The organism is Ferrigenium straubiae (assembly GCF_051257895.1).
Classification (GTDB): Bacteria; Pseudomonadota; Gammaproteobacteria; order Burkholderiales; family Gallionellaceae; genus Gallionella; species Gallionella straubiae.
The window spans coordinates 1-55852 of record NZ_CP194331.1; the positions used below are offsets into that span (position 1 = coordinate 1).

56 protein-coding genes and 2 tRNA genes (1 of these 58 cut by a window edge) are annotated in these 55852 nt (G+C 59.9%); 43 read left to right on the top strand and 15 right to left on the bottom strand.

The genetic code is table 11. From position 1 onward, the window contains the following. Nucleotides 1-230: 230 nt before the first annotated feature. The 4 genes from ACRRNM_RS00005 (at nucleotide 231) to ACRRNM_RS00020 (ending at nucleotide 4307) form a co-directional block, all read left to right on the top strand. Entirely contained in the window at nucleotides 231-656 is a 426-nt protein-coding gene (locus tag ACRRNM_RS00005; RefSeq protein WP_435626198.1) for a hypothetical protein, read from the top strand. Between the two features lie 2 nt (nucleotides 657-658). After that, the gene (locus tag ACRRNM_RS00010; RefSeq protein ID WP_435626199.1) at nucleotides 659-1687 is read left to right on the top strand and encodes an OmpA family protein; all 1029 of its coding nucleotides are present in this window, start codon (nucleotides 659-661) and stop codon (nucleotides 1685-1687) included. Nucleotides 1688-1910: 223 nt separating this feature from the next. Then, nucleotides 1911-3434, top strand: a complete 1524-nt coding sequence (locus ACRRNM_RS00015) for a hypothetical protein (protein ID WP_435626200.1) — start codon at nucleotides 1911-1913, stop codon at nucleotides 3432-3434. A 45-nt stretch (nucleotides 3435-3479) separates the two neighbouring features. Continuing rightward, nucleotides 3480-4307 (top strand): hypothetical protein, encoded by an 828-nt coding sequence (locus ACRRNM_RS00020; protein WP_435626201.1) that lies wholly within the window; start codon nucleotides 3480-3482, stop codon nucleotides 4305-4307. A gap of 229 nt (nucleotides 4308-4536) precedes the next feature. Here the strand turns inward: ACRRNM_RS00020 and ACRRNM_RS00025 are convergent, their stop codons facing one another. From ACRRNM_RS00025 to ACRRNM_RS00050, 6 genes are all read right to left on the bottom strand, one after another. Then, a complete protein-coding gene (locus tag ACRRNM_RS00025; protein ID WP_435626202.1) occupies nucleotides 4537-6570 on the bottom strand; it encodes a sodium-translocating pyrophosphatase in 2034 nt (677 codons plus the stop codon). 209 nt (nucleotides 6571-6779) lie between these two features. Continuing rightward, the gene (gene purB, locus ACRRNM_RS00030) at nucleotides 6780-8153 is read right to left on the bottom strand and encodes an adenylosuccinate lyase (RefSeq protein ID WP_435626203.1); all 1374 of its coding nucleotides are present in this window, start codon (nucleotides 8151-8153) and stop codon (nucleotides 6780-6782) included. A 38-nt stretch (nucleotides 8154-8191) separates the two neighbouring features. Further along, a complete protein-coding gene (gene mnmA / locus ACRRNM_RS00035) occupies nucleotides 8192-9289 on the bottom strand; it encodes a tRNA 2-thiouridine(34) synthase MnmA (RefSeq protein ID WP_435626204.1) in 1098 nt (365 codons plus the stop codon). 50 nt (nucleotides 9290-9339) lie between these two features. Further along, nucleotides 9340-9786, bottom strand: coding sequence for an NUDIX hydrolase (locus tag ACRRNM_RS00040; RefSeq protein WP_435626205.1), 447 nt, complete (start codon nucleotides 9784-9786; stop codon nucleotides 9340-9342). A gap of 63 nt (nucleotides 9787-9849) precedes the next feature. Continuing rightward, nucleotides 9850-10107, bottom strand: coding sequence for a hypothetical protein (locus tag ACRRNM_RS00045; protein WP_435626206.1), 258 nt, complete (start codon nucleotides 10105-10107; stop codon nucleotides 9850-9852). A 118-nt stretch (nucleotides 10108-10225) separates the two neighbouring features. After that, nucleotides 10226-10310 (bottom strand) — tRNA-Leu (locus tag ACRRNM_RS00050). A gap of 80 nt (nucleotides 10311-10390) precedes the next feature. Here ACRRNM_RS00050 and queA point away from each other — a divergent pair. The 7 genes from queA (at nucleotide 10391) to ACRRNM_RS00085 (ending at nucleotide 17304) form a co-directional block, all read left to right on the top strand. Continuing rightward, nucleotides 10391-11422, top strand: a complete 1032-nt coding sequence (gene queA, locus ACRRNM_RS00055; protein WP_435626207.1) for a tRNA preQ1(34) S-adenosylmethionine ribosyltransferase-isomerase QueA — start codon at nucleotides 10391-10393, stop codon at nucleotides 11420-11422. Beyond that, on the top strand, nucleotides 11412-12515 hold the full coding sequence (gene tgt, locus ACRRNM_RS00060; RefSeq protein ID WP_435626208.1) for a tRNA guanosine(34) transglycosylase Tgt: 1104 nt from the start codon (nucleotides 11412-11414) through the stop codon (nucleotides 12513-12515). The genes queA and tgt overlap by 11 nt, the downstream gene beginning before the upstream one ends. 59 nt (nucleotides 12516-12574) lie before the next feature. After that, nucleotides 12575-12901: a preprotein translocase subunit YajC gene (yajC, locus tag ACRRNM_RS00065; RefSeq protein ID WP_435626209.1), complete on the top strand. Its 327-nt coding sequence runs from the start codon at nucleotides 12575-12577 to the stop codon at nucleotides 12899-12901. A 52-nt stretch (nucleotides 12902-12953) separates the two neighbouring features. Then, a complete protein-coding gene (secD, locus tag ACRRNM_RS00070; protein ID WP_435626210.1) occupies nucleotides 12954-14765 on the top strand; it encodes a protein translocase subunit SecD in 1812 nt (603 codons plus the stop codon). 100 nt (nucleotides 14766-14865) lie between these two features. Beyond that, on the top strand, nucleotides 14866-15822 hold the full coding sequence (gene secF, locus ACRRNM_RS00075) for a protein translocase subunit SecF (protein ID WP_435626211.1): 957 nt from the start codon (nucleotides 14866-14868) through the stop codon (nucleotides 15820-15822). Between the two features lie 3 nt (nucleotides 15823-15825). Beyond that, nucleotides 15826-16464 carry a DedA family protein gene (locus ACRRNM_RS00080; RefSeq protein WP_435626212.1) on the top strand — a complete coding sequence of 213 codons (639 nt, stop codon included), beginning with the start codon at nucleotides 15826-15828 and terminating at the stop codon, nucleotides 16462-16464. A gap of 138 nt (nucleotides 16465-16602) precedes the next feature. Next, the gene (locus ACRRNM_RS00085; RefSeq protein ID WP_435626213.1) at nucleotides 16603-17304 is read left to right on the top strand and encodes a glycine zipper 2TM domain-containing protein; all 702 of its coding nucleotides are present in this window, start codon (nucleotides 16603-16605) and stop codon (nucleotides 17302-17304) included. A 378-nt stretch (nucleotides 17305-17682) separates the two neighbouring features. On the opposite strand, the gene pstB is transcribed toward ACRRNM_RS00085, so the two are convergent. From pstB to pstS, 4 genes are read right to left on the bottom strand one after another with little or no spacing between them, the layout of a single operon-like run. Next, entirely contained in the window at nucleotides 17683-18456 is a 774-nt protein-coding gene (gene pstB / locus ACRRNM_RS00090; RefSeq protein WP_435626214.1) for a phosphate ABC transporter ATP-binding protein PstB, read from the bottom strand. 12 nt (nucleotides 18457-18468) lie between these two features. Then, nucleotides 18469-19314, bottom strand: a complete 846-nt coding sequence (gene pstA / locus ACRRNM_RS00095; RefSeq protein WP_435626215.1) for a phosphate ABC transporter permease PstA — start codon at nucleotides 19312-19314, stop codon at nucleotides 18469-18471. Between the two features lie 5 nt (nucleotides 19315-19319). Further along, complete coding sequence (gene pstC, locus ACRRNM_RS00100; protein ID WP_435626216.1) at nucleotides 19320-20282, bottom strand: phosphate ABC transporter permease subunit PstC; 963 nt, start codon at nucleotides 20280-20282, stop codon at nucleotides 19320-19322. Nucleotides 20283-20342: 60 nt separating this feature from the next. Then, nucleotides 20343-21392 (bottom strand): phosphate ABC transporter substrate-binding protein PstS, encoded by a 1050-nt coding sequence (gene pstS, locus ACRRNM_RS00105; protein ID WP_435626217.1) that lies wholly within the window; start codon nucleotides 21390-21392, stop codon nucleotides 20343-20345. Between the two features lie 194 nt (nucleotides 21393-21586). On the opposite strand from pstS, the gene rpmB reads away from it, so the two are divergent. After that, nucleotides 21587-21823: a 50S ribosomal protein L28 gene (rpmB, locus tag ACRRNM_RS00110; protein WP_435626218.1), complete on the top strand. Its 237-nt coding sequence runs from the start codon at nucleotides 21587-21589 to the stop codon at nucleotides 21821-21823. 11 nt (nucleotides 21824-21834) lie between these two features. Next, nucleotides 21835-22002, top strand: a complete 168-nt coding sequence (rpmG, locus tag ACRRNM_RS00115) for a 50S ribosomal protein L33 (RefSeq protein ID WP_435626219.1) — start codon at nucleotides 21835-21837, stop codon at nucleotides 22000-22002. A 54-nt stretch (nucleotides 22003-22056) separates the two neighbouring features. Here the strand turns inward: rpmG and ACRRNM_RS00120 are convergent, their stop codons facing one another. The 4 genes from ACRRNM_RS00120 to ACRRNM_RS00135 form a co-directional block, all read right to left on the bottom strand. After that, nucleotides 22057-22845, bottom strand: coding sequence for a cache domain-containing protein (locus ACRRNM_RS00120; protein WP_435626220.1), 789 nt, complete (start codon nucleotides 22843-22845; stop codon nucleotides 22057-22059). Nucleotides 22846-23020: 175 nt separating this feature from the next. Next, nucleotides 23021-23284, bottom strand: coding sequence for a hypothetical protein (locus tag ACRRNM_RS00125; protein ID WP_435626221.1), 264 nt, complete (start codon nucleotides 23282-23284; stop codon nucleotides 23021-23023). A gap of 15 nt (nucleotides 23285-23299) precedes the next feature. Further along, a complete protein-coding gene (locus ACRRNM_RS00130; RefSeq protein WP_435626222.1) occupies nucleotides 23300-23653 on the bottom strand; it encodes an STAS/SEC14 domain-containing protein in 354 nt (117 codons plus the stop codon). A gap of 118 nt (nucleotides 23654-23771) precedes the next feature. Further along, complete coding sequence (locus ACRRNM_RS00135; RefSeq protein WP_435626223.1) at nucleotides 23772-24611, bottom strand: DMT family transporter; 840 nt, start codon at nucleotides 24609-24611, stop codon at nucleotides 23772-23774. Between the two features lie 203 nt (nucleotides 24612-24814). On the opposite strand from ACRRNM_RS00135, the gene ACRRNM_RS00140 reads away from it, so the two are divergent. From ACRRNM_RS00140 to ACRRNM_RS00210, 15 genes are all read left to right on the top strand, one after another. Then, nucleotides 24815-25060, top strand: a complete 246-nt coding sequence (locus ACRRNM_RS00140) for an exodeoxyribonuclease VII small subunit (RefSeq protein ID WP_435626224.1) — start codon at nucleotides 24815-24817, stop codon at nucleotides 25058-25060. Continuing rightward, entirely contained in the window at nucleotides 25057-25947 is an 891-nt protein-coding gene (locus tag ACRRNM_RS00145; protein ID WP_435626225.1) for a polyprenyl synthetase family protein, read from the top strand. The genes ACRRNM_RS00140 and ACRRNM_RS00145 overlap by 4 nt, the downstream gene beginning before the upstream one ends. After that, the gene (gene dxs, locus ACRRNM_RS00150; protein WP_435626226.1) at nucleotides 25947-27800 is read left to right on the top strand and encodes a 1-deoxy-D-xylulose-5-phosphate synthase; all 1854 of its coding nucleotides are present in this window, start codon (nucleotides 25947-25949) and stop codon (nucleotides 27798-27800) included. Before ACRRNM_RS00145 ends, dxs begins: the two co-directional genes overlap by 1 nt. Before the next feature lie 91 nt (nucleotides 27801-27891). Further along, nucleotides 27892-28695 carry a GTP cyclohydrolase FolE2 gene (gene folE2 / locus ACRRNM_RS00155; RefSeq protein ID WP_435626227.1) on the top strand — a complete coding sequence of 268 codons (804 nt, stop codon included), beginning with the start codon at nucleotides 27892-27894 and terminating at the stop codon, nucleotides 28693-28695. A gap of 86 nt (nucleotides 28696-28781) precedes the next feature. Then, nucleotides 28782-29489, top strand: coding sequence for a type 1 glutamine amidotransferase (locus ACRRNM_RS00160; RefSeq protein ID WP_435626228.1), 708 nt, complete (start codon nucleotides 28782-28784; stop codon nucleotides 29487-29489). Nucleotides 29490-29873: 384 nt separating this feature from the next. Further along, the gene (locus ACRRNM_RS00165; protein WP_435626229.1) at nucleotides 29874-30635 is read left to right on the top strand and encodes a hypothetical protein; all 762 of its coding nucleotides are present in this window, start codon (nucleotides 29874-29876) and stop codon (nucleotides 30633-30635) included. 182 nt (nucleotides 30636-30817) lie between these two features. Continuing rightward, on the top strand, nucleotides 30818-31153 hold the full coding sequence (locus tag ACRRNM_RS00170) for a PsiF family protein (RefSeq protein ID WP_435626230.1): 336 nt from the start codon (nucleotides 30818-30820) through the stop codon (nucleotides 31151-31153). A 120-nt stretch (nucleotides 31154-31273) separates the two neighbouring features. Next, nucleotides 31274-32623, top strand: a complete 1350-nt coding sequence (gene pcnB / locus ACRRNM_RS00175; protein ID WP_435626231.1) for a polynucleotide adenylyltransferase PcnB — start codon at nucleotides 31274-31276, stop codon at nucleotides 32621-32623. Then, complete coding sequence (folK, locus tag ACRRNM_RS00180; protein WP_435626232.1) at nucleotides 32623-33114, top strand: 2-amino-4-hydroxy-6-hydroxymethyldihydropteridine diphosphokinase; 492 nt, start codon at nucleotides 32623-32625, stop codon at nucleotides 33112-33114. Before pcnB ends, folK begins: the two co-directional genes overlap by 1 nt. Then, nucleotides 33104-33742, top strand: a complete 639-nt coding sequence (locus tag ACRRNM_RS00185; RefSeq protein WP_435626233.1) for a deoxynucleoside kinase — start codon at nucleotides 33104-33106, stop codon at nucleotides 33740-33742. The genes folK and ACRRNM_RS00185 overlap by 11 nt, the downstream gene beginning before the upstream one ends. A 2-nt stretch (nucleotides 33743-33744) precedes the next feature. Then, on the top strand, nucleotides 33745-34536 hold the full coding sequence (panB, locus tag ACRRNM_RS00190) for a 3-methyl-2-oxobutanoate hydroxymethyltransferase (RefSeq protein ID WP_435626234.1): 792 nt from the start codon (nucleotides 33745-33747) through the stop codon (nucleotides 34534-34536). After that, entirely contained in the window at nucleotides 34536-35369 is an 834-nt protein-coding gene (gene panC, locus ACRRNM_RS00195) for a pantoate--beta-alanine ligase (protein ID WP_435626235.1), read from the top strand. Before panB ends, panC begins: the two co-directional genes overlap by 1 nt. A 55-nt stretch (nucleotides 35370-35424) precedes the next feature. After that, a complete protein-coding gene (gene panD, locus ACRRNM_RS00200) occupies nucleotides 35425-35805 on the top strand; it encodes an aspartate 1-decarboxylase (RefSeq protein ID WP_435626236.1) in 381 nt (126 codons plus the stop codon). A 924-nt stretch (nucleotides 35806-36729) separates the two neighbouring features. Then, on the top strand, nucleotides 36730-38586 hold the full coding sequence (locus ACRRNM_RS00205; protein WP_435628614.1) for a putative bifunctional diguanylate cyclase/phosphodiesterase: 1857 nt from the start codon (nucleotides 36730-36732) through the stop codon (nucleotides 38584-38586). 220 nt (nucleotides 38587-38806) lie between these two features. Beyond that, nucleotides 38807-40789 carry a methyl-accepting chemotaxis protein gene (locus ACRRNM_RS00210; RefSeq protein ID WP_435626237.1) on the top strand — a complete coding sequence of 661 codons (1983 nt, stop codon included), beginning with the start codon at nucleotides 38807-38809 and terminating at the stop codon, nucleotides 40787-40789. A 60-nt stretch (nucleotides 40790-40849) separates the two neighbouring features. On the opposite strand, the gene ACRRNM_RS00215 is transcribed toward ACRRNM_RS00210, so the two are convergent. Beyond that, nucleotides 40850-43729 (bottom strand): EAL domain-containing protein, encoded by a 2880-nt coding sequence (locus ACRRNM_RS00215; RefSeq protein WP_435626238.1) that lies wholly within the window; start codon nucleotides 43727-43729, stop codon nucleotides 40850-40852. Between the two features lie 350 nt (nucleotides 43730-44079). On the opposite strand from ACRRNM_RS00215, the gene tpiA reads away from it, so the two are divergent. From tpiA to nuoL, 15 genes are all read left to right on the top strand, one after another. Continuing rightward, the gene (tpiA, locus tag ACRRNM_RS00220) at nucleotides 44080-44835 is read left to right on the top strand and encodes a triose-phosphate isomerase (RefSeq protein WP_435628615.1); all 756 of its coding nucleotides are present in this window, start codon (nucleotides 44080-44082) and stop codon (nucleotides 44833-44835) included. A 60-nt stretch (nucleotides 44836-44895) separates the two neighbouring features. Beyond that, entirely contained in the window at nucleotides 44896-45240 is a 345-nt protein-coding gene (gene secG / locus ACRRNM_RS00225) for a preprotein translocase subunit SecG (RefSeq protein WP_435626239.1), read from the top strand. A 15-nt stretch (nucleotides 45241-45255) separates the two neighbouring features. Then, nucleotides 45256-45342, top strand: a tRNA-Leu gene (locus tag ACRRNM_RS00230). A gap of 106 nt (nucleotides 45343-45448) precedes the next feature. Next, nucleotides 45449-45805, top strand: coding sequence for an NADH-quinone oxidoreductase subunit A (locus ACRRNM_RS00235; RefSeq protein ID WP_435626240.1), 357 nt, complete (start codon nucleotides 45449-45451; stop codon nucleotides 45803-45805). Between the two features lie 119 nt (nucleotides 45806-45924). Continuing rightward, a complete protein-coding gene (locus tag ACRRNM_RS00240) occupies nucleotides 45925-46401 on the top strand; it encodes a NuoB/complex I 20 kDa subunit family protein (protein ID WP_435626241.1) in 477 nt (158 codons plus the stop codon). 8 nt (nucleotides 46402-46409) lie between these two features. Further along, nucleotides 46410-47000 (top strand): NADH-quinone oxidoreductase subunit C, encoded by a 591-nt coding sequence (locus tag ACRRNM_RS00245; protein WP_435626242.1) that lies wholly within the window; start codon nucleotides 46410-46412, stop codon nucleotides 46998-47000. A gap of 10 nt (nucleotides 47001-47010) precedes the next feature. Beyond that, complete coding sequence (locus ACRRNM_RS00250; protein WP_435626243.1) at nucleotides 47011-48264, top strand: NADH-quinone oxidoreductase subunit D; 1254 nt, start codon at nucleotides 47011-47013, stop codon at nucleotides 48262-48264. Then, nucleotides 48264-48743, top strand: coding sequence for an NADH-quinone oxidoreductase subunit NuoE (gene nuoE / locus ACRRNM_RS00255; RefSeq protein ID WP_435626244.1), 480 nt, complete (start codon nucleotides 48264-48266; stop codon nucleotides 48741-48743). Before ACRRNM_RS00250 ends, nuoE begins: the two co-directional genes overlap by 1 nt. After that, nucleotides 48740-50005: an NADH-quinone oxidoreductase subunit NuoF gene (gene nuoF / locus ACRRNM_RS00260; RefSeq protein WP_435626245.1), complete on the top strand. Its 1266-nt coding sequence runs from the start codon at nucleotides 48740-48742 to the stop codon at nucleotides 50003-50005. The genes nuoE and nuoF overlap by 4 nt, the downstream gene beginning before the upstream one ends. Nucleotides 50006-50026: 21 nt before the next feature. Next, nucleotides 50027-52357, top strand: coding sequence for an NADH-quinone oxidoreductase subunit NuoG (gene nuoG, locus ACRRNM_RS00265; RefSeq protein ID WP_435626246.1), 2331 nt, complete (start codon nucleotides 50027-50029; stop codon nucleotides 52355-52357). Then, entirely contained in the window at nucleotides 52354-53394 is a 1041-nt protein-coding gene (gene nuoH / locus ACRRNM_RS00270; protein ID WP_435626247.1) for an NADH-quinone oxidoreductase subunit NuoH, read from the top strand. Before nuoG ends, nuoH begins: the two co-directional genes overlap by 4 nt. Before the next feature lie 15 nt (nucleotides 53395-53409). Beyond that, complete coding sequence (nuoI, locus tag ACRRNM_RS00275; RefSeq protein WP_435626248.1) at nucleotides 53410-53898, top strand: NADH-quinone oxidoreductase subunit NuoI; 489 nt, start codon at nucleotides 53410-53412, stop codon at nucleotides 53896-53898. Between the two features lie 12 nt (nucleotides 53899-53910). Continuing rightward, the gene (locus ACRRNM_RS00280; protein ID WP_435626249.1) at nucleotides 53911-54522 is read left to right on the top strand and encodes an NADH-quinone oxidoreductase subunit J; all 612 of its coding nucleotides are present in this window, start codon (nucleotides 53911-53913) and stop codon (nucleotides 54520-54522) included. 23 nt (nucleotides 54523-54545) lie between these two features. Further along, nucleotides 54546-54851, top strand: a complete 306-nt coding sequence (nuoK, locus tag ACRRNM_RS00285; RefSeq protein ID WP_435626250.1) for an NADH-quinone oxidoreductase subunit NuoK — start codon at nucleotides 54546-54548, stop codon at nucleotides 54849-54851. A 152-nt stretch (nucleotides 54852-55003) separates the two neighbouring features. Beyond that, nucleotides 55004-55852 carry the beginning of an NADH-quinone oxidoreductase subunit L gene (gene nuoL, locus ACRRNM_RS00290; RefSeq protein WP_435626251.1) on the top strand. The gene runs 1152 nt beyond the window's last position, so the window shows 849 of its 2001 coding nt (coding positions 1-849); the start codon lies at nucleotides 55004-55006; its stop codon lies beyond the right edge, outside the window.

Here is a 55852-nt window from a genome sequence, read left to right on the forward strand (position 1 = left end):
GGCCATTGCGGACCTTCGTTAAGTACACAAAATTTTAGGCATCTTCTACAAGGGGGTGCTGGTCAAGGTACCTATCACAGTGGCCGCAGAATGACAATATGCCGAAAGATATATGGTTTTTAAAAGTAAACTCATATCTAATCCTATGAAAACAAGGGGGAGAAGGTCAGAGCTGATAATCCTTTGTAGCTACCCAATAATTGCTGTTCTTGAGGTCAACTAACTCCGATATGAAAAAGAAAAACAAAAACAAGTGGGACGTACCAAAGGTTATATCTGGCTGCTGTTTAATGGCGTTCTTACTGCCATTGACAGGAGATTCATTGGCTTTCAACTTGGGTGAGGCTCTGGGACAGCTTCAAAATTCTGTTCAGGAACAAAAATCGCAGTCACAAACGAGCCCCAATCAGGTATCGCCTCCTGCGTCGGATCAAACAGAACCATCGAAAGTGGACGATAACCCTTGTAATAACAATGCACGAAATGTTGGCGCTATTGTCGGTGGACTTGCGGGTTTGTTTCTTGCCAAAGATAACAAGGATCCCCTTGCCAAGGTTGTGGCGGCCGGTATTGGAGGTGTGATTGGAGGTGCGATTGGTTTTGAAATTGATAGGCGAGAGTGTGAGTTGGCGCGTATCCAAAAAAATATGGGTTAGAAATGGAGGTAACCCGCCTTGCAGATGGCGTTAGCGCATCGTCAGCAGAGGAAGCTACAGGTGCAACCACAAATCCCAACACTACGGAAAAGCAAGACGTTGGGCTCTCTGTGTCAGTAATTGATCAAGAGGGTAAGCCTCAGTTTGAGACGGGATCTGCTGTAATTTTGCCTGCTGCGAAAGCTCATTTTAGTGAGCTTGCTAAGCAATATGTAGCTTCCGATCAATTAAGGAAGCAGGCAGAAGGAAAGACAAAGGAGCAAAAAGAGAATATTTATAAGGAACTAAAAAAGAAAAGAATACTACTTGTCGGTCACACGGATGACACCGGCGATTCAAAACTGAACGCAAAACTATCCGAAGAGCGCGCGAAAGAAGTTGCCAGGGTATTCAAAGAGGTTGGCGTCGGTGAGGATCAGCTTTATTACCAAGGTGCAGGCGAAACCCTTCCTATTGCCGACAACAAGACGGAAGTAGGCAGGGCAAAGAATCGCCGAGTTGAGATAGTCGATCTGAGTAATGAAGACAAGTTTCAGCAATATCTGCAGAGCCGTCGTCCGAAGACAACCTACTATCGCCCCGTTCAGGCGACAACCGAGGCGGCTACGCCTTCTGCTGCAACTCAGGGAAAGCTAGTGGAATCCGATCAACCGACAAATCCGACAGCCTCGTTTGTTGATTTCGGCGGTGTTCCGTTGGCTGCTAGTAACTCAAGCCCCAATATCGGCAAGGTAAGTGGCGGCGATTCTGGATTTTCTTTAATTAGCTCGGCGCATGCCGATACCGGCCCGATTCTGAGTTGCGCTCAAGATCGTCCTCGAAGTGTTGGCGCCGTAAAGTTGCTACAGAACGATGCAACGTATGCCGGGCGTGACTACATGCCAGGCACTTATGACAGCTCATGGGTTGCAAATGCAAATGGACATTTGGTGACTTTGACCCATGTTGCGGTTCTGCGTGATGGTGCGGTACCGGTTGGCAAGCCGAGCCTTGCTGTTTATCGGGATTTCAAGGGGGGGGGGGAATGTTAAGCCAACCTCTATAGAGCCTGTTGAGGTAAATGTTTATCAGGGTAGCAAAGCCATGTTGTACCGAGCCTTCGGCAAAGGCTCTGTTCGCTGTATCGATATGGTGATCCCAAATAAATCGCCTATGTCGGCTCCTGATTCAAAGATCGTCTATCAAAACACATCGGGTCTGTATGTTGCAGCATTCGATGTGCGTGTCATTCAATAACTATAAGGAGGAGAAGGCATGTTTGAAGGCATTTCAAGTTTTATCGGGGCTAATCAGGCGTTGTGGTGGGCTCTGGGCATTTTGACTGGTGTGGTTGCCCTTTATCAAGCCAGCCAGAGTTTTTGGTTTCGCGATTTGTTTATGCGCTTGCCTTGGATCGGCGGCATTGCCAGATGGTCTAAAAACACAGAGAAAGGTAGTAATGGCTGGATGGTGGCGGAGGAGCGTCTGTGTACCGTTTATAAATATTTTGTGACGATGATCTCGGAAAGTAAGTTCAACGAGCGCATTGAGTACATGCGTAACGCTGGCGACTTGGGGCGTACCCCCATGCCAGTCTCTATCAAGGCGCTGTTGTTCGTGCTTGTGGTCTGCGAAGGCTTGGGCTTCTCATATATTCTCGGAACTTGGATGGCGCGCGACGGTAGCGCCAATACACATACGTTGTTGATGTTCGCCATCGTGTTTGTGATTGCTGTCATCTTGGTGTGGGTAACTCACGCGGCGGGTCACCAGTATTACCGAACCACCCTTCTGCGCTCTTGTTTTAAGCGTTATAAGGAGAAAGAGGGCTCTGAGTATTCGTCCATGTCTGTTGCATTGATGAACGACCAATCGATTGACGCCGATCAGGCGGACTACACTAGATGTATCAATCGTGTGGCCAAGGATTCGCACGACAAGGGCTCATATGCGTGGTCTTGGGTTGCGGCGGTTGCGATTTTGGTTATTTTTACATTGTCCACGGTAATGAGATGGGAGAATCTTCAGGGTGAGTTGACACGCGAAACGCGAAATCAGAGCCAAGCCACAAGCGGTTCAAGTACCAATCCTTTTGCTGGACTGGAGTTACCGAATAGTGTCACCGAGTCACAACAGGCAGCGGACAAAAAGCTTGACGAAGAAGTCGTCGCCAGCACAAAGGCTGAAGGGCTTGCTGCGATCTTGATGCTGGGCTTTATCTTTGTGGTAACGCAGATTGTCGGTTTCGGCGCAGGCTACAAATACGGCTTTGTTGGCCGTGAGAGTTATAAGAATGCGAATGGGGCAAACTCTTTGTGGTTTTGGTCGAAGAAGGATGGTGCGTTCGCAGATACGGGCGGGTTCTCTACCTACGATAGCTACTGGTCAACTTTTGAGCCATTGCTTGATCTGGTTGGCGAGCGTCTGCGCGAATTGCAACACCGCCTCCAGCAAAGTGCACACGAGAACATCCGACTGGACAAGACCTTCCTGGCGTATTTGGAAGAGCATCAGGCCAAGAGCAGTTCCACTCGTACGATGCTTGACCGTACATCGCCGTCAAGAGCGGTTGCCGAGTCGGCTCCCCAGGTTGGCCAACCAAGTACACGGAACAGTATCTCTCTAGTGGACAAAGCAAAGAACGATATAGGTGCGATGGCTGACAGGGAAGAACAGATTCGTTATTACAACGGGTTGCCTTCTGAAGTAAAGGCCGAGTTGAAACCTTGGCTCAAGCAACGCAAGGAAGATGCAGAGCGGAAAGCGAAAGAGCAGGAACAAGCGGAAGAGCTGTTCTAAAGAGCCAAGGGCCGCGCAATGCGGCCTGTTAAACGAAAGGTGGACATGAGTCACATCAAAAAAGTTGTCTTTGCATTGTTGTTTTTGATGGGGGCCGGGACGGTTCAGGCGGGTGGTATTCCGAGTTGTTATGAGGCCAACAAGCTGGGCGTCGCACCTCCTGCAAATGTTGAGTTGTTTGTCTTTGTAGACCAAACAACGATGTTCGATAAAGCGCTCAAACAGTCCATCATCGACAATGTTGGCCGGACATTGCGCCCAGGTGTGGCATTTTCAGTCGGCAGTTTCTCATCCTTCAATCAGGGCAAGTATGCCGAGGTGATTGCCTCTGGTACGCTGGAAGCACAGATTGATGCGAGCAAACGCAATGGCATCAGCACCAGGCTGCTGCGAAACTTCGATTCCTGCATGCAAAGCCAGCTGCAATATGGTGCTCAAGTCGCATGGAAAGCGATTGGGCAGGCGATGAATGGTAGTAGCTCGGATCTAGCCAAATCTGACGTGGTCGCAAGTCTGCGCGATTTTTCCGTACGTGTTCGTGAATCTACCGCACAAGAGAAAATTGTCCTGATTGCGTCGGATATGCTTGAAAACTCTTCCTTGACTAGCTTCTATTCCAACAACACAGTCCGAAGGATTGACGCCAACAAGGAGTTGAAAATCATCTCCAGTATGCTGGGCGATTTTGATGGTGCGCGCGTGTATGTTATCGGCACAGGCATGCTGACGGAAGATGCCAAGCACGCCAAAGGGGTGTATCGCTCACCTCAGGTGATGCAGGCTCTATCACAGTTTTGGACGGGCTACTTTGAAGGATCAAACGCCAAACTGGTTGAAATGGGGAAACCGGCGCTGATGAATCCGATTCGATGACCTGCAAGCATGCCGATGGTTCGTTGAGCCTTAACTTTGAGCTTCCGCTTCGGCCGAGAAGCGGTCTGTTGCGGCGATATCCTTGGCAGTCTCTTGATGGCACGCAGTGCCAGACTATCTCGTTATTACGCAGTCAGACAGCGGACGAGAAGGGCAGTGACCGGAATATTTCCGATGCGAAAAAAACGGGGCGGAAATTTCCGCCCCGTTCTTGTTTTGCCGCACCGTCTTAGAGCAGCGGCACGATCATCAGCGCGACGATGTTGATGATCTTGATCAGCGGGTTGACCGCCGGTCCGGCGGTGTCCTTGTAGGGATCGCCCACGGTGTCGCCGGTGACGGCGGCCTTGTGCGCTTCCGAGCCCTTACCGCCGAAGTTGCCTTCCTCGATGTATTTCTTGGCGTTATCCCACGCGCCGCCGCCGGTGGTCATCGAGATCGCGACAAAGATGCCGGTGATGATGGTGCCGACCAGCACGCCGCCGAGCGCCTGCGCGCCGAGGGTCAGGCCGACGATCACGGGCACGGCGATGGGCAGCAGCGACGGGACGATCATCTCCTTGATCGCGGCCTTGGTCAGCATGTCTACGCAGGTGCCGTATTCCGGCTTGCCGGTGCCTTCCATGATGCCGGGGATTTCCTTGAACTGGCGGCGCACTTCCACCACCACCGAACCGGCGGCGCGGCCTACCGCTTCCATGCCCATCGCGCCAAACAGGTAAGGCACCATGCCGCCGATGAACAGGCCGATGATGACCATGTGGTTCGACAGGTCGAAGGAAGTGGTCACGCCCAGCTTGGCGTCCAGCGCGTGGGTGTAGTCGGCGAACAGCACTAGTGCGGCGAGGCCTGCGGAGCCGATGGCGTAGCCCTTGGTGACCGCCTTGGTGGTGTTGCCCACTGCGTCCAGCGCATCGGTGATGATCCGCACGTCATGCGGCAGATGGGCCATTTCTGCGATGCCGCCGGCGTTGTCGGTGATCGGGCCGTAAGCGTCCAGCGCTACGATGATGCCGGCCATCGACAGCATCGAGGTTGCGGCGATGGCGATGCCGTAGAGTCCGCCCAGATGGTAGGCTCCCCAGATTGCCAGGCATACCGCGATGACCGGCGCGGCAGTGGCCTTCATTGAAACGCCCAGCCCGGCGATGATGTTGGTGCCATGGCCGGTGGTGGAGGCTTGTGCGATATGGCGCACCGGACTGTATTCGGTGGCCGTGTAATACTCGGTGATCCACACCATCGCGGCGGTCAGCACCAGGCCGATCAGGGACGCCAGGTACAGGTTCGTCGATGTCACCAGCTTGTCGCCGATCATTACGCCATCGCCGAGCATCCAGGTGGTCACTGGATAGTATGCGACCAGCGCCAGCACGGCGGAGACCGCCAGGCCGCGATACAGCGCATTCATGATCTTGCCGCCTTCGCGCGCCTTCACGAAATAGGTGCCGATGATGGATGCGATGATGGATACGCCGCCCAGTACCAGCGGGTAGATCACTGCTTCGGGAGAGCCGCTGATCATCAGGCCGCCCAGCACCATGGTGGCGATGATGGTCACGGCATAGGTCTCGAACAGGTCGGCCGCCATGCCGGCGCAGTCGCCGACGTTGTCGCCGACGTTATCGGCGATCACAGCAGGGTTGCGCGGGTCGTCCTCGGGAATGCCTGCCTCGACCTTGCCCACCAGGTCAGCGCCGACGTCGGCGCCCTTGGTGAAGATGCCACCGCCAAGACGGGCGAAAATGGAGATCAGCGAGCCGCCAAAACCCAGCCCGATCAGCGCGTGAGTTGCCTGCGAAGAGGTTGCGCCGGTGCCGGTCAGGAAGACGTAATAGCCAGCCACACCCAGCAGGCCCAGGCCCACCACTAGCATGCCGGTGATCGCGCCGCCCTTGAACGATACGTTCAGTGCCGCGTTCAGACTTTCCTTGGCCGCTTCGGCGGTGCGCACATTGGCGCGCACCGACACATGCATACCGATGAAACCTGCCGCGCCGGAGAGTACCGCGCCTATCGCAAAGCCGATGGCGGTCTGCCAGCCCAACGCGAAGAGGATAACGACGAACAACGCTGCGCCAACGATGGCAATGGTGGTGTATTGGCGGTTCAGGTAGGCGGAAGCGCCTTCCTGAACCGCAGCGGCAATTTCCTGCATTCTTGCGCTGCCGGTCGATTTGCCCAGAATCCATTTGATTGAAAACGCTCCATACAAGAGCGCCGCGACTGCACATAACAACGCAAATCCCAAACCACCTGACATGATTACCCTCCCTGAAAAGATAAATCAACAGACTGTTTCGATATTGAAGCGCGTGTTTAGAGCACTCGTGTATTGATTCTGGTGAGCCGGAGTACTTTAAGCGCCCCGATAATAGCACGGATTTTTTGAAATACTTTTTTCGGGAATGGGGGGTTGCAGGCGGACGTTTCCCGCATGGGGAATCGATCGCAATTTGGAGCGAAGCGGGTTTAGATACGCTTCGCCAACTCCGCCGCCTTGCCGGTATAGGTCGCCGGGCTGAGTTGCAGCAGGCGCTGTTTTTCCGCTTCGGGAATTTCCAGCGTCGCGATGAATGCCTGCAGGCTGGCGCGGTTGATGCCGCTCTGGCCGCGCGTCAGTTCCTTGAGCCGGTCGTAGGCGTTTTCGATGCCGTAGCGGCGCATCACGGTCTGGATCGGTTCGGCCATGACTTCCCAGCTTGCATCGAGGTCGGCCGCGATGCGCTGCGGATTGGCTTCCAGTTTGTGCAGCCCCTTCAGGCAGGATTCATAGGCGAGCAGGGTGTAGCCGAGCGCCACGCCCATGTTGCGCAGCACGGTGGAATCGGTGAGGTCGCGCTGCCAGCGCGAGACCGGCAGCTTCTCAGACATATGTCGCAGCAGCGCGTTCGCTAGCCCGAGGTTGCCTTCTGAATTTTCAAAGTCGATCGGGTTGACCTTGTGCGGCATGGTGGAGGATCCGACCTCGCCCGCCACCACCTTCTGCTTGAAGTAGCCGAGTGAGATATAGCCCCAGATGTCGCGATTGAGGTCGATCAGGATGGTGTTGATGCGCGCGTACGCATCGAACAGTTCCGCCATGTAATCGTGCGGCTCGATCTGGATGGTATAGGGGTTGAAGGTCAGGCCGCGCGCCTCGACGAATTTTTGCGCGAATGCTTCCCAATCCACGTCCGGGTAGGCTGCGAGGTGCGCGTTGTAGTTGCCCACCGCGCCGTTGATCTTGCCGAGCACTTCAATGCCGGCGAGGCGCTGCTCGGCGCGCTGCAGGCGGTACACCACGTTCGCCATCTCCTTGCCCAGCGTACTCGGTGTGGCGGTCTGGCCGTGGGTGCGGCACAGCATCGGCAGGTCGGCGAGTTGGTGCGCGAGGTCTTTCAGGCGTTCGGTCAGTACTTGCAGGGTGGGCAGCAGCACGGTTTGGCGCGCGCCCTTGAGCATCAGCGCGTGGCTGAGGTTGTTGATGTCTTCCGAGGTGCAGGCGAAGTGGATGAATTCCAGCGCCTGCGCGGTCTCGGGATTGCCAGACAGGTTTTCGCGCAGCCAGTACTCGATGGCCTTCACGTCGTGGTTGGTGCGCTTCTCGATGGCCTTGATCGCGGCGGCGTCTTCCTCGCAAAAATTCGCGTTGAGTGCATCCAGTTGCGCGATAGTCGCGGCGGAAAAAGGCGCGACCTCAGGGATGCCCGCTTGCGCGCTGAGCGCCTTGAGCCATTCGATCTCGATCTGCACGCGGAAACGGATCAGGCCGAACTCGCTGAAATAGCCGCGCAACGCATCCACCTTGGCATGGTAGCGTCCGTCGAGCGGGGAGAGGGCGATGAGTTGAGTGAGTGTGGTCATGGCGGAGTCTCGATGCGAAAGTGCGTATTTTACGTGAATCAGTTAAAGCCTTGTTCGATGATCGCGCCGCCCAGGCAGACCTCGCCGTCATAGACAACCACCGACTGCCCCGGCGTGACCGCCCATTGCGGCTCGTCGAATTCGACGGCGCAGTTGCCGTTGTCCAGTTGCGTGATGCGACATGGCGCATTGGTCTGCCGGTAGCGCGTCTTGGCGGCGTAGGGATGGTTGAGCTGCGGCGCAGCGCCGCCGATCCAGTGGCTATCCAGCGCGGTCAGGCGCTTGCTCAGCAGTTGCGGGTGGCCGTGCCCCTGCACCACGATCAGGCGGTTGTTCGCCATGTCCTTGGCTGCCACGAACCACGGCTCTCCGGTAGAGTCCTTGTCGCCGCCGATGCCCAGGCCCTGGCGCTGGCCGATGGTGTAGAACGACAGGCCGATATGCTGCCCCACGATTTTACCGTCTGGAGTGCGCATCTCGCCCGGCTGAGTCGGTAGATAGCGGTTGAGGAATTCGCGGAACGGGCGTTCACCGATGAAGCAGATGCCGGTGCTGTCCTTCTTGGCGTAGTTCGACAGCCCGTGTCGTTCGGCAATCGCGCGCACCTCGGACTTCAGCAGCTTGCCGAGCGGAAACATCGTGTGGCTCAGTTGGGCCTGGTTAAGGCGGTGCAGGAAGTAGCTCTGGTCCTTGCTGGCATCGCTCGCCTTGAGCAACTGGAACAGGCCATCCATCTCGCGCACCTGTGCGTAGTGACCGGTAGCGATGCAGTCCGCGCCGAGCTGCAGGGCATGGTCGAGGAAGGCCTTGAACTTGATCTCGGAGTTGCACAGGATGTCCGGGTTGGGCGTACGCCCGGCCTGGTATTCGCGCAGGAAGTAGGCGAAGACGCGCTCCTTGTATTCAGCGGCAAAATTCACCGCCTCGATCGGGATGCCTATGGTGTCCGCGACCGATACTGCATCCAGCAGGTCCTGGCGCGACGAGCAGTATTCGTCGCTGTCGTCGTCCTCCCAGTTCTTCATGAACAGGCCGGTCACGTCGTAACCCTGCTGCTTGAGCAGCAGCGCAGTGACCGAGGAATCCACGCCGCCGGACATGCCGACGACCACGCGGGATTTATGATTGCTTTTCACGTCTGCCTCCTCGCCCGCTTGCGGGAGAGGATTGAGGAGAGGGCTTGCTACTACTCATAATGGGTAATCAGCTCCAGCGGGTAACGCTTACCCGCAAGGTAATCCTCGATGCAGCGCAGGATCAGCGGGCTGCGGTGCCGTTCCTGCATGGCGCGGATTTCATCGGGCAGCAGCCATACGGCCCGGATGATGCCGGTGTCCAGCTTGCGCGCCGCGTCGTGTCCGGTGATCGCGCCGGTGAAGGCGAAGCGCAGGTAAGTCGTGTCCGATTCCGGCGCACGCCAGCGGTAGATGCCGAGCAGGTGCTCGGGAGTGAAGGAATACGCAGACTCCTCCAGTACTTCGCGTGTTACCGCGGCGAGCAACGATTCATCGGCCTCCAGATGCCCGGCAGGCTGGTTGAAACGTACACCCTGGGAGGTTTCTTCCTCGACCAGCAGAAATTTTCCGTCGCGCTCGATAACGGCGGCGACGGTGACATTGGGTTTCCAGATCATTTTTTCATTCTACCAAAACAAAAAAGGCAGGGTCGCCCCTGCCTCTTTCAAGCGCGTGCCCTATTACTTGGCTGCTTCAGCCTTTTTTGCCTTCTTGGCCTTCTTTTCCTTCTTTGCTGGCTTGGCTTCAGCCTTCTTCTCTTCAGCCTTGGCAGCAGGCTTGGCTTCTTCCTTCTTGGCTTCAGCCTTGGCAGGAGCAGCGGCAGCTGCAGGGGCTGCTGCGGCAGCAGGAGCAGCAGCCTTGGCTGCTTCAGCAGCAACAGCGGAGAAGGAAGCGGCGGCGAATACGGCAGCGATCAGTGCGGATAACAGTTTGTTCATTACGAGCTCCAATGATTAGGTTAATAAACGTTTATGACACTCACGTGTCGGCGCTATAACGCACTGCCTGCCCATTCGGTTGACATCGCGAATAAGCATATGAAGAAGCATATTGTATTGGTGCCGGGGGAGGGACTCGAACCCTCACGCCTTGCGGCACCGGATTTTGAGTCCGGCACGTCTACCAGTTCCATCACCCCGGCAAGGGAGGCCGCGAATTATCCATGAAACGATAGGCCTCATCAACTACAATCGCGGCCTTATAAAGATTGCAACACTGCTCATGCGCACCGAAGAATTCGATTTTGTCCTGCCCGAACGGCTCATCGCGCAACACCCGCCGGAACGGCGCGGCGCGAGCCGCCTGCTGTACGCGCATGGTGGCCTGCTGGAAGATTGCCGCTTTGCCGATTTGCTCGATTTGGTCAGGCCGGGCGATGTGCTGGTGCTGAACGACACGCGCGTCATCAAGGCGCGGCTGTTCGGCGAGAAGGAAACGGGCGGCAGGGTGGAGGTGCTGGTCGAGCGCGTGCTGGGAGAGCATGATGTCCTGGCGCAGGTGCGCGCCAGCAAGTCGCCCAAGGCGGGCAGCAGGCTGAGGTTGGCTGATGCGCTGGCGGTTGACGTGCTGGGGCGCGAGGGCGAGTTTTTCCGCCTGCATTTCGCCGGTGAGGAACCGGTGCTGGAGTTGCTGGAACGTTACGGCAGTTTGCCCTTGCCGCCCTATATTGCTCACGCGGCGGATGCAGGGGACGAGCAGCGCTACCAGACGGTGTTCGCTCGTGTGGCAGGCGCGGTGGCCGCACCCACGGCGGGGCTGCATTTCGATGAGGCGATGCTCCAGGCCCTGCGCGACAAGGGGGCGCGGATCGCGCATGTCACGCTGCATGTCGGCGCCGGGACGTTCCAGCCGGTGCGCACCGAGCATATCCGCGAGCATTCGATGCACAGCGAGCGCTACGAGATTCTGCAGCAGGCGGTGGACGCGATTGCAGCAGCACGTGCAGCAGGCGGGCGGGTGATCGCGGTGGGCACGACCAGCCTGCGCGCGCTGGAAAGTGCGGCGGCCGAGGGAGAGCTGAAAGCCGGTTCGGGCGAGACGCGCATCTTCATCACGCCCGGCTACCGTTTTCGCGTCGTGGATGCGCTGCTCACCAACTTTCATCTGCCGAAGTCTACCCTGCTGATGCTGGTGTGCGCCTTCGGCGGGATGGAGCGGATGCTGGCGGCATACCGCCACGCAGTGGAAAAGGAATACCGGTTTTTCAGTTATGGCGATGCCATGTTTATCGAGCGGAACGATCATGCAGTTTGATTTGAAAACAACCTCCGGCGCCGCGCGGCGCGGCCAATTGACCTTGACGCACGGCACGGTCGAGACCCCGGCCTTCATGCCGGTCGGCACCTACGGCACGGTGAAGGCGATGTCGCCGCAGGAGTTGAAGGACATCGGCGCGCATATCGTGCTGGGCAACACCTTCCACCTGTGGCTGCGCCCCGGACTGGAGGTGATTGAAGCACACGGCGGCCTGCACCGCTTCATGGGCTGGGATGGTCCTATTCTCACTGACTCCGGCGGCTTTCAGGTGTTCAGCCTGGGCGCGCTGCGCAAGATCACCGGCGGCGGCGTGGAGTTCAAGTCGCCGGTTAACGGCGACAAGTGCTTTCTCTCGCCGGAGGAGTCGATGCGCATCCAGAAGGTGTTGAACTCCGACATCGTGATGATCTTCGATGAATGCACGCCGTATCCTGCGGACGAGCGGGTCGCGGGCGAATCCATGCGCCTGAGCCTCAGCTGGGCGGAACGCAGCAAGCGTGCCCACGAGGGCAACCCCAACGCGCTGTTCGGCATCGTGCAGGGCGGCATGCACGAACACCTGCGCGATGAGTCGCTGCGCGGGCTGGTGGGCATTGGCTTCGACGGCTACGCGATCGGCGGCCTGTCGGTGGGCGAACCCAAGGAAGACATGCTGCGCATCCTGACCCACACCGCGCCGCAACTTCCGCAGGACAAGCCGCGCTACCTGATGGGCGTGGGTACACCGGAGGATATTGTCGCGGCGGTCGCGCAGGGCATCGATATGTTCGACTGCGTGATGCCGACGCGCAACGCGCGCAACGGCCACCTGTTCACGCGCCACGGCGACGTGCGCATCAAGAACGCGCAATACCGCCTGGACACGCGCCCGCTGGATGAGGAATGCCAGTGCTACACCTGCCGCAACTTCAGTCGCGCCTATCTGCACCATCTTTACCGGCTCGGCGAGATTCTCGGCGCGCGCCTCAATACCATCCATAACCTGCATTATTACCAGGAGTTGATGGGCGATATCCGTGCCGCCATCGAGGCGGATGCGTTTGACGCCTTCGTGGTGCGCTTCAGGCAGCAGCGCGGCGGGGAAGCGTGAAGATGCCCTGCGCTTCGTGGTAGAATGCGCGCCTTTTATTTATCTCCGGAGATTGAATAATGCTTATCAGCAATGCGTATGCCGAAGCGGCTGCGCCGGCGCAGGGCGCCGGCTTCATGGATTTTCTGCCGCTGATCGTCCTGATCGCGATATTCTATTTTTTCATCCTGCGCCCGCAAAGCAAGCGCGCCAAGGAGCTCAAGACCATGATCGAGGCCTTGCAGCGCGGCGACGAGGTCGTGACGACGGGTGGCGAAGTAGGCCGCATCAGCAAGGTATATGAGCAATACGTCGGAGTGGAACTCGCCGAGAACGTCGAGGTGACGGTACAGAAGACCGCGATTCAGGCCGTGCTGCCCAAGGGCACCATCAAGTCCATCAAGTAATCCCGGCTCTTTCCCGGCCGGAAACGTTGCACGCGTCAACCGAGGGGCATCAATGAACCGTTATCCATTGTGGAAATACCTGCTGATTCTGGCCGTGTTCCTGGCCGGGCTGATCTATACCCTGCCCAATTTCTTCGGCGAATCGCCCGCCGTGCAGGTATCGCCGTTGCGCGCCAGCCTGAAGGCGGACGCCGCGTTGCTGGAGCGCGCGGATAAAGCCCTGAAGGCGGCCGGCCTCAATCCGGAAGTGGTTGCGCTGGACGGCAACAGCATCAAGGCGCGCTTCGCCGACACCGATAACCAGCTGAAGGCCAAGGACGTGCTGGCCTCACAACTGGGCGAAGACTACATGGTTGCGCTCAACCTCCTGTCGCGCTCGCCGCAGTGGCTGACCAGCCTTCATGCGCTGCCGATGTACCTCGGTCTGGACTTGCGCGGCGGCGTGCATTTCCTGCTGCAGGTTGACATGAAGGCCGCGCTGAACAAGGCGCTGGAAGCCGCCACCGGCGATATCCGCAGCATGCTGCGCGATCAGAAGGTCGCCTATTCCGGCGTCACCCGCGAAGGCAACGTGCTGCTGGTGAGATTCCGCGACGCCGACGCGCGCAGCAAAGGCGAAGCGGAAATCAAGCAGCGCTTTAACGACTATGCGCTGAGCTCCAGGGAGGCCGGCGGCGAATTCCTGCTGCAGGCTGCGCTCAAGCCGGAAGCCGAACGGCGCATCCAGGAGTCAGCCGTGCAGCAGAACCTGCTGACCCTGCGCAACCGTGTCAACGAACTGGGCGTGGCCGAACCGGTGATCCAGCAGCAGGGCGCGGATCGCGTGGTGGTGCAGCTGCCCGGCGTGCAGGATACGGCGCGCGCCAAGGACATTCTGGGGCGCACCGCGACGCTGGAAGTGCGCATGGTGGACGAGGAGCATCAGGCCGTTCCAGGCGCGGCCGCGCCGTTTGGCACCGAGATGTTCAAGGATCGCGAAGGCAACCTGCTGCTGGTGAAAAAGCAGGTGATCCTGACCGGCGAGCGTATCAACGACGCGCAGCCCGGTTTCGACAGCCGCAACAACGAACCCGCCGTGCACATCAACCTGGACGGCGTGGGCGCGCGCAAATTCAAGGACGCGACGCGCGAGAACGTCGGCAAGCGCATGGCGATCGTCCTGTTCGAGAAGGGCAAGGGCGAGATCGTCACCGCACCGGTGATCCGCGAGGAAATCGGCGGCGGGCGCGTGCAGATCAGCGGCCGGATGAGCACCGTCGAAGCGCAGGACACTTCCCTGCTGCTGCGCGCCGGCGCACTGGCCGCACCGATGGAGATCGTTGAGGAGCGCACCGTGGGGCCCAGCCTCGGCGCGGACAACATCAAGCGCGGCTTCGACTCCACCAAGATCGGCTTCATCATGGTCGCGATCTTCATGATCGCCTACTACCTGATGTTCGGCACCATCTCTATATTGGCGCTGGGGACGAACCTGCTGCTGCTGGTGGCGCTGCTGTCCATGCTGCAGGCCACGCTTACCCTCCCCGGCATGGCGGGTATCGCGCTGACGCTGGGGATGGCGATCGACGCGAACGTGCTGATCAACGAGCGCATCCGCGAGGAGCTGCGCAACGGCGTCACGCCGCAGGCCGCGATTCACGCCGGATACGACCGCGCATTCGACACCATCCTCGATTCCAACATTACCACGCTGATCGCCGGGGTTGCGCTGTTCATGTTCGGCTCCGGCCCGATCAAGGGCTTTGCGGTGGTACTGTGCCTCGGCATCCTGACCTCGATGTTCAGCGCGGTGCTGGTGTCGCGCGCGATGGTGAATCTGATATACGGCCGCAGGGCGCGCCTTGCCAAGGTGGCGATCGGCTAATGCCCTCTCCCTGACTCTCTCCCGCAGGCGGGAGAGGGGACGATAGCGCTCTCTCCTTGGGGGAGAGTTGGATAGAGGGGGAGTAACGGAGAATAGAAATATGGAATTTTTCAGGATCAAGAAAGACATCCCGTTCATGAGCTACGGGAAAATCACCACCAGCATTTCACTGGTGACTTTCCTGTTTGCGGTATTTTTCCTCGCCACCAAGGGGTTGAACTTCGGGGTGGATTTCACCGGCGGTACGGTGATCGAAGTGCATTACACGCAGCCCGTCGACCTCCACAAGGTGCGCGAACAGCTTGCCGCAGCGGACCTGCCGGATGCGCTGGTGCAGAATTTCGGCTCCAGCCACGACGTGCTGATCCAGGTGCCGCTCAAGCAGAACAAGGCGGGCGCCAACCTGCCCGAGCAGGTGTGCGCCACCCTGTCCGGGCAGGAGTGCGACAAGCTGCACGCGAAGGACGGGAGCATGGAGATGCGCCGCGTGGAATTCGTCGGCCCGCAGGTCGGCAAGGACCTCGTGGACAACGGTGCGCTCGCCCTGCTGCTGGTGTCCCTGGGCATCGTCGGCTACCTGTGGATGCGCTTCGAATGGAAGTTCGGCCTGTCCGCGATCATCGCCAACCTGCACGACGTGGTGATCATTCTCGGTTTCTTCGCCTTCTTCCAGTGGGAGTTCTCGCTGTCCGTGCTGGCGGCGGTGCTGGCGGTGCTGGGCTACTCGGTGAACGAATCGGTGGTGGTGTTCGACCGGATCCGCGAAAACTTCCGTACCATGCGCAAGGCCGGGGTCGCGGAGATCATCGACAACGCGATCACCCGCACCATGTCCCGCACCATCATCACGCACGGCTGCACGCAGATGATGGTCGGCGCGATGCTGTTTCTCGGTGGCGAGACGCTGCACTATTTCGCCATGGCGCTGACTATCGGCATCCTGTTCAGCATCTATTCCTCGGTGCTGGTCGCGAGCCCCCTGCTGATGCTGCTCGGCGTGTCGCGCGAGGACTTCATCAAACCGGAAAAGACCGAGGCCGAAGAAGTCCTTCCGTAGTTCATGGAATTGTTCGCCACCTTCATCGACATCGTCCTGCACTTGGACACCCACCTGCTCGCCCTGACGCAGGAATACGGCATTTGGGTGTACGCCATTCTGTTCCTCATCATCTACTGCGAGACCGGGCTGGTGGTGATGCCCTTCCTGCCCGGTGATTCGCTGCTGTTCGTGGCGGGCGCGCTCTGCGGCCTGGGGGCGCTGCAACTGGAATGGCTCGCGCCGCTGCTGATGCTGGCCGCATTTAGCGGCGACAACACCAACTACTGGATCGGCAGGCTGATCGGGATGCGCCTGCTGAAGCGCACCAACGGTCTCATCAAGCGCGAACATATCGACAAGACCCATGCCTTCTATGAGAAGCACGGCGGAAAGACCATCCTGTTCGCGCGCTTCCTGCCGATTGTCCGCACCTTCGCGCCGTTCGTGGCAGGCATCGGGCTGATGCGCTACCGCCTGTTCGTGATGTTCAGCGCGTTGGGCAGTCTGGCGTGGATCGGCAGCCTCACCGTGGCGGGCTATTTATTCGGCAACATCCCGTTCGTCAAGAACAACCTCACCCTGATAATCCTCGCTATCGTCGTCATCTCCTTTCTTCCCGCCATCGGCGAATTCATCCGCCACCGCCGCCGTTCTGCGTGAGAGTGACGCGTCAGCGCCGGATACCTCCGGTGGCGGCCAGACCCTACATTTTGAAACAATTATTCTGGAACATTCGGCCGGGAGCCAAGTCATAATGCCGCCACGTTGTATGGCATGAAATTTCCAGAGGAGCAAAACATGAAGAAGAGTCTGTTGGTATTGAGCCTGATCTCCCTGTATGGCGGCGCTTACGCGGCGGATTTTACCGATACCGCACGCGTCGTTTCCAGCACCCCCATCTATGAACGCGTCAGTGAACCGAAGCGCGAATGCTGGAAGGAGACCGTGCAGGTCGCCCCGAAGGAGCGCTCCATCGGCGGGGCGGTGATCGGCGGTGTCGCGGGTGGCCTGCTGGGCAGCCAGGTAGGCGGCGGTAACGGCAGCACGGTGGCAACGGGCGCGGGCGCCGTGGCCGGCGCGGTGATCGGCGATCAAGTCGCCAATCCGGACAGTAACCGTTCCGCAACCGGCGCGGTGGTCGGCGGCGTGGCCGGTGCGGTGCTGGGCAGTCAGGTCGGCGGCGGCACGGGCAACAAGGCAGCGACTGCGGTAGGCGGCATCGCCGGTGCGGTGATCGGCGACCGCGTCGCCAATCCGGACCAGCCGCGTACCGAACAGGTCGAGCGTTGCCGCGAAGTGCAAAACAGCCGCGAGGTCATCAAGGGTTACAACGTGACCTACCGCTACAACGGCCAGGACATCACCACCACCCTGCCATACCAGCCCGGTTCGACGATCCGTGTGGGGGTGAGCGTCATCGAAGATCGGCAGGATCGCCGCAATGAGGATTGGCAAAGCCGCCGTTATGAAGACCGCAGGGACAGGCCCAATTATCAGTAATTGGTTCTACCCCGTAAAAAAGCCCGGCTTGGTCCGGGCTTTTTTACTTTGATGGTTTATGCACTTAACCGAGGCCGGTGATGTAGTGGCTTCAGCCGCCGCTTTGCGGCTTAACATTCGCTGCGCTCATGTTAGCCTCCGTCGCCACATCACAGGGCGATTAACCGAATTGCCCTGTGATGTAGTGGTTACGGCATAACCTGAAGGTTAGCCTCCACCGCTATATTACGGACAGGTTAACCGAACCTGCCCGTAATATAGTGGTTTCGACATAACGCGCTACGCGCATTAGTGGCTCCAACGTAACATGCTGCGCATGTTAGTTTACGCCGCAACAAGCCTTCGGCTTGTTGTCTCCACCGTTACATTACTGGTCGCTTATCCAAAGCGACCGGTAATGTAATCTTCAGTCTCCTTGCGTTTCGGGTTGGTGAACACCGTGCTGGTGTCGCCGAACTCGATCAGGTCGCCCAGGTACATGTAGGCGGTGTAGTCGGAGACGCGGGCTGCTTGCTGCATGTTGTGGGTCACGATGACGATGGTGAAGTCTTCCTTCAGCTCGTCGATGAGCTTCTCGATATGCGCGGTGGAGATCGGGTCGAGCGCCGAGGTCGGTTCGTCGAGCAGCAGCACCTGCGGCTTGACGGCGATGGCGCGCGCGATGCACAGGCGCTGCTGCTGGCCGCCGGAAAGCCCGGTGCCGCTCTGCTTGAGCTTGTCCTTGGCCTCGGTCCACAGCGCGGCCTTGCGCAGCGCCCATTCGACGCGCTCGTCCATGTCGTTCTTGCTGAGATTTTCGTAGAGCTTCACGCCGAACGCGATGTTGTCGTAGATCGACATCGGGAACGGCGTGGGTTTCTGGAACACCATGCCGATCCTGGCGCGCAGCATGTTCAGGTCCTGCGACTTGTCGAGGATGTTCGCGCCGTCCAGCAGGATTTCCCCAGTGGCTCGCTGCTTCGGGTAGAGCTGGTACATGCGGTTGAAGGTGCGCAGCAGGGTGGACTTGCCGCAGCCGGACGGGCCGATGAAGGCGGTCACCATCTTCTCGGCGATGCTCAGGTTGATGTTCTTGAGCGCGCAGTAATTGCCGTAATAGAAGCAGAGGTCCTTTACGACGATCTTGGGATTGACGGTGCTTTCGGCGTTCATGGGCAAATCCTGTTAGTGAGAGGCGGACTTCTGGCGGAACAGCACGCGCGCCAGGATGTTGAGCGTCAGCACGCTGAAGGTGATGAGCAGTGCGCCGGCCCAGGCCAGTTTCTGCCAGTCTTCGTAGGGGCTCATCGCGAACTGGAAGATCACCACCGGCAGGTTAGCCATCGGCTGGTCCATGTTGCTGTTCCAGAACTGGTTGTTCAGCGCGGTGAACAGTAGCGGCGCGGTCTCGCCGCTGATGCGCGCGACGGCGAGCATCACGCCGGTGATGATCCCGGCGCGCGCGGCGCGCAGCGTGACGAAGTTGATGATCTTCCACTGCGGTGCGCCGAGCGCCGCAGCCGCTTCGCGCAGGGTGTTGGGCACCAGGCGCAGCATGTTTTCGGTGGTGCGGATCACGATCGGGATGACGATGATGGCCAGCGCCAGCGCGCCTGCCCAGCCGGAGAAATGCTTGACGTGGACGACATAGACCTCATACACGAACAGGCCGATCACGATGGACGGCGCGGAGAGCAGCACGTCGTTGATGAAGCGCGTGATCGGGGCGAGCCAGCCGCGCTGGCCGAATTCGGCGAGATAGGTGCCGGCCAGGATGCCGATGGGCGTACCGATCAGCACGCCGACCAGCGTCATCGCCAGGCTGCCGGCGATGGCGTTGAGCAGGCCGCCGGAGCTTCCCGGCGGCGGGGTCATCTGCGTGAACACCACCGGGGCGAGCGCAGGCAGGCCGTGCACCAGCAGCGTCCAGAGTATCCAGCACAGCCAGAACAGGCCGAACCCCATGGCGAGCATCGAGACGGCGAGGCCCAGGGCGTTGACGATGCGGCGGCGTGTGTAGAGTCCCAGCATGATCGTTATGCGGCCTGGCCTTCGCGCTTGCCGAGCTTGTAGAGCATGTAGCGCGCGAGCGACAGGACCACGAAGGTGATGAAGAACAGGATCAGGCCGAGTTCGATCAGCGCGGAGGTGTAGAGCTCCCCGTAGGCCTCGGTGAATTCGTTGGCGAGCGCCGAGGCGATGCTGTTGCCGGGCATCAGCAGGGATTGGCTGAGTTCATGCGCGTTGCCGATCACGAAGGTGACGGCCATGGTTTCGCCGAGCGCGCGCCCCAGCCCCAGCATGATGCCGCCGACCACGCCGATCCTCGTGTAGGGCAGCACGACCTTCCACATGACCTCCCAGGTGGTCGCGCCCAGGCCGTAGGCCGATTCCTTGAGCAGCGTGGGCACCACCTCGAACACGTCGCGCATCACCGAAGCGATGAACGGGATCACCATGATGGCGAGGATGATGCCGGCAGTCAGCATGCCGATGCCCATCGGCGGGCCGGAGAAGAACGGGCCGATATACGGCATCGCCCCGATATGGTCGTTGAGCCAGGGCTCGACATGGTCGGCGAACAGCGGCGCGAACACGAACAGCCCCCACATGCCGTAGATGATGCTGGGGATGCCTGCCAGCAGTTCGACGGCGATGCCGAGCGGGCGGCGCAGGATGCGTGGCGACAGTTCGGTGAGGAATAGCGCGATGCCGAAACTGACCGGGATGGCGATGGCGAGCGCGATGGCGGAGGTGACCAGCGTGCCGACGATGGGGATCAGCGCGCCGAACTGCTCATTGACCGGATCCCACTCGGAGCTGACCAGGAAGCCGAAGCCGAACGCGCGGATGGCGGGCATGCTGCCGACGAGCAGCGAGACGAGGATGGCGCCGAGCAGGGCCAGCACGCCGAACGCCGAGACGCGCGTCAGGTTGCGGAACAGCAGGTCCAGTACGGTGTGCCGTCTAAGGCTGGCTTCACGTAAAAACATCGGCATGTTGAGTTCGTCAATAAAAAATAGCGGGGGCTAGGACCCCCGCAATTATAACTTGGCAGCCTATTGCACCAGCGCCTTGCCTGTCGCGTCCTTGATCTGCGCTTTCCATGCGGCGCGGATCAGCTTCACGACATTTTCCGGCAGCGGCACGTAATCCAGGTCGGTGGCCAGCTTGCCGCCCTTGTTATATGCCCAGTCGAAGAACTTCAGCACTTCCTTGCCGGTTTCCGGTTTTTCCTGCACCTTGTGCATCAGCACGAAGGTCGCGCCGCTGATCGGCCAGCTTTCCTTTCCCGCCTCGTCGGTCAGGATCTTGTAGAAGCCCGGCGCCTTGTCCCAGTGCGCACCGGCAGCCGCGGCCTTGAAGCTGTTTTCCTCAGGCTTGACGAACTGGCCGTCGCGGTTCTTCAACTGCACGGTGTTCATCTTGTTCTGCAGCGCATAGGCGTATTCCACGTAACCGATGGAGCCCTTGATGCGCTGCACGTAGGATGCCACACCCTCGTTGCCCTTGCCGCCGGTGCCCGCCTTCCAGGAGACCGCCGTGCCTTCACCGACGGCGGACTTCCAGTCCGCGCTGGCCTTGGACAGGTAGTTGGTGAAGATGAAGGTGGTGCCGGAACCGTCCGAGCGGTGCACAACTGTGATGTTGTCGGCGGGCAGCTGGATGTCCTTGTTCAGCGCCGCCAGGGCGGGATCGTTCCACTTGGTGATCTTACCGAGATAGATGTTTGCCAGCGTCGCGCCGTCCAGCTTCAGCTGGCCTGCGGCTATGCCCTTGATGTTGACCACCGGCACCACGCCGCCGATCACGGTCGGGAATTGCATCAGGCCGCTCTTGTCGAGCTCTTCAGGCTTGAGCGGCATGTCAGAAGCGCCGAAATCCACGGTTTTGGCGGTGATCTGCTTGATGCCGCCGCCGGAGCCTATGGACTGGTAATTCATCCCGACGCCGGCCTGCGCCTTGTAGGCCTCGGCCCACTTGGCGTAGATCGGGTAGGGGAAGGTCGCGCCCGCGCCGGTGATGCCGGTTGCCTGGCCTGCACCCGCGCAAACCAGCGCGGCGGTGGCAGCGGTGCCGATGACGAATTTCCTGAGTTTGCCGTTCATGGGGTCTCCGTGAGGTTGTTTGTTGCCGTCAGCCGGGGTAAACCGGCAATGCCTTCATGCGGAGCGCATGATAGGGGGTTTGTGTGACAGAAGTATTACAGGGAGCAAAACACCGGCCCGCAAAATTCGGGTTGAATATTCCGTGTTCCTTCGGTAGAATCCGCGCTCTTTTGAATTCCGGTTGGAGTAGAACCATGGCACGTGTATGTCAAGTGACGGGAAAAGGCCCGATGGTCGGGAACAATGTTTCCCATGCAAACAACAAAACCAAGCGCCGCTTTTTGCCGAACCTGCAACGCCGCCGCTTCTGGGTTGAAAGCGAAAATCGCTGGGTCAGCTTGCGCCTGACCAATGCGGCGCTGCGTACCATCGACAAGAACGGCATCGACGCGGTGCTGGCCGAAATGCGCGCCAACGGCGAGAAAATCTAAGGAGAACGAACATGGCAAAAGGCGCACGCGAAAAGATCAAGCTGGAATCCTCCGCCGGTACGGGGCATTTCTACACCACCAACAAGAACAAGCGCACCACCCCGGAAAAGCTCGAATTCATGAAGTTCGACCCGGTGGCCCGCAAGCATGTCAGCTACAAGGAAACCAAGCTGAAGTAATCCGGCAAGGTTCGCAGCACAAGAAAAAACCCGCTTCGGCGGGTTTTTTGTTTCCTATTTCTGCGCAGCAGGGCTGAAGGTCAGCACGAATTTCCACTGCGTGAGGAGGGAGGTCCGGTAGAGCGCCGTCTTCGTCGCATTGTCGAACTCGTAGCTCACCTCCCCCGCAGTCCCGGCCAGCATCTCGTTCGCGGCCTTTTTGAGCGTCTCGCTCCCCAGTTCACGCGGGTCCAGGAAGTGGCGGTCTGTCCTGCTGTGCAGGGTGGTCAGGCCGTCCGGGGCCATGGCGAAAAAGGCGGCCCCCGGCCGCAGGTCGAGGGTGGAACCGACCTGATGGGAGAGCGTGTCGAGGAAAAGCGATGCGCCGATCGCCCCGATTATCTTGCCGCCCTTCCTGATGGGAACTGCGATCACGGCGGAGCGCTGGCCGGTGCTCTTGCTGACCACCAGCGCGCCCGTGATCTTCATGCCCGCCATGAGGTCGGGGAAATAGCTCCGGTCGCTCAGCTTGGCATCCATGAGGCCCTTGTCGGCGGTGTCATAGCTCCCGTCGGGACGCACATACCAGACGATGAGCCCGTCCTCCGATTTCTGATAAGCGCCCAGCAAGCCCTTCATGCGCTCCCACTTGCCCGATCTTACCTCGGCCGTGGAGGCCAGTATCTCGAGGCTGCGCTGCACGGAACCGATGCGCAAGTCAGTGTAGGACGCAAAGGCGGAGAGCAGGCTTTGCGCATCCCTGCCCGGAGGTAACGGGATTTCAGAAGGAGGCTGGGCGCAGGCGAGGGCCGGCAGAAGGGCGATGAAAAAAAACAAACGCAGAAAAAAGCTTTTCCCGATCATGTTTTTCTCCTTCGTTGAATAGCAGGCACCGGCCCGGGGGAGCGGTGCTGTAGCGGCTAAAACCTAAAGGACAGATCTATCGTTTCGCGAATCGGCGGAAAATATATCGCCGTTTCCCTGAGCAGGCCTGCTTTTGTGGATGGGGAGGCAGGCTTATTGCGCTCTGCACGAGCCGTTATTCCGGAAGCATGCCATGGTGAACCAGATAAGCCCGGCCGTCCTGAATGATTCCCCAATAGCCCGGATTGCCGGGCGAATGGTAGTCCATGACCATGCTGGATTTTTTAAGGCCTTCCAGGTGGAACAGGACAAGTTGAATTCCCGTCCCCAGGAGTCTTGAAATTTGCTCCGGCTCCAGTTTTTCGTGCTGTTCGAGCAGGATGAGTATTTTTTCCTTGATATTGTCGAGGTACTCATCATCGGTTTTTTCTTTTTGCATTGCGGGCACTTTCGTTTACTGCATTTCCTGTGTCCAGGCCTGCGCCTCGGCGTAATCCGTGAACACCTTGATGTCGGCGTCGATAAACAGGCGCGACAGCCACGCCTGCCAGGTGAGCCACTGGTCGGTGGTGACCACGGCGATCCTGCTGAAGTCGTGGTTGTGTTCGCGGCTGAAGAACTTGATCTCTTCCCAGGCTACGTCCACGGTGTAGTCGATCATGCCGCGCAGGTCGAACAGCAGGTTCAGCGGGCCGGGCGATTTGAGCTTGTACAGCGATTGCTCCTCGAAGGTCTTGAAGTCGGCGAGGGTGAATTCGCCGATGACGGCGACGTTGACGAGGTTGTCGGTTTGTTCGATGGTGATCATGTGGTCTGTCTCGTAGGTTGTTTGCTTGATTTTAAGTGTAGGTCGGGCTTTAGCCCGACATGTCGGGTTGAAACCCAACCTACAATTTTGGCGCTACATCGGAAATAGTCCGGATTAATTAATGTTTCGGCGACAGGCGCAAGCTTAGCACACCGCTGGCGATGATGAACGCCATACCCAGCCAGCTGGCCAGGCCCAGGGTTTCGTCCCACAGCAGCATGCCGAACAGGCTGGCAAACACGATGGTGCTGTAGGCGAGGCTGCCGACCACCAGCGTCCTGCCGGTGCGGTAGGCGCGCGTCATGGCGAGCTGCGCGAGGGTGGCGGAGCTGCCCAGGCCGAACAGGATGGCGAAGCCTTCGAGCGTGATCGCATGCGCCGTGTCGAACAGGATCCAGACGCCGCTGCCGAGGGTGGCGGTCAGGCTGAAATAGAACACGGTACGCGTGTCCGGCTCACCGATCATGGCGAGCTGCTTGACGTTGAGGTAGGCGACCCCGGCGAGGAAGCCGGAGATCAGGCCGAGCAGACCGGGCAGCAGTTGCTCGCGCTCCAGCGCCGGCTGCAGCAGCAACACCACGCCGCAGAATCCCAGCGCGATGGCGATGGTCAGCGGCGGGTGGAAGCGGTCCTTGAACACCAGCATGGTGAAGAGGGTGAGGAACAGCGGCGCGGTGTAGTTGAGCGTGACGGCGGTGGCGAGCGGCAGCACGGTGATGCAATAGAAGAACAGCGCGAGCGCGACCGAGCCGGAAATGCCGCGCCACAGGTGCGCGCGCCAGTGCCGCGTGGCGAGGCTGATGCGCTGGTGGCGCATGATGCCGTACACCATCAGCAGGCCGAACAGCGAGCGGTAGAACACCAGTTCGACATGCGAGAAATGCGGTGCGCCGAGCTTGACGAACACGCCCATGAGGCCGAACAGCAATCCGGCGACCAGCATCCAGGAGGATTTCATGCGGGATTGATTAAGGTAGCAGGAATCATCAGTGCAGCCATCTGTTTTCCTTCGTGCCCTTCGTGTTCTTCGTGGTGAATGGTTGTGACGTACAAGCAAACGGGGCGCGGATTCTCACCGAATTTACCGTGCGGGGCAATATAAATTGGCTCAGGCGGGGCGGGTTGGGTAAAATGGCGGCCTTTCGCAATGCAGAGATGTTTATGGCTGGTAAAGCGCAAAAAACCGTTGATTTCGAGTCGGCCATGGCCGAACTGGAAAAGATTGTCGCCGACATGGAGGCGGGCAAGCTGTCGCTGGAGGATTCGCTCTCGGCCTACAAGCGCGGCGCGGAATTGCTGGCGTTCTGCCGCGGCCGCCTCGAAGACGCGCAGCAGCAGGTGAGCGTGCTGGAGAATGGGGTACTCAAGGATTTTTCCGCCACTGGCGAAGCTGGGCAGAATCAATGAGCGTTGATTTTCAGAGCTGGGTCGCCGTCCACCAGGCGCGCTTCGAGGAGGTGCTGCGCAACCTGTTGCCGCGTGCGGACATCGCGCCGCAGCGCCTGCACGAGGCGATGCGCTACGCGGTGCTGGACGGCGGCAAGCGCGTGCGCCCGCTGCTGGCATTCGCAGCAGGCGAACTGGCTGGCGCCGAACAAGGGCGCGTGGACGTCGCCGCCGCCGCCGTCGAGCTGATCCACGCCTATTCGCTGGTACACGACGACATGCCGTGCATGGACGACGACGTGCTGCGCCGCGGCAAGCCGACCTGCCATGTGCAATACGACGAGGCGACTGCGCTGCTGGTCGGCGATGCCCTGCAGACGCTGGCGTTCCAGTTGCTCGCCGAGCATCGCCTGAACGACGACACTTCGTGCCAGCTGGAGATGGTCAGGCTGCTCGCGGTGGCCTCCGGCTCGCGCGGCATGGCGGGCGGGCAGGCGATCGATCTCGCCGCCGTCGGCAAGTCGCTCACACTCCCCGAACTGGAATTCATGCATATCCACAAGACTGGCGCGCTGATCCGCGCGTCCATCCTGCTCGGTGCCCATTGCGGCAAGGTTTCGGCGGAACAGCTGGACCGGCTGGACCGCTTCGGCAAGCTGATCGGCCTCGCCTTCCAGGTGGTGGACGACGTGCTTGACTGCGAGGCGGACACCGCCACGCTGGGCAAGACCGCAGGCAAGGACGCGGACAGCAACAAGCCGACCTATGTCAGCCTGCTCGGCCTGCAAGCCGCGCGCGAGATGGCGCAGCGGCTGCATCGCGAGGCGCTGGAAACGCTGGAAGGCTTCGGTGCGGCGGCGCAACGTTTGCGCGAGCTGGCCGATTTCATCGTGCTGAGGAAGTTCTGATGCCCTCCTTGCTGGCTTCCATCAATAGCCCCGACGACCTGCGCAAGCTGGAGCGCGCGCAGTTGCCGCAACTCGCCGACGAGCTGCGCCGCTTCCTCGTCGAGTCGGTGAGCAAGACCGGCGGGCACCTTTCCTCCAACCTCGGCACGGTCGAGCTGACCATTGCGCTGCACTACATCTACAACACGCCGGACGACCGCCTGGTGTGGGACGTGGGGCACCAGACCTACACGCACAAGATACTCACCGGGCGGCGCGAGGCGATGGGCAGGCTGCGCATGGCGGGCGGCATCGCCGGTTTCCCGCGGCGTGCCGAGAGCCCCTTTGATGCCTTCGGCACCGGGCATTCCAGCACATCGATCTCGGCCGCGCTGGGCATGGCGGTGGCGGCGCAGATGGAAAAATCCGCGCGGCGCGCGGTGGCGATCATCGGCGACGGCGCGCTCACCGGCGGCATGGCCTTCGAGGCGCTCAACAACGCCGGCGCGCTCGACGCGAACCTGCTGGTCATCCTCAACGACAACGACATGTCGATTTCGCAGCCGGTCGGCGCGCTGAACAATTACCTCGCCAGGCTGATGTCGGGGCGCTTCTATTCGGCGATGCGGCGCGGCAGCGAGAAGATGTTCAAGGGCATGCCGCCGGTGCTGGAGTTCGCCAAGCGCGCCGAGGAACACGTCAAGGGCATGGTGACGCCCAGCACGCTGTTCGAGGAATTCGGCTTCAACTACATCGGCCCGATCGATGGCCACGACCTGGCGGTGCTGGTGGACACGCTGGGCAACATCCGCGAGCTCGAGGGGCCGCAGTTCCTGCATGTGGTCACGCAGAAGGGCAAGGGCTATGCGCATGCCGAGCAGGACTGCGTCCTGTACCACGGCGTGAGCAAGTTCGACCCGGTCAGCGGGATCGCCGCCAAGCCGTGCACCCAACCAAGCTATACGGAAGTGTTCGGCGGCTGGCTGTGCGACATGGCGGCGCAGGACGACAAGCTGATCGGCATCACGCCGGCGATGTGCGAAGGCTCCGGGATGGCGAAATTCGCACAAAAATATCCGGAGCGCTATTTCGACGTGGGCATCGCCGAGCAGCATGCGCTGACCTTCGCCGCCGGCCTGGCCTGCGACGGCTACAAGCCGGTGGTGGCGATCTATTCGACTTTCCTGCAGCGCGCCTACGACCAGTTGATCCACGATATCGCGCTGCAGAACCTGCCGGTCATACTGGCCATCGACCGCGGCGGGCTGGTCGGCGCGGACGGCGCGACCCATGCGGGCAGCTTCGATCTTTCCTACCTGCGCTGCATCCCCAACATGACGGTGATGACGCCGGCCGACGAGGACGAATGCCGCCAGATGCTCTACACCGCCTATCAACTGGGCACGCCGAGCGCGGTGCGCTACCCGCGCGGCTGCGGCCCCGGCACGGCAGTCAGTAAAGAGATGCGCGCCCTGCCGGTCGGCAAGGGCGGGCTGCGCCGTGAGGGCAAGCGCGTGGCGATCCTCGCCTTCGGCACGATGCTCACGCCCGCGCTGGCGGCCGGCGAAGAGCTGGATGCGAGCGTGGCCAACATGCGCTTCGTCAAACCGCTGGATGCAGAACTGATCCTGAAGCTGGCGCGCGAGCACGAGCTGCTGGTCACGGTGGAAGAGAACACCGTGCAGGGCGGCGCGGGCAGCGCGGTGGCGGAATGCCTGCAGCAGCACGGCGTTGCCGTACCGCTGCTGCACCTCGGCCTGCCGGATGATTTCCTCGATCAGGGCGAGCACGCGCAGATGCTGGCGGATTGCGGGCTGGATGCCGCCGGGATCGCGGCTTCCATAAAAGGATTCAATCCGTGTAGGATGGGTTGAGCAACGCGATACCCATCGTCCGCGATTGCTGGTTATCGCCACGCTTAACCCAACCAGTAATATTTCGATCACTAACTACAGAGAGGCCATCATGAACGCCCTCAAAAAAACTCCCATCGCCGACGTGCAAAGCTCCGCCGACACGCGCCACCTCGCGATCAACCGCGTCGGCATCAAGGGCATCCGCCACCCGGTCAGGGTGAAGGACAAGAGCATCGGCGTGCAGCACACCATCGCCACCTTCAACATGTACGTGCACCTGCCGCACAATTTCAAGGGCACGCACATGTCGCGCTTCGTCGAGATACTCAACGAGCACGAGCGCGAGATTTCGGTGGAGTCCTTCGAGACCATCCTGCAGGAGATGGTGGTTCGTCTGGAGGCGCAGTCCGGCTACATCGAGATGAACTTCCCGTATTTCGTGAACAAGGCGGCGCCGGTATCCGGCGTGCAGAGCCTGCTCGATTACGACGTGACGCTGATCGGCGAGATCGTCGACGGACAGGCGCGCACCACGATGAAGGTCGTGGTGCCGGTCACCAGCCTGTGTCCCTGCTCCAAGAAGATTTCCGAGCGCGGCGCGCACAACCAGCGCTCGCATGTCACGCTCACCCTGCGCACCAACCGTTTCGTCTGGATCGAGGAAGTGGTGCGCATCGCCGAGGAACAGGCCTCCTGCGAACTGTTTGGTCTACTCAAGCGTCCCGACGAAAAGTTCGTCACCGAGCGCGCCTACGACAACCCCAAGTTCGTCGAGGACATGGTGCGCGACGTGGCCGCGGTGCTGAACGCCGACGAGCGCATCGACGCCTTCATCGTGGAGTCGGAGAACTTCGAATCGATCCACAACCACTCGGCCTACGCCTTGATCGAGCGCGATAAAACGAGGGAATAAGAAGGGAGAAGGGTAAAGGTGGGTCTGGCATTTACCCTTGAGCACCGCAGGTGCGAACCCTTCTCTCTTATCCCTTCCCAGAATTTATGAAACCCATCGCTATCTTCCGCCATGCCCTCCAGGAAGGCCCCGGCTACCTCGCCGAGTTCCTCGACGAGCGCCACATTCCGTGGAAGCTGGTTGCCATCGATGCGGGCGATGCCGTACCGCCTTCCGTGGAGCCATATTCCGGGCTGGTGTTCATGGGCGGGCCGATGAGCGTCAACGACGAGCTGCCGTGGATCGCGCCCGTGCTGGAACTGATCCGCGAGGCGGTGGCAATGGACATTCCCGTGCTCGGCCATTGCCTCGGCGGGCAGCTCATATCGAAGGCGCTGGGCGGCGTCGTGTCGCGCAACCCCATCAAGGAGATCGGCTGGGGCGAGGTCGCGGTGGCGGACAACGAGGCCGCGCGCGCATGGTTCGGCGAGCTACGGAATTTCAATGCCTTCCACTGGCACGGCGAGACCTTCAGCCTGCCGCCGGGCGGGGTGCACCTGCTCTCCAGCGCGCACTGCGCGAACCAGGCCTGGGTCATCGGCAAGCACCTCGCGCTGCAATGCCATGTCGAGATGACCGCGGAGATGATCGCGCCCTGGTGCGAAATCGGCGCGGACGAAATTCTCGCCGCGAAGGCCAGCCCGGCGGTGCAGTCCGCCGCCGGGATGCAGCACCAGGCTGCGGACGAGCTGCCGCGCCTGCACGCGGTCGCGGCGCGGCTCTACGCCCGCTGGATCGGCGGGCTGCGCGGCTAATCAGCAAGCTACTCGAATACCTCCCCCAGAACACTTCACCATCCGGCCCAGCCGGATTATCTATGCATTTCGGCATATTGACCCTGCCGCAAGTGCGGGGTACGGTGCGTCATGGTTGCTTAAACAGGGAGGGAGAAATGAAAAAAGATAATGCGAAGCTGACCCCTTTGGTTTTGGGATGCAGCGCCAGGCTGCGGACGAGCTGCCGCGCCTGCACGCGGTCGCGGCGCGGCTCTATGCCCGCTGGATCGGCGGGCTGCGCGGCTAATCAGACCCCCGCACCTTCCCTTCCGGTCAAGCCGGATTATCTATGCATTTCGGCATATTGACCCTGCCGCAAGCGCGGGGTACGGTGTCATGAGCTACTCAAACAGGAAGGGTAAAATGAAGAGACATGATGCGAAGCTGTTCCCTTTTATTTCATCGATGACTTCTCAACGGTGGCTGAAGCAAATCGTGAAGCTCGGGTTGCTGTTGATGATGGGGGCGGGCATGAATGCGAATTCATCGACGATGAGATGGAAGGAGGAAGTGGTATTACATAATGGGGAAAAATTAATTGTGAGCCGCACTCAGCGTGATGATCCATTGGGTTTTCGTGAAATCGGTCAGCCAGCGCTACGTGTGGAAGAGGCTATTAGCTTTACGATTCCAAGGACAAATAAGAATGTTATTTGGAAAAGTGATTTTGGGAAAGGACGGGAAGACAATCTCAGCCTTCTGCTTCTGGATATTCTGGACGACATTCCTTACATCGCAGCTAGCCCAAGATTTTGTCATGCCTACAATAAATGGGGCAGGCCGAATCCGCCCTATGTTTTTTTTAAATTTGACGGGACTAATTGGCAATGGATTTCAGTCAATGAATTTCCTTCTGAACTTAAGGAGACGAATGTAATGATAGGCGGATACAACGAAAATCAATTAAGCCTGCCAGAGCGAGCAGCGCCAGTTTTAAGCGCCGAGACTGTTAAGAGGCGGAACAGTAGTGGGCTGCCTTCACATTTTCGCACAATCGTCCGTGAACCGATAACGTTGGGGGTTGGAAGCGGAGCAGGCTGTGAAGAGCTGATTTTTTATAAATGTGGTTGGATTAGCCCTCACGGAACATTTGGGCGTGATTTGATGGATAGAACTTGCAATTAAAGGGAGTCGCTTGAGCTAGCTCAGCTTCGCATCGAATTTTCAGCCATGCCACGACGCCTACCCAGCTAGGCCGAATTATCTATGCATTTCGGCATATTGACCCTCTGCGTGGCGCGGAGTACGTTGCGCGCACGGGGTTGTTCATCCCGTTAATCGTCGTCAATTACTCTGAGGAGATTCCCATGAAGAGAATGATTGCACTGGCTTGTCTGGGTTTTGCGTTTACCGTTTCGACTCCGGCTTTCGCGGCCGGCGAGAAGATGAAGGGCTGCAGCAAGGAGGCGACGGGCATGAAGGGTGATGAACGCAAGGCGTTCATGAAGAAATGCCTGTCCAAGGATTACGTGCTGAAATCCGAGGCGGCCGCGGCAACTCCGGCCAAACCCGCTTCTCCTGCCATCCCCGCAGCCTCGTCCACACAGCAGGACAGGATGAAGGGCTGCAATGCCGACGCCAAGGCCAAGGGGCTGATGGGTGATGAGCGCAAGAAGTTCATGAGCACCTGCCTCAAGGGCTGATTGCCGCCGCACCCGGAAACGCGCCGCAAGGCGCGTTTTTCATTGGGGACGGGAAATCGAGGCAGTGTATAATTCGCCCCCTCTTGCGCGGCCATACGCGCTCCATTTTATAAAGACTGAATGATCAAAAAACTCCTCAAGCGCGTATTCGGCAAGCCGGCAAAAACCAGGTCGGCGGGGAACGCGCAGATCATCCCGTTCGAGTTGCATGGCGTGGCGCGCGAGCAGATCAGCTACGGCGCGCGCAAAGTCACCGACGGCCTGCAGGCGGCGGGCTACCAGGCCTTCGTGGTGGGCGGCGCGGTGCGCGACCTGCTGCTGGGCTGCGTGCCCAAGGATTTCGACGTGGCGACCAACGCCACGCCCGAGGAGGTGCGCCGCGTGTTCCGCCGCTCGCGCATCATCGGGCGGCGCTTCCAGATCGTGCATGTTATGTTCGGCGAGGAGGTGGTCGAGGTCTCGACCTTCCGCAGCATGATCGAGGCCGAAGACGCGCAGACCGATGAGCACGGCCGCCTGCTGCGCGACAACCAGTTCGGCGACCAGGAGCAGGATGCGGCGCGGCGCGACTTCACCGCCAACGCGCTGTTCTACGACCCGGCCACGCAGGAAATCCACGATTACCACAAGGGCTGCGCCGATACCCGCAAACTTGTGCTGCGCATGATCGGCGACCCCGCGACGCGCTACCGCGAAGACCCGGTGCGCATGCTGCGCGCGGTGCGCCTGTCCGCCAAGCTCGGCATGAAGGTCGATGCCGCGACCGCCGCGCCGATCGCGAAGATGAAAGATTTGCTCGACAACGTGCCGCAGGCGCGCCTGCTCGACGAGGTGCTGAAGATGCTGCTGTCCGGGCATTCGGTGGAGTGCATCCAGCAGTTGCGCAAGATGCACCTGCACCACGGCCTGCTGCCGCTGCTGGACGTGATCCTGGAGCAGCCGATGGGCGAGAAGTTCGTCATGCTCGCGCTGCGCAACACCGACGAGCGGCTCAGCCAGGACAAGCCGGTCTCGCCCGCGTTCCTGTTTGCCGCGCTGCTGTGGCACGAGGTGCTGGCGGCATGGAAACTGCGCCAGCAGCAGGGCGAGCGCCCCATTCCCGCGATGCATGCGGCGATGGACGAGGTGCTCGACAAACAGAAGGCGCAGCTCGCGATCCCGCACCGCCACGATGCGGTGATGAAGGAAATCTGGCTGATGCAACAGCGCTTCGAACAGCGCAGCGGGCAGCGCCCGTTCCGCCTGCTGGAGCAGCCGCGTTTCCGCGCCGCATTCGACTTCCTGCTGCTGCGCTGCGCCAGCGGCGAAGCGGACGAAAAACTTGGGCTGTGGTGGGACGAATTCCAGGATGCCAGCCCCGAGCGGCAGGCTGAAATGCTGCAGCCGGAACAAGCGGGAGAGAAAAAGCGCCGCCGCCGCAAGCCGCGCAGGAAGCCGGAGTCCGCCGCGCCGGAAGAACCGGCAGAATAATGCCGCACACCGCTTTCATCGGGCTGGGCAGCAACCTGGAAGACCCGCATAGCCAGTTGCAGCGCGCCTTTGCCGAGCTTGGCCGGCTGCCGGATACGCGCCTCGTCGCCCGCTCATCGCTGTACCGCAGCGCGCCGCTGGGCTATGCGGACCAGCCCGAGTTCGTGAACGCGGTCGCGGAGATCGAAACGGCGCTGGCCCCGCAGGCCCTGCTGCAAGCCCTCCTGCAAATCGAACATGAACACGGCCGCGAGCGCACCTTCCGCAACGCGCCGCGCACCCTTGACCTGGATGTGCTGCTGTACGACGATGTGCGCATGCATGAGCACGGCCTGACCATTCCGCACCCGCAGATGCACTTGCGCGCCTTCGTGCTGCAACCGCTGCTGGAGGTCGCGCCGGATGCCGTCATCCCCGGCATCGGCAAGGCACGGCAGGCGTTGCAGGATTGCCGGGATCAGGTATTGGAGAGGCTCGCCGATGCTGCCTGAAAAATACCGTTACGTGGTGGTGGAAGGGCCGATCGGCGCGGGCAAGACCAGCCTTGCGCGCCGTCTCGCGCAGCACACCGGCGCTGCGGCGCTGCTGGAAAAGCCGGATGAAAACCCCTTCCTCGCCCGGTTCTACCAGGACCCGCCGCGCCATGCGCTCGCGACGCAACTGTTTTTCCTGTTCCAGCGCGGCAACGAAGTGCGCGACCTGGCGCAGATGGATATGTTCCAATCGAGCACGGTGGCGGATTACCTGTTCGATAAGGACCCGCTGTTTGCGCGGCTGAATCTGAACGATGCGGAGTTTGCGCTGTACCAGCAGATTTACCACACTCTGCAATTGCAGGCGCCCGCGCCGGATCTGGTGATCTACCTGCAGGCCGCGCCGGAGACGCTGGCGGAACGCGTGCGCCGCCGCGCCAAGCCTTACGAACAGGCCATTTCCGAAGATTATTTACTGCGCGTGGCGCAGGGTTACAGCGATTTCTTCTACCATTACGATGCGACGCCGGTGCTGACGGTGAACACCGAGCACCTGAACTTCGAGGAGGAGGGAGATTTCGCCCTGCTGCTGCAACGCATCGGGGAAATGCGCGGGCCGCGCGAATTTTTCAGCCGGGGAGAATGATAATGAGAACCACGTTGACTGCATTACAGACGATGCGCGCCAAGGGCGAGAAGATCGCCGTGCTGACCTGTTACGACGCGAGCTTTGCCGCGCTGCTCGAGGCGCAGGGCGTGGACGCGCTGCTGGTCGGCGATTCGCTCGGCATGGTGCTGCAGGGACATGAGACTACCCTGCCGGTTACGCTGGACGACATGGCCTACCACACCGCCTGCGTGGTGCGCGGAGCCAGGCAATCGTTTATCGTCGCTGACATGCCGTTCGGCACGTTCCAGGTCAGCCCGCAGGAAACCTTTGTTCATGCCGCAAGGCTGATGGCGGCGGGCGCGCAGATGGTCAAGCTGGAGGGCGGCGTCGAGATGGCCGAGACGGTGGAGTTCCTCACCGGGCGGGGTATCCCGGTGTGCGGGCACATCGGCCTGACGCCGCAATCGGTGCACCAGATGGGCGGCTACCGCGTGCAGGGCAGGGAACCTGCCGCCGCGCAGCAATTGCTGGAGGATGCGGCGGCACTGGAGCGGGCCGGCGCGGGGATGCTGGTGCTGGAAACTATGCCCGCGCTGCTGGCGGCGGAGATCACCGCCGCGCTTTCCATTCCCACCATCGGTATCGGCGCGGGTGCGGACTGCTCCGGCCAGGTGCTGGTGCTGTACGACATGCTGGACATTTACCCGGGCAAAAAGGCGCGCTTCGCGAAAAACTTTCTGCAGGGTGCGGACAGCATCGCGGCCGCGGTGAAGAACTATGTCGCCGAGGTGAAGGCGGGCAGCTTTCCGGCTCAGGAACACAGCTTCTGATGCAAGTTATCCAGACCATCGCCGAACTGCGCGCGCGGCTGGCCACGGAGCGCGCCGTCGCCTTCGTGCCGACCATGGGCAACCTGCACGAGGGGCATCTCAACCTGGTGAAGCTGGCGCGCGGGCACGGCAGTTGCGTGGTGGCGAGCATCTTCGTCAACCCGCTGCAATTCGGCCCGAGCGAGGATTTCGATCGCTATCCGCGCACGCTGGAGGCGGACTGCGCCAAGCTGCAAGGCTTGGTGGACGTGGTATTTGCGCCTGCGGTCAACGAGATGTACCCCGTTCAGCAAACCGTGTTCGTCGAGCCGCCGCCGGTTGCCAACGAGCTGTGTGGCGCGTCGCGCCCCGGGCACTTCCGCGGCATGGCGACCGTGGTGCTGAAGCTGCTCGACATCGTGCAGCCGCAGGTCGCGCTGTTCGGCAAGAAGGACTACCAGCAGCTGCACATCATTCGGCAGATGGTTGCGCAGTTCAATCTTCCGGTTCGCATTGTCGGCGGGGAGACGGTGCGCGCGGCGGACGGCCTGGCGCTGAGCTCGCGCAACCAGTATTTGAGCGAAGCCGAGCGCGGCGAGGCGGTTTTCCTGCACCGCACGCTGCAAGGGATCAAACAGGCCATCCTGGAAGGCGGGCGCGATTTTGAACGATTGCAGGAAAAAGCGGTCGAAACTCTCGCCGCGAGGGGCTGGCTGGTGGATTACGTGGCGGTGCGCAACCAGTCCGACCTGCGGCCGGCCGGCCGGTCGCAGCGCGATCTGGTGATCCTGGCGGCGGCAAAACTGGGCAATACCCGATTGCTGGACAATGTCGAGGTTAGCCTGGCTGGTTGATTACTCGGCCGGTTGATTGCTATATAATTGCGCCCGTCAGAAAGGGAAGTGCCACATGCAAAGAATCATGCTCAAAGCCAAGTTGCACCGGGTGCGCGTCACGCACTCCGAGTTGCACTATGAAGGTTCCTGTGCGATCGACGACGATTTGCTGGACGCCGCCGATATCAGGGAATACCAGCAGATCGACATTTACAACGTCACCAACGGCGAGCGTTTCACCACTTACGCGATCCGCGCACAGCGCGGTTCCGGCGTGATTTCCGTGAACGGCGCGGCCGCGCACAAGGCCAATCCGGGCGATATCCTGATTATCGCCACCTATGCCATGTACACCGAACTGGAATTGCAGAAATTCCATCCACAACTCGTTTACGTGGACGAGCACAACCGCATCATCGCGCAGCGCGACCGGATTGCCGTGCAGGCAGCCTGACGCCGAAAGCCACCCTCACGGAATCATGATTGCTGCTGACGGGAAATCGAACGGATGTATAGAAGAAGCATAGCCGGTCGATACCCCGCAGCGGTAGCGATCGCCTTATTCATCAACTTCGTCATTCTCGTCGGGGTAGCAAGCTATTACCTGGTCGACAAGTTCGAGAACATCGAAAAAGACCATGCGTACGAGAATTTGCATGGCATCGGCAAGCTCAAGATCGGCCAGATCCAGACGTATTTTCATGAACGCCGGGGGGATGCTCAGGTTGCCGCAAAATTCCTGAGCAACTCTCCGGTTCGTCATTGGCTGGAAAACCCGTCCAGCAACATACTGGCTGCAGTGCGGCAGCCGCTGGAGACCGCGGTGTCCGCTTATCAGTACGGCGGGGTACTGCTGCTGGACGGCAAGGCGAACATCCGCTTCGGCAGCGGGAAACATACCGGGCTGTCCGAAGCAGGCAAATCCATTGCCTTGCGCGCAATCAAGGAAAACCTCCTCGGCAATTCGCCGATCTACTTCGGCGACCCCTCCGCACCGGACAAACCGATGCTGGACACTTTCGTTCCCATCGTGAATCCGGATACCTCGGCCGTCATGGGGGTTCTGGTGTTGCGCGACGATTTGCGTTTCCTGTTCTCTCTGATCCAGTCCTGGCCGGTGGAAAGCAGGACCGGCGAAATCCTGCTGGTCACCCGGGACGGCGGCGATGTGCTGTTCCTCAATGAATTGCGCTACCGGAAGGATGCCGCGCTCAAGTTCCGGTTGCCGATCGACGGTGGCATGAACGCGCTCACCGTTCCGACCAAGGAGATGATGAAGAGTTATTACGGCGCGCTGGAGGCCTTCGACTACCGCGGCAGGCCGGTGCTGGCCTACAACATCGCCGTGCCGGATACCACATGGGGCATGGTGGTCAAGATGGAGACGGACGAAGTGCTGGAGGATGTCCGGCGCCTGCAATCGATCATCTGGGTCATTGCCGCGTTTTTTATCCTGGGCGCCGGAACCATCCTGTGGACATGGTGGAGAAAACAGGACATCGAGTGGCTGGCGCACGAGCAACTGGCCGGCGTGGCGGAAGACTTGCGCATTTCCGCGATTGCCTTCGAGACGCATGAGGCGATTGTGATTACCGATTGCCATCCAAAGATCCTGCGGGTCAACCAGGCTTTCCAGGATATTACCGGCTATACGGCGGAGGAAGTCATCGGCCGCAACCCCAATATCCTCAGGGCGGAGAAGAGGCCCAAGGTCTTTTATGATGAGATGTGGGCAACCATTTTCCGCGAAGGGAAATGGAGCGGGGAGATGCTGGACAAGCGCAAGAACGGCGAGACTTACCCGAAGTGGCTGACGGTGACGGCCGTAACCGCACCGGATGGCACGCTCACCCATTACGTGGGCTCGTTTTTCGACATTACGGAGCGCAAGAAGGCGGAAGGCGAAATCAATCGTCTCGCTTTTTTCGATCCGCTGACCAATCTGCCCAACCGCCGCCTGTTGCTCGATCGTCTGCAACACGCATTGGCAACCAGCGCGCGCAGCGGCAGGCATGGCGCAATCATGTTCATCGACCTCGACAACTTCAAGGCTATCAACGACACCAAAGGGCATGATTACGGCGATCTGCTGCTGATCGAAATAGCGCGGCGCCTGCAATCCTGCGTGCGCGAAGGCGATACGGTGGCACGGCTCGGCGGCGACGAATTCGTGGTGATGCTGGAGGATCTGGGGGGCCGGGCGGAGCACGCCGCGGCGCAGGCCGAGGAAGTGGGCGAGAAAATCCGCACAATCATCAATCAGCCATGCTCAATCAAGGAGTTTGAATTTCACAGCACGGCCAGCATCGGGGTCAACCTGTTTATCGGCCGTGAGGCCAGCGCGGAGACCCTGCTTAAATATGCGGACATCGCCATGTACCAGGCGAAAGGGGCTGGCCGGAACGCCGTGCGTTTCTTCGATCCGGAGATGCAGGCCATCCTGGAGGCGCGCCTGACCATGGAATCGGATTTGCGCCATGCGCTGGCTGAACGGCAGTTCAGCCTGCATTACCAGGCGCAGATCGACGATACCGGACACATCCTCGGTGCCGAGGCGCTGGTGCGCTGGATTCATCCGCAACGCGGCATGGTTTCTCCAGGCCAGTTTATTCCTGTTGCCGAAGAGAGCTCGCTGATTCTCGATATCGGCCATTGGGTGCTCGAAACGGCTTGCCGGCAGCTCGCCCTGTGGAGCAATGACGAGCAGAAGCGCAAGCTGACGCTGGCCGCGAACGTCAGCGCCCGGCAGTTCAAACTGGTTGATTTTGTGGACAGGGTGGCGGCGGTCATCAGGGAGCACCGCATCGATCCGTCGCGCCTCAAGCTGGAGTTGACCGAGAGCGTGGTGCTGGAAGACCTGGACGACATCGTGGCAAAAATGCATGCCTTGAAGGCGCTCGGGGTCGGGTTGTCGATGGATGACTTTGGTACGGGCTATTCGTCGCTGTCCTACCTGAAGCAGCTGCCGCTCGACCAACTCAAGATAGACCGGAGCTTCGTGCGCGACATCGCGACCGACCCGAACGATGCCGTGATGGTGCAAACCATCATCGACATGGCGCATAATTTCAGCCTGAACGTCATTGCCGAAGGCGTGGAAACCGAAGCGCAGATGGAATTCCTCAAGCGGCACGGCTGCATGGCATACCAGGGTTATTTGATCAGCAAGCCCATATCGGTAGAGGAATTCGAGGCATTACTGGGCGGGGTTTGCCGGGATATGGCGGTCATCTGAGGAAGCACAGGCAACTGCTCCGTGCTTGCGCCTCGTGTCAGCCCGGCGCGGTGGAAATAGCCGGCCTTTTCGTACCTAATCGCCGATTCGCTTTTGATGCGGGTTGATTACGATGCATTCCGGTATCCTGCAGAAATTCTGCCGCCTTGGGCAGCAAAATTTTGCCCGGGCGACGGATATAAAAGTTTAATTAAATAAAACTATAAAACTGGAGGGAGTAATGACACATTCGACTATCATGCAACGCCTCACTTTGTTGACGGCGGTGCCTGTCATCGCGCTGATCCTGTCTTCCGGCATGCTGATCTGGGACAGTTTTGTTAGGTATCAAAGCGCGGTTCAGGCGCGCAGCATCATGGAAGTGGCGGTGGCGGCGGGCGATTTGATCCATCCCATGCAGATCGAGCGCGGTGCTACAGCCGGCTTCGTCCAGTCGAATGGCCAGAAGTTCGCGGATACGCTGCCGGGCACTCGTGCCAAGACCGACGAGAAGCTGGCGTCTTATAAACGATTGATCGACGGGATCGACACCGGCTCGATGCCGGGGCTGAAAAAAGCCGTCGAAGAGGCGCAACGCAAGCTCGAAGGGTTGTCCCGGACGCGCGACCAAGCCAATCAATACACCATCCCTGCCGGGGAGGCATCCGCTTTCTTCACCGGCACCATCGCACACCTCCTGGAGGTGATGAGTACCGCCGCCGCATACAATAGCGACCCGGATATTGCGCGTAAGTTACTGACTTACCATAATTTCTCCAATGCCAAGGAAAATGCCGGGCAGGAGCGCGCATTGACCGTGCCGGTGTTCGTCGCCAACAAGGTCGAACCCGCGCAATTCCGCACCATCCTCGGAAAGATCAACAAACAGGATGCCTACCTGGATTCGTTCGTGGACTCCGCGAGCGAGCAGGAAAAGGCGGCGCTGAGAACGGTACTCGACGGCGAGGCGGCGCAGGAGGTGCAGCGCATGCGCAACATCATGGCCGAGCGCTCCATCCAGGGCGGGTTCGAGGTGGATTCGGCGGTGTGGTTCAAGCGCATCACCGATAAGATCAACGGTTTGTATGAAGTCGAACAACTGCTCACGAAAAATATCAATGCCGACGTCAACAGTCAATTATCCGCCAGCCGCACGCAGCTGCTGACGCAGCTGATTCTGGCTATCCTGGCGATTGTCATCGCCGTGGCGGTGTCGGTATGGGTGGCACGCAGCGTGAGCCGCCCGCTGACGGCCGTGGTGGATGCGGCCGAATATGCGGTGACACATGACGATTTTACTCGCCGCATTCCGGAGGAAGGTACGCAGGAAACGGCGCGCGTCGGCCAGGCGATCAACCATCTGATGGGCAAGTTCCGCGACATCATCGCGCACACTACCCACTCAAGCGAGAGCATCGCCGATGCATCCGGTGTGCTGGCCGCTTCAAGCGAACAGGTCAGCAAGAGCTCATCCGCGCAGGCGGATGCGGCCTCGTCGGTTGCTGCCGCCATCGAAGAAGTCTCAGTGAGCGTCAGCGAAACTGCATCGAATGCGCGCGCCGCAGGGGAGATTGTCGAAAAATCCCGCGCCGGAACCGAAATGGCGCTCACTGTCATGACAGAGACGGTGAAAAACGTGAACGGTATTGCTACACTGATCCGCGAGTCGGGCAGTAACGTGGGGCGGCTCGACGAAAGTTCGAAGAGGATCGGCGGTATCGTTCAGGTAATCAAGGAAGTCGCCGACCAGACCAACCTGCTGGCCTTGAATGCCGCGATCGAAGCGGCGCGCGCGGGCGAGCAGGGGAGAGGTTTCGCGGTCGTGGCGGACGAGGTGCGCAAGCTTGCCGAGCGCACGTCAAAGGCAACTACGGAAATTGCCTCGCTCATTGGCGATATCCAGAATCACATCGGCGAGACCGTCACGGGGATGCAGCAGGCCAATACCCAGGTGACGGAAAGCCTTGAACTGGTTGGCAGGTCGGAGGCTGCGCTGCACCGCATCGGTGAAGATGCGCGCGAGGTGGCGAACAATGTGCAAAGTATCGCCGATGCGGTACGCGAACAGGATGCTGCGATTCACCAGGTTGCGACGAATATCGAGAAGATCGCCCAGATGGCCGAGGAGAACAGCGCCGCAACTGCTTCGAGCAGCGATACGGCAAGCCAGCTCGACAGGTTGTCCGGCGCGCTCAAGGATTCGGTCGATCGCTTCAAGGTCTGACCGGATTGTCGTTGGAAAAGGGCGCGGTGAATCGCGCCCCGCAAGTTTATCCGCGGGGACTCACTGGAGGGCCTGATCGAGCACTCCGAGCTTGCCGCGCCAGGCGACGCTCTTGGACAGATAGCTCATTCGCAGGATTTCGGCAAACTCTGCCGCCGGAACCGGTTTGCTGAAATAATATCCCTGCACCACATCGCATGAGTGCAGGCGGAGGAAGGTCAGCTGTTCCGCCGTTTCCACGCCTTCGGCTATGGTCCTGAGATTGAGGCCTTGCGCCATGTTGATGATGGCGGTGGTAATCGCCGCATCGTCCGGGTTGGTGGTGATGTCCCTCACAAACGACTGGTCGATTTTCAGGTAATCGATCGGGAAATGCTTTAAGTAACTCAGGCTGGAATATCCGGTGCCGAAATCGTCAATGGAGATGCGCACCCCCATCTCCTTGAAGCAATTGAGCGTCGCGACCGCGGATTCGGTATTGCTCATCACCAGCCCCTCGGTCAATTCCAGCTCGAGATAATGCGGCGCAAGCCCGGTATTGTTGAGCGTGTCGTTGATCAGGCGGCACAGGTTCTGCTGCCTGAACTGGACCGCAGACAGGTTGATTGCAATCGAAACGGGAGGAAGCCCGGCATTCTGCCATGCCAGGTTTTGCCGGCACGCCTCGTTCAGTATCCATTCCCCCAGGGGGATGATCAGGCCGCTTTCTTCCGCAATAGGGATGAATTTTGCCGGGGAAATCAGCCCGGCCACCGGATGGTTCCAGCGGACGAGGGCTTCGGCTCCGACGATATGCCCCGTCTTGATGTCCACCTGCGGCTGGTAATGCAGCACGAATTGGTCGAGTTCCAGCCCCTTGCGCAGGTCCGACTCGATGAACAGTTTTTCCTCCACCCTCGTCTTCATGTCCGGGGTAAAGAAGCGGAAGTCGTTGCGCCCGTTTTCCTTGGCGTGATACATCGCGGAGTCCGCGCTCATGATCAGCGATTCGTGGTCGGTGCCGTCATCGGGATAGACGCTGATCCCGATGCTTGGAGTGGCCCGGATGCTGTGCCCCTCGACCTCATAGGGCTGGCTCAGGGAGTAGAGTATTTTTTTCGCCACCGGCATGATGCTGTCGGTTTCCGCCATGCTGTCGAGGATCACGACAAACTCGTCGCCTCCCATGCGCGCCACGGTGTCCACCTCGCGCACGCATTCCTTGAGGCGCATCGCCACGGATTGCAGCAACTGGTCGCCGATCGAATGGCCCAGCGCATCGTTGATGTTCTTGAAGCGATCCATGTCCAGGAACAGAACCGCGCATTTGAAGCCGGCGCGCTTTGCATGCGCAATCGCGAGATCGAGCCGGTCCGACAGCAGGGCGCGATTGGGCAGGTCGGTCAGCGTGTCGTAGTACGCAAGGCGCTGGATGCGCTCCGCCGCCCTGACGTCGTCGGTGATGTCGCTGAAGACGGCGATGTAATTGGTCGTGTGCTGCGACCGGTTTTTTACTGCGGTTATTTTCAGCCACTCGGGGTAGATTTCCCCGTTCTTGCGCTTGTTCCAGATTTCGCCCTGCCAGTATCCGTTTTCCCGGATGGCTGCCCACATGACCCGGTAATATTCCGCATCATGCCGTCCCGATTGCAGGATTTTGGGGTTTTTGCCGAGGATCTCCGCCGCCGCATAGCCGGTAATCGCGGTGAAAGCCTCGTTGACGGCGATGATGACGCCCCGCGAGTCGGTGATGGTGATGGCATCCCTGCTGTTCTCGAATACCTGTGCGGCCAGTTGCAGCTGCTCACCGGCCTTTTCCAGTTCCCCGATGGTCCTGCCCAGCTTGCTGTTCGCGACTTTTAACTTTCTCGAATCCAGTTCCATGCGCCGGATTCCGTTGGCGATGGAATTCCTTGCCCATCGCACCAGGTAAACCAGGAGAAGGATGCCCGCGGCGGAGAAGGCCAGGTTCAGGTAAAACCATTTGTATTGACGCTCCAACCTGGAATTCAGGCTGGTTTTTACAAGGTCGTTGGTGACGTTAAGCAGGGTATAGCCGTTTTTTACGGGGACCGAGAATTTCAGGAAAAGCCGGTCCGCCCTGACCCTGGCTCCGCGCGCAAGGGCTATTTCGTCGGCCAGCCTGAAAACTTCATCGATATTCAGCGCCAGCTCCGGTGAGAACTTGCCGATTCTGGAGTCGATCTCCGGATTTGCCGCCGTTACCGCGGCCAGATCGTGCCGGACATGTTCCATGGCCTCGTTTATCTGCGCCTTCGGGTTGTTCAGGTTCGCCTTGTCCCCGTCGGCAATTTTTTCTCGGGACATCACGGCCATGACGCCTGCCCGCAGTTGCCCCAGATGCTCGATCAGGTTGGGGATGGCGAAGGTGGTCAGGTTGCCCAGGTGGTTGATGCCGATATCCTTGTCGGTGGTCAAGCCGGAATGATCCGAAACATCGCCCAGCAGGCGGATGGCCTTGCCGATCAGGCTGCTGTGCAAATCGAAGCTCTCCTTCATGGAGAGGGCTGCGGAGCGCTCCTGCAGCGCATGCCAGCCGGTCTTGATGAGTGCCCAATTGCCGTCGTCGGCGGGGCTCAACGTAAAGCCGGTATTTGCGGCCAAGGCGTCAACGGCCCTGATTTGTGCCTCGATCTGCGCCTCTTCGGCAACGATCGATTCCCTGAGGAACGCATTTCCACCCAGATAACCGGCAGTCAGGCCGCGGTGCAGTTGCAGGTGTTCTATCGTCCGGGCGATTTGATGGGAGTATTCCAGCCCGGCGATTTCGTGCCGAACGGTTTTTATTTCCGTGTAGGAGTTGTTGAGGAGATTGAAATTGAACAGTGCGATGATCACAATCAATACGCCCGTTACGGCGAATATATTGCGCGCCGGTTTGCTTTGGGTGCGAGGCTGCTGATTGTGCAGTTGCCTGGATGGCAAGTTTGGATTTTTCATGAGTGGCTTCCTGAAGTTGCAGTTGACCCCTGTTTGTTCAAGGTCAGGCCGGGAATTTGCTGTGGGTGCAATTCGGCAAGCGCGTGATATTCATCATGGCGAGGGTTGCGGGATTTCATTTTTACCTTCTGAGCATGGCTAATTATGCGCTTAAAAAACAATTTTCGGCATATGGCAATTTGCCGCATACCCAAAGCTGCACCGAGCCTCAGAATACCCGTTATTCTGCCATGCAGCCACTTGCGCTAACCTGACGTAGATCAACCGGATTTGTGCACGGTTTTGTTTCATTGACCGTTCATTTGTTCACGGGTAGGATTGCGCCCCTTGATTACTCGGGGTTGATTACGGTGCGTCGCAAACTGGTTGCCGGAAATTGGAAGATGTACGGTGCGCTGGCGCAGAACGCCGAGTTGCTGGATGCCGTGCGCCGCGGAATGGAGCATATCCGGAATGTCGATTGCGCGGTTTGCGTGCCATTCCCTTATTTGGCCCAGGCACAGCAGGAATTGTCCGGTAGCGCGGTGGGATGGGGGGCGCAGGATGTGCATCAACTGGAAAAAGGCGCCTATACCGGCGAAGTATCCGCCTCGATGCTGCGTGATTTCGGCTGCAGCCATGTAATCGTTGGACATTCTGAGCGGCGGACCTGCTATAACGAGAGCAGCCGTCTGGTAGCCGAGAAATTCCTGGCCGCGCAGCAGGCGGGGATTACGCCTATCCTGTGCGTGGGCGAGACGCTGGAGCAGCGCGTAAGTGGCGTTACCGAGAGTGTGGTTGCCGGGCAACTGGATGCTCTGATACAGTTGGGCGGAGTGCAGGTGTTGCATAATGCGGTGGTGGCCTATGAGCCGGTATGGGCGATCGGCACCGGGAAAACCGCCACTGCGGCACAGGCTCAGGCTGTGCACGCCTTTATACGCCAGCGTATCGCAACTCACGATAGTCAAATTGCGGCGGAGTTGTGTATACTTTACGGAGGCAGCGTGAAGGCAAATAACGCAGTTGAACTGTTCGCGATGCCGGATATCGATGGCGGGTTGATCGGCGGTGCTTCCCTGGTGGCGGATGAGTTTTTGGCGATTTGCCGTGCCGGTCAAGTTTGATTCTGCTTTTTGTATAGCATTTTGGTATAGTATTCTGGTATTCCGTTTTAGGAGCAGTGCGTGGAAACATTGGTTTGGGTAGTGCATGTCTTGACGGCCGTAGTGCTGATCGGCTTGGTGCTGATGCAGCATGGCAAGGGTGCAGACATGGGGGCGGCATTCGGTAGCGGTTCGGCCGGCAGCCTGTTCGGTTCCAGCGGCTCCGCGAATTTTCTCAGCCGCAGCACGGCAGTCGCTGCGACGCTGTTTTTCATCACCAGTCTGGCACTGACTTATATTTATGCGCATCCCGCGCAACAACAGGGAGTAATGGATAAAGTAAAGCCGGCCACCATTGATGCGGCGCCGGCGGCCCCCGCGGCTAACCCCGTCGACGACTCGAAGTCCAGGGAGATTCCAAAATAATTTTGCAGTAGTATAGCGGTTGTGGTGGAATTGGTAGACACGCAAGCTTGAGGTGCTTGTGCTCGAAAGGGCGTGGGAGTTCGAGTCTCCCCATCCGCACCAGAATATAAATATAGGCTGGCACAAAAGATTGCCGGCGCAACTTAAACAATAAAAAAGTGATTCCGGGCGAACCGGCGAATCACACCAAATCCAGGGAGGAAGCTCAATGTTGGAAAATTATTTTCCGGTGCTGCTGTTCATCTGTATTGGTGTCGTGATGGGCGTGGCTCCGGTAGTACTGGGCAAGCTGGTCTCACCCAATCGCCCCGATAGTCAAAAACTTTCCCCCTATGAATGCGGCTTCGAGGCTTTCGAAGATGCGCGCATGAAATTCGATGTGCGCTACTACCTTGTCGCCATCCTGTTCATCCTGTTCGATCTTGAAATTGCCTTCCTCTTCCCCTGGGCGGTCGTGCTCAAGGAAATCGGCACCTTCGGTTTTGTTTCCATGATGATCTTTCTGGCCATCCTCGTGGTTGGCTTTATCTACGAATGGATGAAAGGAGCGCTGGAATGGGAGTAACGGCATGAGCAGGAAGCAGGGGCCCCGCATAGCGGGGATGCGACCGTCCGCGATTGCCGTTGAATGCCTGAATTGGTACGGCATCCAAGACAGTATCGGAAAAATAGAGGGGATTACTCATGGGCATTGAAGGCATCCTGGAAAAGGGTGTTGTCACCACGACGCTCGACACCATCATCAATTACACTCGCACCGGATCGCTTTGGCCGATGACTTTCGGGCTGGCCTGCTGCGCGGTGGAGATGATGCATGCCGGCGCGGCACGCTACGATCTGGATCGCTTCGGCGTGGTTTTTCGCCCCAGCCCGCGCCAGTCTGACGTGATGGTGGTGGCCGGCACGCTGTGCAACAAGATGGCGCCGGCATTGCGCAAGGTATACGACCAGATGGCCGAGCCGCGCTGGGTGATTTCCATGGGTTCGTGCGCGAACGGCGGCGGCTATTACCACTATTCCTACTCGGTAGTGCGCGGCTGCGACCGTATCGTGCCGGTGGACGTGTACGTACCGGGGTGCCCGCCGACAGCCGAGGCGCTGCTGTACGGCGTCATCCAGCTGCAGAACAAGATCAAACGAACCAATACCATTGCACGTTAGGGTTAACTATGGCTGCTGATTTGAGTACGTTGCGTACCAGTCTGACGGGTTTGCTTGGCGACAGGCTGGCCGGTATGGAGGAGAAGCTGGGTGAGTTGACCGTGGTGGTCAAGTCTGCCGGGATGCTGGACACGCTGACGCGCCTGCGTGATGCGGCAGGTTTCGATCAGATGATCGATCTGTGCGGCGTGGATTACTCCACTTATGGCGATGGTGCCTGGGAAGGCCGGCGCTTCGCCATCGTCTACCACCTGTTGTCCGTAGTGCACAACGTTCGCCTGCGGGTGCGCATCTTCGCCGAGGATGACGATTTTCCGGTTCTGGAATCCGTCACCGACATCTGGCCTTGCGCCAACTGGTATGAGCGCGAGGCCTTCGATCTTTACGGCATCGTGTTCACCGGCCACCCCGATCTGCGCCGCCTCCTGACCGACTACGGCTTCGTCGGCAACCCGTTCCGCAAGGATTTCCCGCTGTCCGGTCATGTGGAAATGCGCTACGACCCCGAGCAGCAGCGCGTCGTGTATCAACCGGTGTCGATCGAGCCGCGCGAAGTGACGCCGCGCATCATCCGTGAAGAAAACTACGGTCGTAATTGAGGGCGCATAAATGGCTGAGATAAAGAATTACACCATGAACTTCGGGCCGCAGCACCCTTCGGCGCACGGTGTGTTGCGCCTGGTGCTGGAGCTTGACGGCGAGGTCATCGAGCGTGCCGACCCGCATATCGGGCTGTTGCATCGCGGCACCGAAAAGCTGGCCGAGAACAAGACCTACCTGCAGTCCCTGCCCTATATGGACCGGCTCGATTACGTTTCGATGATGAGCAACGAGCATGGCTATGTGATGGCGGTCGAGAAGCTGGCGGGTATCGAAGTACCTTTGCGCGCACAGTACATCCGCGTGATGTTCGACGAGATCACCCGCATCGAGAACCACCTGCTCTGGCTGGGTGCGCACGCGCTGGACATCGGCGCGATGACCATGTTCCTGTATTGCTTCCGCGAGCGCGAAGATCTGTTCGACGCCTACGAGGCGGTATCCGGCGCGCGCATGCACGCGGCCTATTACCGGCCGGGCGGGGTGTACCGCGATCTGCCGGACACCATGCCGCAATATCAGCCATCGAAAATCCACAACGCCGCGGCGGTGAAAAAGCTCAACGAAAACCGTCAGGGCTCGCTGCTCGATTTCCTGGAAGACTTCACCAATCGCTTCCCCACCTACATCGATGAATACGAGACGCTGCTGACCGATAACCGCATCTGGAAGCAGCGTACCGTCGGCATCGGCGTGGTCTCGCCGGAGCGCGCACTGGCGCTGGGTTTTACCGGCCCGATGCTGCGCGGTTCTGGTATTGAATGGGATCTGCGCAAGAAGCAGCCCTATGAAGTCTATGACCGGCTGGATTTCGATATCCCGGTCGGTACCAACGGCGATTCCTATGACCGTTATCTGGTGCGCGTCGAGGAGCTGCGCCAGGCGAACCGCATCATCAAGCAATGCATTGCCTGGCTGCGCGCCAATCCCGGCCCGGTGATTACCGACAATTTCAAGTTTGCGCCGCCCAAGCGCGAGGCGATGAAGCAGAACATGGAGGAGTTGATCCACCACTTCAAGCTGTTTTCCGAAGGCATGCACATGCCGGTCGGCGAGGCCTATGCGGCGGTGGAGCACCCCAAGGGCGAGTTCGGCATCTACCTGATTTCGGACGGTGCGAACAAGCCCTACCGCATGAAGATACGTGCGCCCGGCTTCGCCCACATGGCAGCGCTGGACGAGATGTGCCGCGGGCACATGATTGCCGACGTGGTGACCATCATCGGCACGCAGGACATTGTTTTCGGAGAGGTGGATCGCTGATGTTATCCGAACAAATACAAACCAGAATCAACCGCGAGTTGAAAAAGTATCCCGCGGACCAGAAACAGTCCGCAGTGATGGCCGCGCTGCGTTTCGTGCAGGACGAAAAGGGCTGGATCGCCAACGAGGACATGGCAGATGTCGCGGCCTACCTGGGCATGCCGAAAATGGCGGTGTACGAGGTCGCGACCTTCTACCACATGTACAACCTCAAGCCGATGGGCAAGCACACCCTCACCGTGTGTACCAACCTGTCATGCACGCTGTGCGGGGCAGAAGAAACCGTGGCTTACCTGAAATCCAAGCTGGGCATTGGCCTGGGCGAGGTGACGGCTGACGGAAAGTTCGGCCTGCGCGAAGGCGAGTGCATGGGGGCGTGCAAGGATGCGCCGCTGCTTACCGTGAACAACAAGAGGCTTTGCGGCCGTCTGGGCAAAGAGAAGATCGATCAACTTTTGGCGGAGCTGGATAAATCATGAGAGGCCCGGTCATTCTCACCACGATGGATTTCGATCAGCCCTGGACGCTGGAAAACTATCTCAAGGTCGGCGGCTACCAGGCGTTGCGCAAGGTGCTGACCGAGAAGATGGCGCCCGAAGCGATCATCGCCGAAGTCAAGCTGTCGGCGCTACGCGGGCGCGGCGGCGCGGGCTTCCCGACTGGGCTGAAGTGGAGCTTCATGCCCAAGGACTACAAGGGTGACAAGTACATCGTCTGCAACACCGACGAGGGCGAGCCCGGCACCTGCAAGGACTGGGACATCCTGCGCTACAACCCGCACCTGCTCATCGAGGGCATGGCGATCGCCGCCTACACGATGGGGGTGAAGACCGGCTACAACTACGTGCACGGCGAAATCTTCGAGGCCTACGAACGCATGGAAGAAGCCTGTGAACTGGCGCGCGCCGCCGGTTACCTCGGCGACAACATCCTGGGCACGGATTTCTGTTTCGACCTGCATAACCACCTGGGCTACGGCGCCTATGTCTGCGGCGAAGAAACCGCGCTGCTGGAATCCATCGAGGGCAAGAAGGGCCAGCCGCGCTACAAGCCGCCTTTCCCCGCAACCTTCGGCCTGTACGGCAAGCCGACCACCATCAACAACACCGAAACCTTTTCCAGCATCCCGTACATCATCAACAACGGCGGGCAGAAATTCCTGGAACTGGGCAAGCCTAACAACGGCGGCACCAAGCTGTTCTCGGTATCCGGCCACGTGAATAATCCCGGCAACTTCGAGGTGCCGATGGGCACGCCGTTTCCCGAGCTGCTGAAGATGGCGGGCGGAGTGCGCGACGGCCACACCCTCAAGGCGGTGATCCCCGGCGGCTCTTCGATGCCGGTGCTGCCCGCCGAGATCATGATGGGGCTGACCATGGACTACGATTCCATCTCCAAGGCGGGTTCCGGACTGGGCAGCGGCGCGGTGATCGTCATGGACGAGACGACCTGCATGGTGCGCGCGCTGGAGCGTTTGTCCTATTTCTACTACGAGGAATCCTGCGGGCAGTGCACGCCGTGCCGCGAAGGCACCGGCTGGCTGTATCGCGTCGTGCATCGCATCGAGCACGGCGAGGGGCGCAAGGAAGACCTGGATCTGCTGCTGAGCGTGGGGGAGAACATCGCCGGACGCACCATCTGTGCCTTGGGCGAAGCGGCGGTTTGGCCGGTGCAGGGGATGCTCAGGCATTTCCGCAGCGAATTTGAATATCACATCGAACACAAGCGCTGCTTGGTGTAAGGCTGACGGGTCAGGTGAGCAATGATCAACATCGAAATTGACGGCAAGCTGGTTGAAACCGAGCGCGGCTCCACCGTGATGGACGCGGCGCGCAAGGCGGGCGTTCATATCCCGCACTTCTGCTATCACAAGAAACTGTCCATCGCGGCCAACTGCCGCATGTGCCTGGTCGAGGTGGAAAAGGCGCCCAAGCCGCTGCCCGCGTGCGCGACGCCGGCCACCGACGGCATGAAGGTCAAGACCCATTCCGAGGTGGCGGTCAAGGCGCAGAAGGGCGTGATGGAGTTCCTGCTCATCAACCATCCGCTGGATTGCCCGGTTTGCGATCAGGGCGGCGAATGCCAGCTGCAGGACGTGGCGATGGGCTACGGCGCGACGGCGTCGCGCTACAGCGAGGAAAAACGCGTCGTGATGCACAAGGATGTCGGCGCGCTGATTTCCACGAAGGAAATGAGCCGCTGCATCCAGTGCACGCGCTGCGTGCGCTTTGGGCAGGAAATCGGCGGCATGATGGAACTGGGCATGGCGTTCCGCGGCGAGCATTCCGAGATCATGAGCTTCGTGGACAGCACGGTGGATTCCGAACTGTCCGGCAACATGATCGATCTGTGCCCGGTCGGCGCGCTGACCAGCAAGCCGTTCCGCTACACCGCGCGCAGCTGGGAGCTGTCGCGGCGCAAGTCGGTCAGCCCGCATGACGGACTGGGCTCCAAACTCGCGGTTCAGGTGAAGAACCACAAGGTGATGCGCGTCCTGCCGATCGAAAACGAAGCCGTCAACGAATGCTGGATTTCCGACAAGGACCGTTTCAGTTACGAAGGGCTGAATGCGCCGGAACGCCTGACCAAGCCGATGCTCAAGCAGGACGGCAAGTGGCAGGAAGTCGAATGGCAGGTTGCGCTGGAATACGTGGCGAAGGCGCTGCACCAGATCGGCTGCGGCGCCGGGGCCGAGCAGATCGGCGCGCTGGCGACGCCGCACAGCACGCTGGAAGAACTCTACCTGCTGCAGAAACTCATGCGCGGCCTAGGCAGCAACAACATCGATTTCCGCCTGCGCCAGTCCGACTTCGGCGCGGACGGCAAGCAGGCCGGCGCACCCTGGCTGGGCATGCCGGTCGCCGACATCAATACCCGCGACCGTTTCCTGATCGTCGGCAGCTTCCTGCGCAAGGATCATCCGCTGCTCGCGCAGCGCGTGCGCCAGGCGGTCAAGAAGGGCGCTCAGGCCAGCATCGTGCATTCGAGCGACGACGACCTGCTGATGCCGGTCGCGAACAAGGCCATCGTCGCGCCAAGTGACATGGCCAACATGCTGGCGCAAATCCTCAAGGCGCTGGCGGCCGAGAAGCAGGGCAGCACGCAGGGCGTCGAGAACGTCACGGTCGGCAGCGAGGCCGCGGCTATTGCGAAGAGCCTCGCAAGCGGTGAACGCGCCGCGGTGCTGCTCGGAAATTTCGCGCAGCAGCATCCACAGGCGGCGCAGCTTGCCGTGTTCGCGGAGAAGATCGCCGCACTGTGCGGCGCAAAATTCGGCTTCCTCGGCGAGGCGGCCAACAGCGTCGGCGGCTATCTCGCCAGTGCGGTGCCGTCCGGCAATGGCGCAAATGCCGCGCAGATGGTGGCATCGCCGTGCAAGGCCTACCTCCTGCTGAACGTCGAGCCGGAACTGGACATGCATGACTCGCAACAGGCGATGGCAGCGATGTACGCCGCCGACCTGGTGGTGGCCTTGTCCGCATACAAACACCATGCAACCGATTACGCCAACGTTTTGCTGCCGATCGCGCCGTTCACCGAAACTTCCGGCACCTTTGTCAGCACCGAGGGGCGCGTCCAGAGCTTCAAGGGTACGGTCAAGCCGCTCGGCGATGCCCGTCCGGCATGGAAGGTGCTGCGCGTACTGGGCAACCTGCTCGAAGTGCAGGGCTTCGATTACGACACCAGCGAAGCAGTGCGCGACGAGGCGTTGTCCGGCCCGGCGGTGGCGGAGCGGCTGAATAATCACCTCGAAGGGATCGCGATCCAACCGGCAGCGCCTGCTGCCGGAGGCTTGCAGCGCATCGCCGATGTGCCGATCTACGCGGCCGATGCGCTGGTGCGCCGTGCGAGCTCGCTGCAGAAGACCCGCGATGCCGCAACCCCTTGCGTATCGATGCATAGCAGCGAGTTGCAGAAACTGGGCGTGAAATCCGGCGATGCCGTGAAGGTTAGCCAGAGCAGGACAATGGTGCGTCTGGCGGTGCGGGCGGATGATTCCCTGCCCGCCGGCTGCGCGCGTGTGGCGGCGGGTCATCCGGCGACGGCGGAACTGGGCGCGATGTTTGGAACGATTACTGTGGAGCGCGCATGATGGAATTGCTGCAAACTTTGCAACAGCTCGGGCAGGAACTGCTCGGGTCGGCATGGCTGCCGGTCTGGACCATAGTGAAAATCATGGTCATCACGGTGCCGATCATGCTGACGGTCGCCTACCTGACGCTGGCAGAACGCAAGGTCATCGGCTACATGCAGATCCGCATCGGCCCGAACCGCGTCGGCCCCTACGGCCTGATCCAGCCGCTCGCCGACGGTGTGAAGCTGCTGTTCAAGGAAATCGTCATTCCGACCAAGTCGAACAAATTCCTGTTCATCGCGGCGCCCATTCTCGGCCTCGCGCCGTCGCTCGCGGCCTGGGCGGTGATGCCGTTCGGCGACGGGATGGTGGTGTCCAACCTCAATGCGGGGCTGCTCTATATCCTGGCGATGACTTCGCTGGCGGTGTACGGCATCATCATCGCCGGCTGGGCGTCCAACTCCAAGTATGCCTTCCTCGGCGCGGTACGTTCCGCCGCGCAGATCGTGTCGTACGAGATCGCGATGGGCTTCGCGCTGGTGTGCGTGTTGCTGGCCTCGCAGAGCATGAACCTCGGCGACATCGTCAAGGGTCAGCAGGGCAGCCTCGGCCTGCTGAACTGGTACTGGATCCCGCTGTTCCCGATGTTCCTGGTGTACTTCATCTCCGGCGTGGCCGAGACCAACCGCGCACCGTTCGACATGGCGGAAGGCGAGTCGGAAATCGTCGCGGGCTTCCATGTGGAATATTCCGGCATGGCGTTCGCGATGTTCTTCCTGGCCGAATACGCCAACATGATCCTGATCGCCTTCCTGACCTCTATCATGTTCCTGGGCGGCTGGCTGTCGCCGGTGCCGTTCCTGCCGGACAGTTTCTTCTGGCTGCTGGCCAAGGTTTCCTTCTTCCTGTTCCTGTTCCTGTGGTTCCGCGCGACCTTCCCGCGCTACCGCTATGACCAGTTGATGCGGCTGGGCTGGAAAATATTCATCCCGCTGACTATCGTCTGGGTGGTGGTGGTTGCCGCATGGATGCAAACCCCGCTGTGGGTCTGGTAAGCGGAGGGGATAAAAATGGAAAAAATAGCAAACTTCTTCAAGACCTTCCTGCTGTACGAACTGGTCAAGGGCTTGGCGCTGACGGGGCGCTACTTCTTCGCGCGCAAGATCACCGTGCAGTATCCGGAAGAGAAGACTCCGCAGGGCTTCCGTTTCCGCGGCCTGCATGCGCAGCGCCGTTATGCCAACGGCGAGGAGCGCTGCATCGGCTGCAAGCTGTGCGAGGCGGTGTGCCCGGCCATGGCGATCAAGATCGAGGTGGCGGAGAGCGAGGACGGCACGCGCCGCACCACGCAGTACGACATCGACCTGTACAAGTGCATTTTTTGCGGCTTCTGCGAGGAATCCTGCCCGGTGGATGCGATCGTCGAAACCCGCGTGTTCGAGTACCACGGCGAGAAGCCAGGCGACCTGTATTACACCAAGGCCATGCTGCTGGCGAACGGTGACAAATACGAAGAGCAGATCGCCAAGGATCGCGCGGCGGATGCGAAGTACCGATAAGAGGACAGTCAGATGAATTTCGAGACCATCGTGTTTTACCTGTTTGCGGCGCTGACCGTGTTCGCGGGATTGCGCGTGATCACCGCGCGCAACCCGGTGCATGCCGTGCTGTTCCTGGTGCTGGCGTTCATTGCTTCCGCGGGCATCTGGCTGCTGCTGGAGGCCGAGTTCCTCGCCATCACCCTGGTGCTGGTGTACGTCGGCGCGGTCATGGTGCTGTTCCTGTTCGTGGTGATGATGCTGGACATCAACCTGGTTCAACTGCGCCAGGACCTCTGGCGCTGGCTGCCGTTCGGCGCGGTGTTGGCCGGCCTCATGGCGTTCGAGATGATTTGGGTGCTGGGCTCCACCGAGGCCTCGGCCGGCAAGACAGCCGTCAAGCATGCGGCCGATTACAGCAACACCAAGGAGCTCGGTCGGCTGATCTATACCGACTATGTGTATCCGTTCGAGATCGCCGCGGTATTGCTGCTGGTGGCGATGGTGGCGGCGATTGCGCTGACCCTGCGCCGCCGCAAGGATGCCAAGTCTCAGGTGATCGCCGAGCAGCTGGCGGTGAAGAAGGCGGATCGTCTGCGCGTCGTGTCCATGCCGGCCGAGCGTAAAGATTCGGCGGCAAACTAATTCCAGGGAGCGAGAAGAACAACATGTTGACCCTTTCCCATTATCTGGTGCTCAGTGCCGTGCTGTTTGCGATCGGCGTGGTCGGCATCTTCCTCAACCGCAAGAACCTGATCGTGCTGCTGATGGCGATCGAAATGATGCTGCTGGCGGTGAACACCAACTTTGTGGCGTTTTCGCATTACCTGAACGATACCGCCGGGCAGGTCTTCGTATTCTTCATCTTGACCGTGGCCGCGGCCGAGGCCGCCATCGGCCTGGCGATCCTGGTGGTGCTGTTCCGCAGCCTGAACACCATCAACGTTGAAGATCTAGACAGCCTGAAAGGGTAATGGGCCATGAGAACCTCTATAAATCCATTTTCCGGGCGAATCGCGGCGTCGCGTGCTCGCTCAATCCTCGCCTATCAATCTGATATGTCTCGTTGTTCGCTGTGCGGCTCCTTGCGCTTCATCCCGCAAAATGAATTTCTAGAGGCTCTCATATGAGTATGCAAAATCTGTATCTGCTGGTTCCCCTGGCGCCGCTGGCCGGGGCAATCTTTGCCGGCCTGTTCGGCAAGTGCTTGGATCGCGCCTGGTCGCACCGCGTCACCATCCTGATGATGGTGGTTTCCTTTCTTGCCTCGGTCGCGGTCTTCAACGATGTGCTGGCGGGCAACAACTTCAACGGCCCGGTCTACACCTGGCTGACTTCCGGCGACACCAGCTTCCAGGTCGGATTCCTGATCGACAAACTCACCGCCACGATGATGCTGGTGGTGACCTTCGTGTCGCTGATGGTGCACATTTACACCATCGGCTACATGGAAGACGACGACGGCTACCAGCGCTTCTTCAGCTACATCTCGCTGTTCACCTTCTCCATGCTGATGCTGGTGATGGCCAACAACTTCATGCAGCTGTTCTTCGGCTGGGAAGCGGTGGGGCTGGTTTCCTACCTGCTGATCGGTTTCTGGTACAAGAAGGAAACGGCGATCTACGCAAATTTAAAGGCTTTTTTAGTTAATCGTGTCGGCGACTTCGGTTTCCTGCTCGGCATCGGGCTGGTGGTGATGGTGTTCGGCACGCTCGACTATGCCGCGGTGTTCGCCAATGCCGCGAGCCACGCGAAGGACATCGCACCGATACCCGGTGTGTCGTGGAACATGATGACCGCGATCTGCATCCTGCTGTTCATCGGCGCGATGGGCAAGTCGGCGCAGTTCCCGCTGCATGTCTGGCTGCCCGACTCGATGGAAGGCCCAACCCCGATCTCCGCGTTGATCCACGCCGCGACCATGGTGACTGCCGGTATCTTTATGGTGGCGCGCATGTCGCCGCTCTACGAACTG

Bases quoted from the DNA above. Each gene is read 5' to 3' on its own strand.
- ACRRNM_RS00120 (WP_435626220.1), bottom strand. From the start codon at position 22,845: ATGATCGGGAAAAGCTTTTTTCTGCGTTTGTTTTTTTTCATCGCCCTT.
- pstC (WP_435626216.1), bottom strand. From the start codon at position 20,282: ATGCCGATGTTTTTACGTGAAGCCAGCCTTAGACGGCACACCGTACTG.
- pcnB (WP_435626231.1), top strand. From the start codon at position 31,274: ATGATCAAAAAACTCCTCAAGCGCGTATTCGGCAAGCCGGCAAAAACC.
- secD (WP_435626210.1), top strand. From the start codon at position 12,954: ATGAACCGTTATCCATTGTGGAAATACCTGCTGATTCTGGCCGTGTTC.
- yajC (WP_435626209.1), top strand. From the start codon at position 12,575: ATGCTTATCAGCAATGCGTATGCCGAAGCGGCTGCGCCGGCGCAGGGC.
- ACRRNM_RS00085 (WP_435626213.1), top strand. From the start codon at position 16,603: ATGAAGAAGAGTCTGTTGGTATTGAGCCTGATCTCCCTGTATGGCGGC.
- ACRRNM_RS00140 (WP_435626224.1), top strand. From the start codon at position 24,815: ATGGCTGGTAAAGCGCAAAAAACCGTTGATTTCGAGTCGGCCATGGCC.
- folK (WP_435626232.1), top strand. From the start codon at position 32,623: ATGCCGCACACCGCTTTCATCGGGCTGGGCAGCAACCTGGAAGACCCG.
- ACRRNM_RS00165 (WP_435626229.1), top strand. From the start codon at position 29,874: ATGAAGAGACATGATGCGAAGCTGTTCCCTTTTATTTCATCGATGACT.
- panD (WP_435626236.1), top strand. From the start codon at position 35,425: ATGCAAAGAATCATGCTCAAAGCCAAGTTGCACCGGGTGCGCGTCACG.
- dxs (WP_435626226.1), top strand. From the start codon at position 25,947: ATGCCCTCCTTGCTGGCTTCCATCAATAGCCCCGACGACCTGCGCAAG.
- ACRRNM_RS00245 (WP_435626242.1), top strand. From the start codon at position 46,410: ATGGCTGCTGATTTGAGTACGTTGCGTACCAGTCTGACGGGTTTGCTT.
- ACRRNM_RS00040 (WP_435626205.1), bottom strand. From the start codon at position 9,786: ATGATCTGGAAACCCAATGTCACCGTCGCCGCCGTTATCGAGCGCGAC.
- rpmB (WP_435626218.1), top strand. From the start codon at position 21,587: ATGGCACGTGTATGTCAAGTGACGGGAAAAGGCCCGATGGTCGGGAAC.
- ACRRNM_RS00145 (WP_435626225.1), top strand. From the start codon at position 25,057: ATGAGCGTTGATTTTCAGAGCTGGGTCGCCGTCCACCAGGCGCGCTTC.
- pstS (WP_435626217.1), bottom strand. From the start codon at position 21,392: ATGAACGGCAAACTCAGGAAATTCGTCATCGGCACCGCTGCCACCGCC.
- nuoI (WP_435626248.1), top strand. From the start codon at position 53,410: ATGGAAAAAATAGCAAACTTCTTCAAGACCTTCCTGCTGTACGAACTG.
- panC (WP_435626235.1), top strand. From the start codon at position 34,536: ATGCAAGTTATCCAGACCATCGCCGAACTGCGCGCGCGGCTGGCCACG.
- pstA (WP_435626215.1), bottom strand. From the start codon at position 19,314: ATGCTGGGACTCTACACACGCCGCCGCATCGTCAACGCCCTGGGCCTC.
- ACRRNM_RS00215 (WP_435626238.1), bottom strand. From the start codon at position 43,729: ATGAAAAATCCAAACTTGCCATCCAGGCAACTGCACAATCAGCAGCCT.
- nuoE (WP_435626244.1), top strand. From the start codon at position 48,264: ATGTTATCCGAACAAATACAAACCAGAATCAACCGCGAGTTGAAAAAG.
- nuoG (WP_435626246.1), top strand. From the start codon at position 50,027: ATGATCAACATCGAAATTGACGGCAAGCTGGTTGAAACCGAGCGCGGC.
- ACRRNM_RS00130 (WP_435626222.1), bottom strand. From the start codon at position 23,653: ATGATCACCATCGAACAAACCGACAACCTCGTCAACGTCGCCGTCATC.
- ACRRNM_RS00010 (WP_435626199.1), top strand. From the start codon at position 659: ATGGAGGTAACCCGCCTTGCAGATGGCGTTAGCGCATCGTCAGCAGAG.
- ACRRNM_RS00015 (WP_435626200.1), top strand. From the start codon at position 1,911: ATGTTTGAAGGCATTTCAAGTTTTATCGGGGCTAATCAGGCGTTGTGG.
- queA (WP_435626207.1), top strand. From the start codon at position 10,391: ATGCGCACCGAAGAATTCGATTTTGTCCTGCCCGAACGGCTCATCGCG.
- nuoK (WP_435626250.1), top strand. From the start codon at position 54,546: ATGTTGACCCTTTCCCATTATCTGGTGCTCAGTGCCGTGCTGTTTGCG.
- nuoH (WP_435626247.1), top strand. From the start codon at position 52,354: ATGATGGAATTGCTGCAAACTTTGCAACAGCTCGGGCAGGAACTGCTC.
- rpmG (WP_435626219.1), top strand. From the start codon at position 21,835: ATGGCAAAAGGCGCACGCGAAAAGATCAAGCTGGAATCCTCCGCCGGT.
- secF (WP_435626211.1), top strand. From the start codon at position 14,866: ATGGAATTTTTCAGGATCAAGAAAGACATCCCGTTCATGAGCTACGGG.
- ACRRNM_RS00205 (WP_435628614.1), top strand. From the start codon at position 36,730: ATGGAGACGGACGAAGTGCTGGAGGATGTCCGGCGCCTGCAATCGATC.
- ACRRNM_RS00135 (WP_435626223.1), bottom strand. From the start codon at position 24,611: ATGAAATCCTCCTGGATGCTGGTCGCCGGATTGCTGTTCGGCCTCATG.
- ACRRNM_RS00045 (WP_435626206.1), bottom strand. From the start codon at position 10,107: ATGAACAAACTGTTATCCGCACTGATCGCTGCCGTATTCGCCGCCGCT.
- ACRRNM_RS00020 (WP_435626201.1), top strand. From the start codon at position 3,480: ATGAGTCACATCAAAAAAGTTGTCTTTGCATTGTTGTTTTTGATGGGG.
- pstB (WP_435626214.1), bottom strand. From the start codon at position 18,456: ATGAACGCCGAAAGCACCGTCAATCCCAAGATCGTCGTAAAGGACCTC.
- ACRRNM_RS00170 (WP_435626230.1), top strand. From the start codon at position 30,818: ATGAAGAGAATGATTGCACTGGCTTGTCTGGGTTTTGCGTTTACCGTT.
- ACRRNM_RS00235 (WP_435626240.1), top strand. From the start codon at position 45,449: ATGTTGGAAAATTATTTTCCGGTGCTGCTGTTCATCTGTATTGGTGTC.
- ACRRNM_RS00210 (WP_435626237.1), top strand. From the start codon at position 38,807: ATGACACATTCGACTATCATGCAACGCCTCACTTTGTTGACGGCGGTG.
- ACRRNM_RS00125 (WP_435626221.1), bottom strand. From the start codon at position 23,284: ATGCAAAAAGAAAAAACCGATGATGAGTACCTCGACAATATCAAGGAA.
- ACRRNM_RS00250 (WP_435626243.1), top strand. From the start codon at position 47,011: ATGGCTGAGATAAAGAATTACACCATGAACTTCGGGCCGCAGCACCCT.
- ACRRNM_RS00240 (WP_435626241.1), top strand. From the start codon at position 45,925: ATGGGCATTGAAGGCATCCTGGAAAAGGGTGTTGTCACCACGACGCTC.
- nuoF (WP_435626245.1), top strand. From the start codon at position 48,740: ATGAGAGGCCCGGTCATTCTCACCACGATGGATTTCGATCAGCCCTGG.
- ACRRNM_RS00005 (WP_435626198.1), top strand. From the start codon at position 231: ATGAAAAAGAAAAACAAAAACAAGTGGGACGTACCAAAGGTTATATCT.
- folE2 (WP_435626227.1), top strand. From the start codon at position 27,892: ATGAACGCCCTCAAAAAAACTCCCATCGCCGACGTGCAAAGCTCCGCC.
- ACRRNM_RS00280 (WP_435626249.1), top strand. From the start codon at position 53,911: ATGAATTTCGAGACCATCGTGTTTTACCTGTTTGCGGCGCTGACCGTG.
- tgt (WP_435626208.1), top strand. From the start codon at position 11,412: ATGCAGTTTGATTTGAAAACAACCTCCGGCGCCGCGCGGCGCGGCCAA.
- ACRRNM_RS00160 (WP_435626228.1), top strand. From the start codon at position 28,782: ATGAAACCCATCGCTATCTTCCGCCATGCCCTCCAGGAAGGCCCCGGC.
- purB (WP_435626203.1), bottom strand. From the start codon at position 8,153: ATGACCACACTCACTCAACTCATCGCCCTCTCCCCGCTCGACGGACGC.
- ACRRNM_RS00080 (WP_435626212.1), top strand. From the start codon at position 15,826: ATGGAATTGTTCGCCACCTTCATCGACATCGTCCTGCACTTGGACACC.
- panB (WP_435626234.1), top strand. From the start codon at position 33,745: ATGAGAACCACGTTGACTGCATTACAGACGATGCGCGCCAAGGGCGAG.
- ACRRNM_RS00185 (WP_435626233.1), top strand. From the start codon at position 33,104: ATGCTGCCTGAAAAATACCGTTACGTGGTGGTGGAAGGGCCGATCGGC.
- ACRRNM_RS00025 (WP_435626202.1), bottom strand. From the start codon at position 6,570: ATGTCAGGTGGTTTGGGATTTGCGTTGTTATGTGCAGTCGCGGCGCTC.